We start from the raw sequence: 54,556 nt of genomic DNA on the forward strand, positions 1-54,556 counted from the left end.
GGTTGAAGCCGCGGCCAATGGCGTAGCCGCCGGCCGCCAGGTCGATCGGTGAGCACACCGCCGCCACGCCGCTGGCCACCTGGGCCGCGCTGTCGCCCATCTCCTGCGCCCAGCGCAGTAGCGCATTGCCACCCAGCGACACGCCCACGGCGATGAGGGGGCCGTGGTGCTGTGCGCGAAACCTGGCCAGTATCCAGCCAATTTCTTCATAGTCGCCTGAGTGGTAGGCGCGCGGTGCGTGGTTCAGTTCGTCGCTGCAGCCGCGAAAGTGCGGCACCGCGTAGGCAAACCCGCGCTCCCGCGCGAAGTCGGCGAAGGCCTCGGCGTAGTGGCTACGCGAGCTGCCCTCTAGGCCGTGGAACAGCACCAGCAAGGGACGATCGACTTTTACGCCCACTGCGGGTACTGGGGATAAGTCCTCCATCCAGTCCACATCCACAAAGTCGCCATCGGGCGCGGCCCAGCGTTCACGGCGGTAATCCAGACGAGGCCCGAACACCCGGCGCGAGTACAGCGCGGGCCAGATGGTTTGCAGGTTGCCGCCGGGTAACCAGCGTGGCGCTACATAATTCATAGCTGCTTGCGCATATTCCATAGGGGCTAGAGGCCTTTTTCTATCTCAATGCAGTACCTGGGGCGGGTGCTGGGTCTCGGTCACATCGCCGGGGGTGCCCGGGCTGGCATGGTGCACCACCAGGCGCCAGCCCTGCGGGGTCTTGTGGTAGACGTTGGTGGCCAGCACATGGGCCTGGGCCGGGCCGTCAGCGGTCATCACCTCCACCTTTTCCAGCACGTGGTGCACCGCGCTGGCCATGGAGTCGACGCGGCGGATGTGCTCGGCCTGCACATGGATGGCGCCACCGTGGGCAAACAGCGCGTCAAACGCTGCGCGTATGGCGCCAGCGCCGATGATGCGCGGACCACCAGGGTGGATGCACACAATGTCGTCTTCGTCGGCCCAGCAGGCCATGAGCTTTTCGATGTCGCCTGCTTGCAGGGCTTCGTAGAACGCGGCTTCCACGTCATCCGGGGTTCCGCCCATGGCGGCGTGGAGTTTGGCTTTGTGTCGGGGCATGGGGCGATTCTCCCCCAACTCAGGTGGCCAACCAGGCACGGACCACGTCTTGCACCGTGGCCTCGCTGGTACGGCGCGCCAGCTCGGGGGGCGCAATGTGCACACCGGGTGGCATCTCGCGCAGGGCCACATCCACCAGCGCAGCCAGGTCAGCGGCGCGGGGCGGCATCTCGTTGCTGGGCACCATATAGGCAAAGATGGAGAGCATGCGGTGCGCCAACCACTCCAGCACATTGGCGTGCAGTGGCGACTGGGGCGCGGCGGCGGGCCGCACCAACAGCAGGCGTTCAAAGCCCATGGTGGCGACCGCATGTTCGTCCAGATTTGCCAGCCCTGCTTTCAGGGCCTGCGGCAGCCGACCCTGGTCATGCGGCACCACCACGGCCAGGGTATGCACACCGCAGCGCAACATCCAGGCGGCCAATGCTGGCAGCTGCGCAGGTTGCGGGGTCCACAGCGCGCGCTCGCGATCGTTGTACAGGCTGGGCGCATCAAACACGATCACGCCCACCGATGCGGGCTGCAGCGGCCACGCGCTGGGATCGTCGGATACCACGGTCACCATCTGCACCCGGTCCAGCGCGGGGGTGATGTCCTCTTGCGACAACACCCGCAGTTGGCGGTAATGGTGGCTACCCGCCAGACGCCGCAGCACCTCGGTGCCCAGCGTGCCTGCGGCACCGGCCATCAGCGCTACCGGCAAGGCGGCAGGGGGCGTAGGGCCGCGCTGGGCGGCGTGCAGAACATCAAGTGGGTTCATGGTGCGGCAGGAGAGGGAGGGGCTTTAGAGAGCGCTCTATAGTACGTGTTGTTGCATTAGCAGGAGGTTCACATGCGGTTGTCTTCTTTTCGGGGCTGGGCGTGGTTGGTGGCAGGTGCGGCAGCCGCGCTACTAAGCGGCTGTGGCTACAACGACTTTCAGCGGCTGGACGAGCAGACCAAGTCCGCATGGAGCGAGGTGCTGAACCAATACCAACGCCGGGCCGACCTGGTGCCCAACATTGTGGCCACCGTCAAAGGCGAAGCGGCCTTTGAGCAGGACACGCTGACCAAGGTGGTGGAAGCACGTGCCAAGGCCACCTCCATCCAGGTGACGCCCGAGACGCTGAACAACCCCGAGGCTATGGCCAAATTCCAGGCCGCACAGGGCGAGCTGGGCGGCGCGCTGAGCCGTCTGATGGTGGTGAGCGAGCAGTACCCCAACCTGAAGGCCAACCAGGGCTTTAGCGACCTGCGCGTGCAGCTGGAAGGCACCGAGAACCGCATCACCGTGGCACGCAACCGCTACATCCAGGCGGTACAGGAGTACAACGTGCTGGCGCGCAGCTTCCCCAGCAACCTGACGGCCATGGTCTTCAGTTACCAGGCCAAGCCCGTCTTTGCGGTACAAAACGAAGCCACCATCAGCACGCCGCCGGTGGTGGACTTCAACAAGAAGTAAGCCCGCATGCAACAACGCCTGGGCGGATGGTCGGTGTTGCGACGCTGGGTGGCGGTGTTGGCCCTGCTGGTCTGCGCGCCTGCCCTGTGGGCGCAGGAGGTGCAGCCGGTGCCGGCGCTCAGCAGCCATGTGATCGACACCACGGCCACGCTGAGCGCGGCACAGCAACAGGCGCTGGACGCCAAGCTCACTTCCTTTGAAGCCAGCAGCGGCGCACAGGTCGTGGTGCTGGTGGTGCCCAGCACCGCGCCGGAGGATATTGCCAGCTACGCCAACCGCGTGGGCAATGCCTGGAAGATCGGCCGCAAGGACATTGGCGATGGCCTGATCCTGCTGGTGGCCAAAAACGACCGCAAGCTGCGCATCGAAGTGGCCAAGACGCTGGAAGGCGCCATCCCCGACCTGATGGCCAAGCGTGTGATCGACCAGGCCATTGCGCCACGCTTCAAAGAGGGCGACTTTGCCGGCGGCCTCGATGCCGGGCTGGAGCAGATCATGGGGTTGATACGCGGCGAGGCCTTGCCCGCGCCAGCGGCCACTACCAGTAGCGGCGGAGGGGGTGGCGGTCAGGCCGGATTCCAGTGGATGGACTTGGCAGTGTTTCTGTTCTTCGCGGTGGCGATTGGGGGCAGCATGGCCCGCAAGATTTTGGGCAACAAGCTCGGATCTCTGGTCATCGGCGGCGTGGCCGGTACGGTGGCCATGGTGGTGACCTCCAGCATCGTGCTCGCGGTGCTGGCAGGCTTTGTTGCCGTAGTGCTGACATTGTTGAGCAGCTTGAACGGCGCCAACCGTGGCGGTGGATCCTGGGGCGGCGGTGGCAGCAGTGGCCGTGGCAGCTGGGGCTCCGGTTCCAGTGGCGGCGGTGGTTTCAGCTCGGGCGGTGGTGGCAATTTTGGAGGCGGTGGTGCCTCTGGGGGCTGGTGATGATCGAACGACTGCAACGCCTCTTCAAACACCGCTGGATGGAAGACGCCGGCCGCGTGCTGCCAGCCGATGCGCTGCAGCGCCTGCAAGCCCGCGTCACCGCCAGCGAGCAGCAGCACTCGGGCGAAATTCGCATCTGCGTGGAGGCGGGCTTGCCCAACAGCTATCTGCTGCGGCCCGATACCACGGCCGCCCTGCTGCGCCAACGCGCTCTGGCGCAGTTCGGCCGCCTGCGGGTGTGGGACACCGAGCACAACAACGGCGTGCTGATTTACCTGTGCCTGGCCGAACGCGCCATCGAACTGGTGGCCGACCGGGGCGTGGACCGTGTGGTGCCCGCCGAACAATGGCAAGGCGTGGTGCAGCAGCTGGCCACCGCACTGCGCGCAGGCCAGTACGAGCAGGGCCTGGCCCAGTCCATCGACGCCGTGTGCGCCGTGCTGACCCAGCATTTCGCGCTGCTGCCCGGGCAGCACAACCCCAACGAACTGCCGGACGCCCCTGCCCTGTCTTAAGCCCTGAAACGACAAAACCGCCCGAAGGCGGTTTTGCGAGGGCAAGCGCAGGGCGCTTACTTCTTGTGCAGGAATCGGCGCGCAGCCGCAATCTCAGCCGCCATGATGGCGATTTCAGACTGGATCTTCGCGATGTCGATTTCGCTCTTGGCGTTCTTCAGGGCCTCTTCGGCAGCGGCCTTGGCGGCGTTGGCTTTCTCTTCATCCAGGTCCTTGCCGCGGATGGCCGTGTCAGACAACACGGTCACGCAGTTGGGCTGTACTTCGAGAATGCCACCGGCTACGAACACAAACTCTTCGCTGCCATCGGCTTTCTGAATGCGCACCGAGCCAGGCTTGATGCGCGTGATCAGGGGCGTGTGGCGGGGCTTGATGCCCAGCTCGCCAGCCTCACCGGGAAGCGCCACGAAGACGGCTTCACCGGAGAAGATGGACTCTTCTGCACTGACCACATCAACGTGGATGGTGTTCATGTCTTAGACCTTCTTGGCTTTTTCGAAGGCTTCGTCGATGGTGCCAACCATGTAGAACGCTTGCTCAGGCAGGTGATCGCACTCGCCGCCCACAATCATCTTGAAGCCACGGATGGTTTCAGACAAAGGAACGTACTTGCCGGGAGAGCCGGTAAACACTTCAGCCACGTGGAACGGCTGGCTCAGGAAACGCTGGATCTTGCGGGCACGTGCCACAGCCAGTTTGTCTTCTGGGGCCAAGTCATCCATACCCATGATGGCGATGATGTCGCGCAGTTCGCGGTAGCGCTGCAGCGTGCCCTGCACCGCGCGGGCGGTGTTGTAGTGGTCTTCACCCACCACCAGCGGATCCAGCTGACGGCTGGTGGAGTCCAGTGGATCCACCGCAGGGTAGATACCCAGCGAAGCGATGTCACGGGACAGCACCACGGTGGAGTCCAAGTGGGCAAAAGTAGTCGCGGGCGATGGATCGGTCAAGTCATCGGCAGGAACGTACACGGCCTGGATGGACGTGATGGAACCGACCTTAGTCGACGTAATACGCTCTTGCAAACGGCCCATTTCTTCGGCCAGCGTAGGCTGGTAGCCCACAGCGGAAGGCATACGGCCCAGCAGCGCGGACACTTCGGTACCGGCCAAGGTGTAGCGGTAGATGTTGTCCACGAAGAACAGCACGTCTTTGCCTTCATCACGGAAGGATTCCGCAATGGTCAGACCGGTCAGGGCCACGCGCAGACGGTTGCCTGGAGGTTCGTTCATCTGACCGTACACCATGGCCACTTTGGACTCGGGCAGGTCTTCGAGGTTCACCACACCGGAATCGGCCATCTCGTGGTAGAAGTCGTTCCCTTCACGGGTACGCTCACCCACACCAGCGAACACGGACAAGCCGCTGTGCGCCTTGGCGATGTTGTTGATGAGTTCCATCATGTTCACGGTCTTGCCCACACCGGCACCACCGAACAGACCCACCTTGCCGCCCTTGGCGAACGGGCAGACCAAGTCAATCACCTTGATGCCGGTTTCCAGCAGCTCTTGCGAAGGGCTCAGTTCGTCGTAGGATGGGGCCTTGCGGTGGATGGATGCAGTGTGTTCCTGGCTCACGGGACCACGTTCGTCGATGGGCGCACCCAGCACGTCCATGATGCGGCCCAGAGTGGCCTTGCCCACGGGCACCGTGATTTGCGCGCCAGTGTTGTACACCACCAGACCGCGACGCAGGCCGTCAGACGAACCCAGCGCAATGGTACGCACCACGCCGTCGCCGAGCTGCTGTTGCACTTCGAGGGTCAGCGGTGAGCCTTCCATCTTGAGCGCGTCGTACACACGGGGCATGCGGTCACGTGGAAACTCCACGTCCACCACAGCGCCGATACATTGAACAATTTTTCCTTGGGCTTGCATTTTTCGCTCCAATAATTTTGAATTCGCTTAGCCGCTGATGGCAGCTGCACCGGACACGATTTCAGACAGCTCTTTGGTAATCGCAGCCTGACGGGTCTTGTTGTAAACGAGCTTGAGCTCGGCAATGACGTTACCGGCATTGTCTGTGGCGGCCTTCATGGCCACCATGCGTGCAGCGTGCTCAGACGCCATGTTTTCGGCCAGCGCCTGGAACACCAGAGCCTCTACATAACGCACGAGCAACTCGTCAATGACGGTTTGCGCGTCCGGCTCGTAGATGTAATCCCAAGCGTGGTGTCTGCCTTCGGCCTTGCTGTCCGCAGCCATCTGGTCCGCAGACAGTGGCAGCAGTTGCTCCACCACCGGATCCTGTTTCATGGTGCTGACAAACTTGTTGTAGCAGACGTATACCGCGCTAACTTCACCGGCCACATACGCGTCGATCAGCACCTTGACGGGCCCAATGAGCTTGTCCAGGTGAGGACGATCGCCCAGATGGGTCACGTGGGACACGACTTGCGCGCCCACACGGTTCAAGAAGCCCAGACCCTTGCTGCCAATGGCAACCGCCTGTGCGGTCTTGCCGGCAGCCTGCGTATCACGCAGCTTGCCGGTGACCTGGCGCAGCAGGTTGGTATTGAGACCACCACACAGGCCCTTGTCCGTGGTCACCACAATCAGACCCACCGCTTTCGCGTCGTTGGTCTTCATGAAGCTGTGCACGTACTCGGGGTTGGCCTGCCCTAGATTGGTCGCAATGTCCCGGATCTTCGTGCTGTAAGGCCGGGCAGCGCGCATACGCTCCTGCGCCTTGCGCATCTTGGAGACCGAGATCATTTCCATGGCCTTGGTGATCTTCTTGGTGTTTTCCACCGATTTGATCTTGGTGCGTAGTTCCTTACCTGCTGCCATCAATGGCTCCTTGTGATCAGGTGGAAATCAAGCAAAGGTTTTCTTGAACGCGGCCACAGCAGCAGTCAATTCAGCCTCGGCATCCTTGTCCAGTGCCTTGGTGTCTTCCACCTTGGCCAACAGGGCTGCGTGCTTGTCCTTGAGGTAGGCATGAAGACCGTGCTCGAAAGCCAGGATCTTCTTGACTTCCACGTCGTCCATGAAGCCCTTGTTCACTGCGAACAGCGAAGCGCTCATGATGCTGATGGACTGGGGGCTGTATTGCTTTTGCTTGAGCAGTTCAGTCACGCGGGCACCGCGGTCCAGCTGCTTGCGGGTGGCTTCGTCCAGATCGGAAGCGAACTGCGCGAACGCAGCCAGTTCACGGTACTGGGCCAAGTCGTTACGGATACCGCCGGATTGGCCCTTGACCACTTTGGTCTGCGCAGCAGAACCCACGCGGGACACCGAGATACCGGCGTTGATCGCGGGGCGAACGCCAGCGTTGAACAACGAGGTTTCCAGGAAGATCTGGCCGTCGGTGATCGAGATCACGTTGGTAGGAACGAAAGCGGACACGTCACCAGCTTGGGTTTCGATGATAGGCAGAGCGGTCAAAGAACCGGTCTTACCCTTCACGGCGCCCTTGGTGAAAGCTTCCACGTACTCGGCGTTCACGCGGGCTGCGCGTTCCAACAGACGGCTGTGGAGATAGAACACATCGCCGGGGTAGGCTTCGCGGCCTGGTGGGCGGCGCAACAACAGGGAAACCTGGCGGTAGGCCACGGCTTGCTTGGACAGATCGTCATAAACAATCAATGCGTCTTCGCCGCGGTCACGGAAGTATTCGCCCATAGTGCAACCGGAGTACGCAGACACGTACTGCATGGCAGCAGATTCAGAGGCGGAGGCAGCCACCACAATGGTGTACTCCATGGCGCCAGCTTGTTCCAACGCGCGCACCACGTTCTTGATCGAAGAAGCCTTTTGGCCGATCGCAACGTAGACGCAGGTCATGTTCTGACCCTTCTGGTTGATGATGGCGTCGATGGCCACGGCGGTCTTGCCGGTCTGGCGGTCGCCAATGATCAATTCGCGCTGGCCGCGGCCGACGGGAACCATGGAGTCGATGGACTTCAGGCCGGTCTGCATGGGCTGATCCACGGATTTACGGGCGATCACACCAGGTGCCACCTTTTCAATCACGTCGGTCATCTTGGCGTTGATGGGGCCTTTGCCGTCGATAGGCTGACCCAGGGCATTGACCACGCGGCCTTTGAGCTCGGGGCCCACGGGCACTTCCAGAATGCGGCCGGTGCATTTGACCGTGTCGCCTTCGGAGATGTGCTCGTACTCACCCAAGATCACAGAACCCACCGAGTCGCGCTCGAGGTTCAGAGCCAGACCGTAAGTGGGTAGACCGTCGCTACCTGCGGGGAATTCCAGCATTTCGCCTTGCATCACGTCAGACAGACCGTGGATGCGGCAGATACCGTCCGTCACCGACACCACAGTGCCTTGGTTGCGGATGTCAGCGCTGGCGGACAGGCCGTCAATGCGGCTCTTGATCAATTCAGAAATTTCTGCGGGATTGAGTTGCATGACTCTTTCCTTCTTTCTTTAGTTGGGCTTCACAGCAGGCGGCTTGCGCCTCAGGCTGTCAAAGCCGCTTTCATTTGTTCCAGACGGGCCTTGACGGAGGTGTCAAGAACTTCGTCACCCACCACCACGCGAATACCGCCGATCAGATCGGCGTCGAGCGCAACGGACACATTGAGCTTGCGGCCAAAACGCTTTTCGAGCGAAGCAGCCACATCCGTCAACGCTTGCGCATCGATCGGAAAGGCGCTGTACACCACAGCATCGGAAAGTCCACTTTGCGCATTCTTCAGCGCGCGGAACTGGGCTGCAATTTCAGGCAGGGCTTCCAGGCGGCCGTTGTCGATCACGGTGCGCAGGAAGTTCTTGCCTTGCTCCGACAGTGCAGCCTTGACCACGCCGGCGATCAGGTCGTAGACCTGCGCGTTGGTGGTTTTGGGGTTGCTGGCGAACTGCTGCAATTGGCCGTTTTGGGCAATCGCAGCCAGCTCGTCCAGCCACACGGCTGCACCGCTCAAGTCCGCTTTCGCGGCCTGGAACAGGGCTTCGGCATAGGGCCTAGCGATGGTGGCAAGTTCAGCCATGGTCTTCCCTTACAGCTCAGTCTTCAGACGAGACAGCAAGTCGGCATGCACACCGGCATTGACTTCCTTGCGCAGGATTTGCTCAGCGCCTTTGACAGCGAGGGCGGCGACCTGTTCGCGCAAAGCCTCACGGGCTTTCACGGACTGCTGCTCGGCTTCTGCCTTGGCAGCCGCAATGATGCGGTTGCCTTCGTCGGTGGCACGGGTCTTGGCGTCTTCCACAATGGTCTGTGCACGGCGCTCGGCGTCAGCCAAGAGACCTGCAGTTTCATTGCGAGAGCTGGCCAATTCGGCTTCCACGCGCTTGTTGGCGGATGCTAGTTCGGCCTTGGCCTTGTCGGCGGCGGCAAGGCCGTCGGCGATTTTCTGTGCCCGCTCGTCCAGCGCTTTCGTGATCGGGGGCCACACGAATTTCATCGTGAACCACACCAGGATCGCAAAAACGATAGCCTGCAGGAACAGGGTTGCGTTGATGTTCACGGTTTGATTCCTTCTCTAACGTGAAGGGCCGTTTTTTAGCGCAGGACGAAGGGGTTGGCGAATGCGAACAGCAGAGCGATAGCAACACCGATCAGGAACGCAGCGTCAATCAGACCAGCCAAGATGAACATCTTGGTTTGCAGTTCGTTCATCAGCTCGGGTTGACGTGCAGAAGATTCGAGGAACTTGCCACCCATCAGCGCGATGCCGATGGAAGCGCCGATTGCGCCCAGACCAACGATGATGCCGCAAGCCAATGCCACGAGGCCGAGAATGTTTTCCATGAGAAGCTCCTAAAAGTTAGTGGAAAAAGAAAAACGAAAACAGAAAAAACGAAACAGTTACATCAATGTGCGTCGTGCGCTTGACCGGTGTAGATCAGCGTCAACATCATAAAGATGAAGGCTTGCAAAGTGATCACCAGAATGTGGAACAGGGTCCACACGGTTCCGGCAATGACGTGACCGATGGCCAAGCCAACACCTGTTGCTGACAACGCCCAGCCGCCACCCATCAGGGCAATCAGCATGAACACCAGCTCACCTGCAAACATGTTGCCAAACAACCGCATGCCGTGGGACACGGTCTTGGCAAGGTACTCAATCATCTGCATCAGGAAGTTCACGGGGTACAACGCCCAGTGGTCACCAAACGGTGCAGCAATCAATTCGTGCGCCCAGCCGCCCAGGCCCTTGATCTTGATGTTGTAGAACACGCAGATCAGCAGAACCGAGCAAGACAGGCCCAAGGTGGTGGACAGGTCGGCGGTAGGAACCACGCGCATGTAATCCTTGAAACCCAATGCCGGGCCAGCACTGTGCCAGACCGAGGGAATCAGGTCCACGGGCAGCATGTCCATGGCGTTCATCAGGAAAATCCAGACAAACACGGTCAGCGCCAAGGGGCCAATGACCTTGCGGCTCTTGGCGTTGTGGATCACGCCCTTGGCCTGGTTGTCCACCATTTCGGTGAGGATCTCAACCGCCGCCTGGAAACGTCCTGGCACGCCAGACGTGGCCTTGCGTGCGGCATTCCAGAGCACGAAACAACCGATCGCGCCGAGCAACAGCGAGAACACCAGCGAGTCAAAGTTGAACAAACTGAAGTCGACGATGCTGTGCTGCTCGACGTTTTCAAAATTGAAGTTTTTCTGCAAATGATGCAGATGGTGCTGGATGTACTCTCCAGCAGACGGGGCATGTGTTCCAGCGTGTTCAGCAGCCATATGTCACCAAATATCAATTCGAAACATTGAGATTCCGGCGCTTGGGATACAGCCACGCGGCCACCCAATACACCTTCATCGTCAACACGAAGCCAGCCACCAGGGCCAGCCAACTGAGCGATGAAACCACTTTGGGCGCCGCAAACAGCATTGCGATCGTCAAAATGACCTTCACCGACTCCCAAACCACAAATCCCAACATGACAGCACCTGGCTGCATGACGGCACGTTGGCGCTGCATGCCCCTAACCAGCAAGGCTGCGGGGAACACGACCGACAAGGCTCCGTAACCTGCGGACCAACCTACCGAGGGACCCCATCCCCAGCCGGCCACTGCACAAATCAGCAAACCGACTACCGCTTGGCACACAATGACCCACCAGGGGGACATTGTGGGATGGGTGCTGCGCCACTGGGCGGCCTCTTCGGCCGTCAGGGGCTTGAACTCTGCGTCAAAGACCCCATTTGGGTTCTCTGCGTCAGTGGGCTGGGATACCAAAGGCGTGATTGTCGACATCGAGAATTACGCCCAGGTTACAGCCACTGTTCAATGCACAGCCTACGATTATACGTAGAAACCCGTCCCTGCCTAGAACTTCCCGCTTTCCGTTCCTTGCCCCCTGGCGACACAGGGACAACCCCCAGCGATAATTACCTCATGAGCACCCCCACCCCGCCCCCCGGCGCCGAAGGCAATCCCCGCGCCGAATCGCTGATCGAATACCCGTCGCAATTCCCCATCAAGGTCATGGGCCACAAGGTGGATGGACTGGTGCACGCCATCTCGGTCATTGCCAAGCAATTTGACCCCGCGTTTGACGCCTCCACCATCGAGCTGCGCGAAAGCAAGGGCGGCAACTACCTGGGCGTGACCATCACCATCACCGCCACCAGCCGCGAACAGCTTGACGAGTTGTACCGCACGCTCAGCACCCACCCCATGGTCAAAGTGGTGCTCTGACCCGTGACCATCGATATCTCGCAGCTCGGGCGGCAGGACTACCTGCCCACCTACGCGGCGATGCAGGCGTTCACCAACGAAAGAGCCGTCGGGCCCGCGTCCACAGTGCGCGACCAGCTATGGATTTGTGAGCACCCACCGGTCTTCACCCAGGGCTTGGCGGGCAAACCGGAACACATCTTTAACCCAGCGGACATTCCCGTGGTGCAGACCAACCGCGGCGGCCAGGTGACCTACCATGGACCCGGCCAGGTGGTGGGCTACCCGCTCATCGACCTCAAGCGCGCGGGCTACTTCGTCAAGGAATACGTCTATCGCATCGAAGAAGCGGTCATCAAGACACTGGCGCACTTTGGCGTAACCGGCCACCGCGTGGCGGGCGCCCCCGGCATCTACGTGCGGCTGGACGACCCCACGGGCCATGCGCCACTAGCGCAGCGGCCCCAAAACGGTGCCGCCAGCAACGCCGCCCCCGACTTCACCGGGCTGGGCAAGATTGCCGCGCTGGGCATCAAGGTCAGCCGCAACTGCACCTACCACGGCGTGGCACTCAATGTGGCGATGGACCTGGAACCCTTCTCGCGTATCAACCCCTGCGGCTACGCCCGGCTGCAAACTGTGGATCTTTCTACAATCGGGGTCTCTGTCGGCTGGACTGATGCCGCCGACGTGTTGGGCCACAAGCTCGCAACCTACCTCGCGCCCTGACCGCGCCCCGCCCTATGAGCCATAGCGAAGACACCACCATCCAGACCCCCACCAACGCCACCGTGCGTGAGGTGCAGTCGCTGGACGCCTACAAGGCCACCGACAAGCAAAAGGCCGCGGCCAAGCTGTCACGCATTCCGGTCAAGGTGGTGCAGGGCGAAGTGCTCAAGAAGCCCGACTGGATCCGCGTCAAGGCAGGCAGTCCCAGCACGCGCTTCTACGAAATCAAGGACGTGCTGCGCGCCAACAAGCTGGTGACGGTGTGCGAAGAAGCCAGCTGCCCCAACATCGGCGAATGCTTTGGCAAAGGCACGGCCACCTTCATGATCATGGGCGACAAGTGCACGCGCCGTTGCCCCTTCTGCGACGTAGGCCACGGCCGACCCGACCCGCTGGACGTGAACGAGCCCGACAACCTGGCCAAGACCATTGCCCAGCTCAAGCTCAACTATGTGGTGATCACCAGTGTGGACCGCGACGACCTGCGCGACGGCGGAGCCGGCCACTTTGTGGAATGCATTCGCAAGACACGCGAACTGTCCCCCAAGACCCAGATCGAGGTGCTGGTGCCCGACTTCCGTGGCCGCGACGACCGCGCACTCGAAATCCTGAAGGCCGCGCCGCCCGACGTGATGAACCACAACCTGGAAACCATCCCCCGCCTCTACAAGGAAGCGCGCCCGGGTTCGGACTACCAGTTCAGCCTGAACCTGCTCAAGAAGTTCAAGGCCCTGTTCCCCGATGTGCCGACCAAGAGCGGCCTGATGGTCGGACTGGGCGAGACGGACGAAGAGATTCTGGAAACGATGCGCGACATGCGTGCCCACAACATCGAGATGCTGACCATCGGCCAGTACCTCGCCCCCAGCACCAGCCACCTGCCGGTGCGCCGCTATGTGCACCCCGACACCTTCAAGATGTTCGAAGCCGAGGCCTACAAAATGGGCTTCAAGCATGCGGCGGTGGGCGCCATGGTCCGTAGCTCGTACCACGCCGATGTGCAGGCCGGGCATGCGCTGACGGCTGCCGCACCTGCCGTGTAGGCCAAGTCCTACGGACAAACCCCATCTAGGCCTATGGATGGCGGCCCGGTTTGGGCGGAGGATGAGCTTCTTATCCCGAAAGGAGCGCAACATGCCTACATCCAGCCAAACCCTCATCGACCTGGAAACCAAGTTCTGGCAGTCCATGGTGGACCAGGACACCGACACCGCCGTGGCACTGCTGAACGAGCCCGCCCTTATGGTCAGCGCCCAGGGCGCCTTCAAATTTGACCATGCAGGCTATCGCAGGATGGCCAACAAGGCCTCCATGACCGTCGCCTCATTCCAACTGAGCGATGTGGAGGTGGTCTTTCCCGATGACACCACCGCCATCGTGACCTACGGGGTGAAGCAGGAAATCGTCGCCCCAGGCCTGGGCGAGCCGCTGACCCAGGAAATGCATGATTCGTCGACCTGGATCCAGAAAGGCAAGCGTTGGCAGTGCGTCATGCACACGGAAACACCGGCCGAGGCCACCCACACCCGCCACTAGCCGCGCAGGGACCTAGCGCGGCTTCACAAAACCACCCTCCGCCCATGCCACGGCACTGCTGCGGCTGAGCTTGAACGAGGGCGGCACACGCACCTGGGCCAACAGGTCATCACCCTCGTCCCTGGCGCTCAACGTGGCCGAGGGATTGTCTTCATCGGGCGTGATGTCCAGGCACACCGTCACGCGGGCCGTGCCCACCGTCACCGCAATACTCTGATGCAGCGCGGCATGCAGCTGCTGTTCGCTGCGGCGCACAAATTCACGGGCGGTTTTCACCAGCGTCAAAAAGGCGCTCTGGTCCAGCGGCTTGGGGTTCTTTTTGTCGCGCCCCATGGTCCACGGCCCCACCAGTGCGGGCTCGGAAGCTCCATCCGGCGTCATCGCCACCGCCCAGCCGTCGTCGTCTTCGTTTTTCACCACGCGGGCCGTCCAGCCGTCGCTGCTCCAGAGCCGTGGTTCCTGTACTTTCATGTCGGATTCGTTCAAGTTCATGGCAGAGAGTATGCAGGCATAGGCGCAGCCCCTCCTCCAAAAAATACCACGATGGTGCACTGCCGCAATGCGCCATTTTGGACGCACGCACGACAAAAGTGCGATGTCGGATTTGGACAAAACTTCGTCCTCCGGGCGCAAGGTCGCCTACCGCGGAAGAAAAACAATAGCGCCAAGACAGTTTCCCTGGACCACCACAAACTTCATGCGCGGCCAACACTACTCCCTCTGGAGCCTGCTCAAGCACGGTTTCAAAAACCACACCACCTGGGAACCCGCTTGGGAACGGGTGGCCCTGAAGCCGTCGTATGACGTGGTCATCGTAGGCGGCGGCGGGCACGGCCTGGCCACGGCCTACTACCTCGCCAAAAACCACCCCGGCATTGGCAAGATCGCCGTGCTGGAAAAAGGCTATCTGGGCGGCGGCAACACGGCCCGCAACACCACCATCGTGCGCTCCAACTACCTGTGGGACGAATCTGCCGCCATCTACGAGCATTCGCTGAAGCTGTGGGAGGGACTGACCGAAGACCTGAACTTCAACGTCATGTTCAGCCAGCGCGGCGTGTTCAACCTGGGCCACACCCTGCAGGACATGCGCGACATCGAGCGCCGCGTGAACGCCAACGCCCTGCAGGGCATTGACGCCCATGTGCTCAATGCCAAAGAAGTGCAGGAGAAAATTCCTCAGCTCGATTGCAGCGCCAGCCGCCGCTACCCCGTGCTGGGTGCCAGCTGGCAGCCCCGCGCCGGCGTGGCCCACCACGATGCCGTGGCCCGCGGCTTTGCCCGCGCCGCCAGCCGCCTGGGGGTAGACCTGATCGAAGGCTGCGAAGTCAGCGGCATGGACATCGAGGCCGGCCAAATCCGCGGTCTGCAAACCAACCTGGGTTATGTGAAAGCCGGCCGTGTGGGTTGCGTGGCCGCCGGCCACTCCTCGGTGCTGGCCAAGATGGCCGGGCTGCGCATGCCGCTGGAAAGTCATCCGCTGCAAGCCTTTGTGTCCGAGTCCATGCAGCGCGTGATTGACACCGTCATCATGTCCAACGCCGTACACGGCTACCTGAGCCAGTCCGACAAGGGTGAGTTGGTCATCGGTGCTGGCATCGACAGCTACCTGGGCTACGGCCAGCGCGGCAGCCCGCACGTCATCGAGCACACGGCGGCGGCCATCATTGAAATGTTCCCGCAGTTCTCCCGCGTGCGCATGAACCGGCAGTGGGGCGGCATTGTGGACGTCACGCCCGACGCCTGCCCGATTATTTCCACCACCGCGGTGCAAGGCCTGTTCTTCAACTGCGGCTGGGGCACCGGCGGCTTCAAGGCCACACCCGGCTCCGGCCATGTGTTCGCCGACATGCTGGCCCAGGGCGAGGCCAATGCGCTCTCCAAGGCCTTCTCCGTCGACCGCTTCCACACCGGTCACCTCATTGACGAACACGGCGCTGCCGGTGTTGCCCACTAATCCTCAGGACCACCATGTTTCTAATGCATTGCCCCCACTGCGGCGAATTGCGGGACGAAGAAGAGTTCAGCTACGCCGGTGAAGCCTATATCCCGCGCCCCGCCCAACCCGAAGCGGTGGACGACGCCACCTGGGGTGACTACGTGTTCTTCCGCAAAAACCCCAAAGGCTGGTTCTGGGAACAGTGGCAGCACACCGCCGCCTGCCGCAAAGTGCTGGCCGTCAAGCGCAACACCGCCACCTACGAAATTGCCGGCACCTGGACCCTGGCCGAGGCCAAGCCCATGTACCTGGCCGACCTGGACCGCGAGGTGAAGGCATGAGCGGCACCCGCGTCTCCCTGGCTGGCACGCGCATCGACACCGCGCAGACCATTCGCTTCAGCTTCAACGGCCGCGACTACACCGGCCACCCCGGCGATACGCTGGCCTCCGCCCTGCTCGCCAACGGCGTGCGCCGCATGGCCCGCAGCTTCAAGTACGGCAGGCCCCGCGGCATCATCGGCGCCGGTGCCGAAGAGCCCAACGCCCTGGTACAACTGGGCACCGGCGCACTCACCGTGCCCAACATCAAGGCCACCCAGGCCGAGCTGTACGACGGGCTGGTCGCCAACCCCACGTCAGGCTGGCCCTCGCTGGACTTCGACTTGAAATCCGTGCTGGGCCAGGGCTCGCGCTTCATGCCTGCCGGCTTTTACAGCAAGACCTTCAAGTGGCCCCGCAAGCTTTGGCCACTGTATGAAACCGTGATCCGCAAGTTCGCCGGTTTTGGCAGCGCCCCCACCGAGGCCGATCCCGAGCGTTACGACCACCTGCACCACCACGTCGATGTGTTGGTCGTCGGCGGCGGTGCCTGCGGCCTGCTCGCCGCGTTGCAAACCGGTCAGGCCGGACTCAAGACCCTGTTGCTGGATGAGCAAAACGAATTGGGTGGCTGGCTGCTGTCCGACACCACAGCACAGATCGACGGGCGCAACAGCGAGGCATATATCCGCGCGGTGCACACGGCGTTGCAAGACATGCCACACGTCACGGTGCTGACCCGCACCACCGCTTTCGGCATGTACGAGCAAAACCTGGTGCAAGCCGTGGAACTGGTGCAAGACCACCTGGCCCCCACGCAGCGCAATGCCGACATGCCCCGCCACCGGCTGCACAAGATCCGCGCCCACCACGTGGTGTTGGCCACGGGCGCCATCGAACGCCCGCTGGTGTTCGGCAACAACGACCTGCCCGGTGTGATGACCGTCTCCGCCGGCCACACCTTCTTGCAACGCTACGGCGTGCTGGTGGGCAAAAACATCGTGCTGTGCGGCACCAGTGATCTAGTCCATGACGCAGCCGAATTGCTGGCCAGTGCGGGCGCCAACGTCACGGTGGCCGATGTACGCCACGGCGCCAAGGCCCGCAGCAACCGCTACACCGTGATGGCCGGCTACGGCATTGCCGAGGCCCATGGGCGCGGCGAGGTTAGCAGCGTGCGCTTGCTGCCTCTGCATGCCGAGCGCGACGAAGCCGCCGGTCCAGGCACCACACTGGCCTGCGACGCTGTGCTCAGCTCGGGCGGTCTTTCACCCACAGTGCATTTGTTCTGCCACGATGGTGGACGCCCGGTGTGGGACGAATCTGTGGCCGCCTTCGTGGTGCCGCGCACGGGCCGCAAAGGCGTGGCCTGCGTGGGTGCAGTCACCGGCACGTTTGAGTTGGCGGATGCCCTGGCCCAAACCACCCGCGCCATGCAAGACGTGGTGTCTGTATTGGGCAAACCCACCACATTGACCCTCCCCTCCTGCCCCAGCCCCCTGCGCTTGGCGGCCCGCCCCATGTTTCGCCTGCCTGATGGCAAAGCAGAAGGCGCGGGGGCCAAGGCCTTTGTGGACTACCAAAACGACGTCAGCTCGGCCGACATTGAACTGGCCGTGCGTGAGAACTACCACTCCATTGAGCACGTCAAGCGTTACACCGCACTGGGCTTTGGCACCGACCAGGGCAAGCTCTCCAACGTCAACGGCTTTGTCATCACGGCCCGCGCGCTCAAGCGCCCCGTGTCCGAGGTCGGCACCACCACCTACCGCCCCGCCTACACCCCTGTGAGCCTGGGCGCCTTGGCCGGCACCATGCGCGAAGAGTGTTTTGACCCCAGCCGCTACACCGCCATCCATGCATCGCACGTGGCGCGCCAGGCGGCCCTGGAGCCCGTAGGCCAATGGCTGCGCCCCTGGTACTTCCCGAAACCCGGAGAAGACATGCACGCGGCCGTCAACCGCGAATGCCTTGCCGCCCGCAACGGCGTAGCGGTGATGGACGCCTCCACCCTGGGCAAGATCCAGATCGACGGCCCGGATGCGCGCGAATTTCTGAACCGCATCTACTCCAATGCCTGGAGCCAACTGGCCGTGGGCAAGTGCCGCTACGGCCTGATGCTGGACGAAAACGGCATGGTGATGGACGACGGCGTGACCGCCTGCATCGAGCCCGACCAGTTCTACATGACCACCACCACCGGCGGTGCCGCCCGTGTGCTGAACTGGCTGGAACGCTGGCACCAGACCGAATGGCCAGAGCTCAAGGTATGGATGACCTCAGTCACCGACCACTGGTCCACTGTGGCTCTGGTTGGCCCCAAGGCCCGCGCCGTGCTGGCCAAGCTGTGCCCAGACATCGACCTGTCACCCGAGAACTTCAAGTTCATGGACTGGCGCGCTGGCACCGTCTGCGGCCTGCCGGCCCGCGTGTTCCGCATCAGCTTCTCGGGTGAGTTGTCGTATGAGCTGAACGTCGAATCCGGCTACGGCCACGCCCTGTGGGAGGCCGTAATGGCCGCCGGTGCCGAGTTCGACATCACCCCCTACGGCACCGAAACCATGCACGTGCTACGGGCCGAGAAGGGTTTCATCATCGTTGGCCAGGACACCGATGGCTCCATGAGCCCGCTGGACCTGGACATGGCCTGGGCCGTGAGCATGAAGAAGCCCTTCAGCTTCCTGGGCAAGCGTTCACTGGCGCGCAGCGACACCGCCCGCACCGGGCGCAAGCAACTGGTCGGCCTGCTGCCGCAAGACCCCCATGCTGTGCTCATCGAGGGCGCACAAATCATGGAAAGCGCCATGGCCCACCCCCATGGCCATAACCGGATGCTGGGCCACGTGACCTCCAGCTACTACAGCGCCTTCCTCGGCCGCACCATCGCCATGGCGGTAGTGGCCGGTGGGTTGGAACGCAAAGACCAGACCCTGCACGTGCATGCCCACGGCAAGGTCACGCCGGTCAAAGTGTCGGGCAGTGTGTTTGTCGATGTGAAAGGTGATCGCCAAAATGTCTAAGCCCACCCCGCAATCCCCCCTGCACGCCTTCGGGCTTGATGCGCAGGCCGTGCCGCCTTCGGCCCTGAACCGCGTGGTCTTCAGTGAACTGCCGCACCTGGGCTACATCGTGCTGCGCGGCAAAACCGATGACAGCGCCTTCATGCAGGGCGTGGCCTCCGTACTCGGCCACAGCCTCCCGGTACAGCCGCGCCAGGTGCTGCAGGCTACCGAGGGTGCAGTGCTATGGCTCTCGCCCGACGAATGGCTGTTGGTCTGCCCCCGCAGCCGACGCGACGCATTGCTGGCCGCACTGACAGTGGCGCTGAAAGGCCTGTTCGCCCAGGTGGTGGACAACAGCGGTGGCTTCACCACCCTGCGCCTGGCCGGCCCCGAGCACTTGGCCCTGCTGCGCCAGCTCGGCCCCTACGACTTCGAGGGCCAAGCCATTGGCACGCTGGCCAGCACCGTGATGTCCAAGACCTCAGTCACCGTGGTGCGCACCGATGCCACCGGCGTGCTGCTGGTGTTCCGCCGCAGCTTTGCGGACTACCTGTGGCGCCTGATCGAGCGCACGGCCAAGCCCTACCACCCCTGTATCGCCGCACCGGCCGCGGTGGCCGACCCGGTGTTCACCCCCCTGCTCAACGCATAAGAACGAGACACATCCATGAACCACTTTTTCTCCACCGGAGTCGCTGAGGCAGACCCCGCCGTCTACGCCGCCATGGACCACGAACTGCAACGCCAGCGCGACCAGATCGAACTCATCGCCTCCGAGAACATCGTCTCCCAGGCCGTATTGGAAGCCCAAGGCTCGGTGCTCACCAACAAATACGCCGAGGGCTACCCCGGCAAGCGCTACTACGGTGGCTGTGAGCATGTCGACGTGGTGGAGGCGCTGGCCATTGAGCGCCTGTGCAAGCTCTTCGGCTCTGAGTTTGCCAATGTGCAACCCCACTCGGGCGCACAGGCCAACACCGCGGTGATGCTGGCGCTGGTGCAGCCCGGCGACACCGTGCTGGGCATGGCCCTGTCCGCTGGCGGCCACCTGACCCACGGCGCCAAACCGGCCCTCTCCGGCAAATGGTTCAAGGCCGTGCAGTACGGCGTGCGCCGCGAAGACTCGCTGATCGACTACGACGAAGTCGAAGCCCTGGCCGTCGAACACAAACCCAAGCTCATCATCGCTGGCTTCTCGGCCTACCCGCGCACCATTGATTGGGCCCGCTTCCGCACGATTGCGGACAAGGTGGGCGCACTGCTCATGGTGGACATGGCCCACGTGGCCGGCCTGGTCGCCACCGGCGTCTACCCCAGCCCGGTGCCGCATGCCCACGTCACCACCTCCACCACCCACAAGACCCTGCGCGGCCCGCGCGGTGGCGTGATCCTGACCAACGACGCCGAGATCGCCAAGAAGATCAATTCCGCGGTGTTTCCTGGTGCGCAGGGCGGCCCGCTGATGCACGTCATCGCCGCCAAAGCAGTAGCGTTTGGCGAAGCATTGCAACCTAGCTTCAAGACCTATACACAACAAGTCGTGGCCAACGCCAAGGCCCTGGGCGCGGTGCTCAAGGCCGGCGGCCTGGACCTGGTCACCGGCGGTACCGACAACCACCTGCTGCTGGTCGACCTGCGCCCCCTGGGCCTGAAGGGCAACACCACCGAAGTGGCGCTGGAGCGCGCTGGCATCACTTGCAACAAAAACGGCATTCCGTTCGATGACGAGAAGCCGACCATCACCTCCGGTATCCGCGTCGGCACAGCAGCAGGCACCACGCGCGGTTTCGGCGTGGCCGAGTTTGAAGAAGTGGGTCGCTTGATGCTGGAAGTGTTCAACAGCCTGAAGACCAAGCCGGAAGGCGATGCCGCCCTGGAGGCCTCGGTCTATGCCCGCGTCAAGGCACTGACGGCCCGTTTTCCTCTGTACGCATAAAGGACCCGCACCATGAGCACCCTGCACCAAGACTCCATCGTCATCGACGGCCTCATCATCGCCAAGCTGGACCGCAGCGTGTTTGAGGACATGAAAAAGGGTGGCTTGGCCGCCGCCAACTGCACCGTGTCCGTGTGGGAGGATTTTCCCAAGACAGTCGACAACATCGCCCAGCTCAAACAGCTGATCCGCGACAACAGCGACCTCGTCACACTGGCGCGCAATACGGCAGATATCGTCAAAGCCAAAGCCGAAGGCAAGACCGGCATCGTCCTGGGCTTTCAGAACGCCCATGCCTTTGAGGACAACCTTGGCTACATTGAGGCCTTCCATGACATGGGCGTGCGCGTGGTCCAGCTTTGCTACAACACGCAGAACCTCGTGGGCACTGGCTGCTATGAGCGCGATGGCGGGCTGTCCGGCTACGGCCGCGAGGTCATCGCCGAGATGAACCGCGTGGGCATCATGGTCGACCTGTCGCACGTGGGCAGCAAGACCTCGGAAGAAGCGATCCTGGCCTCCACCAAGCCCGTGGCGTACACCCACTGCCTGCCCCTGGGCCTGAAGGACCACCCGCGCAACAAGAGCGACGCAGAACTGAAGTTCATCGCCGACCACGGCGGCTTCATCGGCGTGACCATGTTCTCACCCTTCCTCAAGCGCGGCAATGAGTCGACCGTGCACGACTACGTCGAGGCCATCGACTACGTCATCAACATTGTGGGCGAAGACTGCGTGGGCCTGGGCTCTGACTTCACCCAAGGCCACGGCCATGAGTTCTTCGACATGCTGACGCATGACAAGGGCCGCTGGCGCCGCCTGACCAACTTCGGCCAGGTGATCAACCCAGAAGGCATTCGCACCATAGGTGACTTCCCCAACCTCACGGCCACGATGCAGCAATCCGGCTGGTCCGATACCCGCATCACGAAGGTGTTGGGTGCCAACTGGATGAAGTTCTTCGACCAGGTCTGGGGCACCTAAGCCCACAACCCACCGCTTCCCCCGTGCTCTCGTTCCCTTCCACAACCAGGAGTTAGTTGCTATGACCGTTTCGTTCTCCCCGCGCAAGCGTCGTGAATTCCTCACCCAAACTCTGGGCCTGTCTGCCTTGGCCATGTCCGGCGGCGCCGCGCTTGCCCAGGCAAAGCCCACCCTGAAGATCGGCTTTGTCGATGGCTGGTCCGACAGCGTCGCCACCACCAACCTGGCTGCCGCCATCATGCGCAGCAAACTGGGCATGAACGTGGAGCTGGTCCCACTCGCCGCTGGCATCATGTGGCAAGGCGTGGCCCGTGGCGACATTGACATGACGCTCTCCGCCTGGTTGCCCGTGACGCACGAAGCCTACCTGACCAACTTCAAGGACAAGGTGCAGATCATCGGTGCCAACTACCCCGGCGCCAAGATCGGCCTCATCGTGCCCGACTACGTCAAGGCCACGAGCCTCGCAGACCTGAACACCTACCGCGCAGACTTTGACAACCGCATCGTCGGCATCGACGCCGGTGCTGGCGTGATGAAGAAGACCGAAGAAGCCATCAAGGCCTATGGTTTGGAAATGCGCCTGCAGCCCAGCTCCGGCCCCGCCATGGCGGCAGAGCTGGACCGTGCCTACCGCGCCAATAAGTCCATCGCTGTGACCGGCTGGATCCCGCACTGGATGTTCGCCAAGTACAAGCTGCGCTTCCTGGCCGACCCCAAGACCATCTACGGCGCCGAAGAGCATGTGGACAGCGTCATCAACCCCGGCCTGAACACCAAGGCGCCTGCGGTGGTGGCCTTCCTGAAAAAGTTCTCCTGGAAGCCCGAGGAAATCGGCGCCGTGATGCTGGCCGTCGAAGGCGGTGCCAAGCCTGCAGACGCTGCTGAAAAGTGGATGAACGACAACGCAGCCCGCGTTTCCGGCTGGCTGTAAGACTGACGCGATCGAGGTAAGACCATGCACCCCCAACTCCCCATTGACGTTCACGCAGACACCGGCGTCTGGACCACCGACGGCTTGCCGATGATTTATGTGCCGCGGCACTTTTTCGTCAACAACCATGTGGAAACCGAAGCCGTGGTGGGTCGGGAGGTGTATGCCCCAGCGCTCTACAAGGCTGGCTACCGCTCGGCCTACTTCTGGTGCCAGAAGGAAGCCGCCACCCATGGCATCGAAGGCATGGCGGTGTACGAGCACTACCTAAAACGCCTGTCCCAGCGCGGCTGGGGCCTGTTCTCTTTCACCTCGGCCGACGCAACCACAGGCCACGCCACGGTCAAGCTGGAACACTCGGTGTTTGTGCTGGCTCAGGGCATTGCCGGTGTGCCAGTGAACCACAGCAAGGTCTGCTACCTGTTTGCGGGCTGGTTCTCCGGTGCCATGGACTGGGTGCTGGAAACCGGCGGCTCCGCCATCCGTACCACCAGCGAAGAAACCCAATGCGCCGCTGAATCTCATGCACATGGCCACGCGCACTGCGTGTTCACCGTTCGCCCCCTGTAACCCCACCTAGCCAGGCACCCCGCCATGCGTTACCCGCACTTGTTTGAGCCCATCCGTCTGAACCAGGTTCTGGTGCGCAACCGCATCGTCAGCACCGCGCATGCCGAGGTGTATGCCGAAGGCGGCCATGCGTCGGAGCGCTACATCCGCTACTACGAAGAAAAAGCCAAGGGCGGCGTCGGCCTGGCCATCTGCGGTGGCTCCAGCCCGGTGTCGCGCGACAGTCCCTGGTCGTGGTGGAGTTCCATCAACCTGGCCAACAGCTCGGTGGTGGACTCCCTGGCCAAGCTGGCCGAGACGATGCACAAGCATGGCGCCAAGATCATGATCCAGGCCACCCACATGGGCCGGCGTAACGCCTGGCACGGCTTTGACTGGCCGCACCTGGTCAGCCCCTCGGGCATCCGCGAGCCCGTGCACCGTGGCAATGCCAAGACTATCGAGATCGAAGAGATCCGCCGCATCGTGGCCGACTATGGCCGCGCCGCCAAACGCGTGAAAGACGCCGGCCTGGACGGCATTGAAATCTCGGCTGCGCACCAGCAGCTGATCGACCAGTTCTGGAGCCCCCGCGTCAACCACCGCACCGACGAATACGGCGGCAGCCTGGAAAACCGCATGCGCTTCGGCATGGAGGTGCTGCAGTCCATCCGCGAGCAGGTGGGGGCAGACTTCTGCGTGGGCATGCGCATGTGTGGCGATGAATTCCATGAAGACGGCATCAGCCACGACATGGCCAAGGACATCGCCCAGGGCATGAGCGAGTCCGGCCTGATCGACTTCCTGAGCGTGGTGGGCTCTGGTGCCGACACGCACAACACCCTGGCCAACTGCATGCCGCCCATGGCGCTACCGCCCGAGCCCTTTGTGCACCTGGCCGCCGGCATCAAGTCGGTGTCCAAAGTGCCAGTGATGCATGCCCAAAGCATCCGCGACGCCTCGCAGGCCGAGCGCATCCTGGCCACCGGCATGGTGGACATGGTGGGCATGACCCGCGCGCAAATTGCCGACCCGCACATGGTCATCAAGATCCGTGACGGCAAAGAAGACCAAATCAAGCAATGCGTGGGGGCGAACTACTGCATCGACCGCCAGTACAACGGCCTGGACGTGCTGTGCGTGCAAAACGCCGCCACCAGCCGGGAGCAAACCATGCCCCACGTGATCGCCAAGACCACCGGCACGCGCCGCAAAGTAGTGGTGGTGGGTGCCGGCCCGGCCGGGCTGGAAGCGGCCCGCGTGGCGCGCGAGCGCGGCCACGACGTGGTGCTGTTTGAGAAAAACACGCTGGTGGGCGGGCAGGTCAACCTGGCCGCCAAGCCGCCCAAACGCGAACAGATGGCCGGCATCATCCGCTGGTTTGACATGGAAACCCTGCGTCTGGGCGTAGACCGCCGCCTGGGCGTGGCGGCCACGGCCGAGATGATCCAGGCCGAGGCCCCCGATATCGTGGTGTTGGCCACCGGCGGCGTGCCCCACACGGGGCAGACGCCGGCCTGGGGCGCGGCCGAGGGCCTGTGCGTGAGTGGCTGGGACATCCTGAGCGGCGCCGTGCAACCTGGCGAGAACGTACTGGTGTACGACAGCATCAGCACCCACGCTGGCACCGGCGTGGCCGACTTCATTGCCGCACGCGGTAAGCAGGTGGAGATCGTCACGCCCGACGTGAAAGTGGCCGATGACACCGGCGGCACCACCTTCCCCATCTTCTACCGCCAGCTCTATGCCAACGGCGTCATTCAGACGCCCAACCACTGGCTGGAAAAGGTCTACCGCGAAGGCGACAAGCTGATTGCAGTACTGAAGAACGAATACACCGAAGCGCTGGAAGAGCGCGCCGTGGATCAGGTGGTGGTGGAAAACGGCATCTTGCCGAATGACGGCCTGTACTGGCAGCTCAAACCCCTGTCTCTGAACAAGGGGCAGACCGACCTGGACGCGCTGTTCGACGCCCTGCCCCAACCGGCACTGAGCCAGCCTACCGGCAACGGCCGGTTCCTGCTCTACCGCGTAGGCGACTGCATTTCCATGCACAACATCCACGCCGCCATTTACGACGCGCTGCGTCTGTGCAAGGACTTCTGAGATGCTGCCCCAGCTCGTCAGCACGGTTTTCTGGCTTGCAGTCCTGGCGCTGGCCTGGGGCCTGGCCCGCCGCGCATTTATATGGAAAAAAGGCCGCCAGTCCGCGGTAGATATGCGCGGGCTGCTACAAATTCCGAAGCGTTACTTTGTCGACCTGCATGACGTCGTGGCGCGTGAACCCTTCGTTGCCCGGGCTCACGTGGGTGTGGCCGGCGGTGCCATCCTGGCGCTGGCGCTCATTGCCGTGAACTACGGCCTGGGCCTGTACCTGCGGGCGCTGGATGCGGCATTGCTGTTTGCCGGCGTGCTGATGGTCGCAGGCTCCTGCGCCATGGCCTGGCGCCGCCGTGCGGCACCGGCCCGCCTCTCGCGTGGCCCCTGGAGCCGCCTGCCCTTCAGCCTGCTGCTGTTTGCTCTGGCCGTCAGCCTCACATCAGCAGTGGCTCTCACCGGCACCGCGCTCGCCCCGTGGCTGGCGGGCCTCGTCAGCCTGGCCTTTGCCGCAGGCGCTGCCGAGCTCGCGCTGGGCATCGGCCTGGGCGGCCCCATGAAGCACGCGGTGGCAGGCCTGCTGCATCTGGGCTTGCACCCAAGGCCAGAACGCTTTGGCACACTGGCTGAAAAGCGCTTTGCCACCGCCCTGCGCCCGCTCACCCTGACGGCCGATGACATGGGCGTGGGCAAGCCCGCCGACTTTGCCTGGAACAAGCTGCTGTCATTTGATGCCTGCGTGCAGTGCGGCAAGTGCGAGGCCGCCTGCCCTGCCTTCGCGGCGGGCCAGCCCCTCAACCCCAAAAAGCTGATCCAGGACCTGGTGGTGGGCATGAGTGGCAGCACCGACGCAGCCTATGCCGGCAGCCCCTACCCCGGTCAACCCGTCGGTCAACACAGCGGCGCACCCCAGCTGCCCATCGTGGGCGGCCTGATCAGCAGCGACACCCTGTGGTCCTGCACCACCTGCCGCGCCTGCGTGCAGGAGTGCCCGATGCTGATCGAGCATGTGGACAGCATCGTCGACATGCGCCGCCACATGACCCTGGTAGGCGGCGTGGTGCCCAACAAGGGCAACGAAGCGCTGGACAACCTGCGCGATACCGACACCGTGGGCGGCTTCCCCCTGAGCGCCCGCCACCACTGGGCGGCGGATCTCAACGTGCCGGTGCTGGCGGCCGGCGACTCAACCGACTGGCTGGTGCTGGTGGGTGAAGGCGGTTTTGACATGCGCTACCAACGCACCCTGCGCGCCTTCATCAAGACACTGCAAAAGGCCAATCTGAAGATTGCCCTGCTGGGCGCCGCAGAAACCGACGGGGGCGACCTGGCCCGCCGCCTGGGCGATGAGGCCGGCTTCCAACGCCTGGCCCGACAGCTCATGGCTACCTTGCAGGCGCGCAGCTTCAAAGGCATCGTGACTGCAGACCCGCACCTCTTCCACCTGCTCAAAAATGAGTACCCCGCGCTGGGCGGTCACTTCACGGTGTTGCACCACACCCAACTGTTGGCCGATCTAATGGCCAAGGGCAGCCTGAAAGCCACCCGCAGCGCTGGCGTGGACAGCCTGACCTACCACGACCCCTGCTACCTGGGCCGCTACGGCCAGGAGGTGGACGCCCCCCGCGCCGTGCTCAAGGGCATTGGCATCAAGGTCGTGGAAATGGAACGCCACGGTGTGCGCGGTCGCTGCTGCGGCGGCGGCGGTGGTGCGCCATTCACCGACATTCCGGGCAGCACCCGCATCCCCGACATCCGCATGGCAGACGCCAAAGCCACCGGTGCCGCCGTGGTGGCGGTGGCCTGCCCGCAATGCACGGCCATGCTCGAAGGCGTGGTGGGCCCACGCCCCGAGGTGCGCGACATTGCCGAACTCGTGGCCCACGCTGTGGAGGCTGTATGAACACGCCCGCTGCGGTACGCCGCGTCGACCCACGCCGCCCCGCCATCCTCACGCCCCAGGGGCTGCGCCGCATTGTGTTGGGCAGTACCGAGGGCGAGCGCGGTGCCGCGCGCTTGCAAGCGGCGCACGACGCGCCCAAAGCCGTGCGCAGCCAGGGCCCATTCAAACACGCCCATGTGGTGGTCACCCACACCGAACGCGGCGCCCTGGGCGATGGCGCGCGTCAAGCACTGGCTGCCGCCGCCATCCTGGCCGATGCCGCCACCGAAGTGGTGCTGTTGGCCCTGGGCCCCTGCAAAGACGATACCGCTGCGTTGGGTGCCGACCGCGTGCTGTGCGCGACGGACTTTGACGCCAGCCACTACCAGCCAGAGGCCGCGGTCACCTGGCTGCGGACGCTGCAGACGCAGATGAGCGTGCAGCACTGGTTCTTTGCCGACCACTCCGCCGATGGAGAACTGGGCCGGCGCTTCGCCGCTGCCAGTGGTTTGCCGGCTAGCTGTGGTGTGGCAGAGATCAACGCACGCGAGACGCGCACGCCGGCAAGCCCTACCCATGACCGCGTGCAACCCCACACAGCGGTCCTGCTGCTGGGCAAGGGAACCGCCTCAACCCATCTACCGTTTGTAGGCTTGGGCCTGGCTGCGCAGGCCCCGGCATGGGTGAACGCGCCCCACGCCCAAGTCGAAGACCTAGGCGTGCAAGTCGGCGACCCCCAGTCCCTGGCGCTGGAAGAAGCGGACTTCATCGCCGCGGCCGGCAATGGCGTGCAGAACGTGCCCCTGTTCCACGAACTGGCCCGTAGCCTGGGGGCCGCGGTAGGCGCATCGCGCGTGGCGGTAGACGATGGCCGCTTCACCCGCGCACAGCAGGTGGGGGCCACCGGCAAAACAGTGAGCGCATCGACCTACCTCGCGCTGGGCATTTCGGGCGCGGTACAACACTTGCAAGGCATCAAGGATTGCCGCCATGTGATTGCCGTGAACACCGACGCCTCCGCCCCCATGACCAAACGCGCCGACCTCACCCTGGTCGAAGACAGCGCCGCGCTGATGCAGGCCCTGCTGCAATTGGTACGTCAAGGCAAGGAGCAAGCATGAGCCGCGTGACCGTGTTGGTAGCCGCGAGACAGCACCCCGTGAGTGGCCAGCCCACCCGCAGCCCGGCCGACGCCACAGCTGTTGCCGTGGCACTGGCCATCCCAGGCAGCGATGTGCAGCTGCTGAGCGCCGGCGCTCTGGGTGACGCTGTGGCCCGCGACTACCTGGCCCAAGGTGCACGCTCCATCGAAGTGATAGCCACCGACGCTGACGTGTGTGCGGCGCTGCTGTCCCCGCTGAAGGAAGTGCCGTGGGTGTTGACCGGGACCCGCAGCGCAGAAGAGGCGGGGGGCAACCTGCTGCCGTTCCAACTGGGTGCTGCCCTGAACCGCCCGGTGCTCACCCAGGTGGTGGCGATTGAAGACCATGGCGCGCACTGGATCGTGACCCAGGCCCTGCCCAAGGGCGCGCGCCGCCGCCTGAAGGTCACGGCCCCTGCGGTGCTGGCCATCAGCGAGGCGGCGCCGGCTACGGTACGCTACGCCCTGGCAGACAAAACAGCGGGGCGCATTTTCCGCACCGGTACAGTCGCCGCCAACCAGGCATCCGCCCATGTCGGCACACTAGTCCCCCGCAGTAAACGCCGCGCCGTGTTGCAAGCCAAGGTGGCCCAAAGCGGGCATGCCCGCATGCTGGGCGCGATCGACTCGCCGTCTGGCGGCGGCACCGTGGTTAGCACCGGCACCCCCGAACTCAAGGCGCAGGTTCTGCTGGACTACCTGCGCCGCCATGCACTCGTCAATTTCTAGGAAAGGTACAAGAGGTACACCATGCACGCCACCATTTCCGCCCAAACCCTGTTAACCCGTGAGTTGCTGGCGCGCCGCCGCCCCGGCTACAGCCTGGAAGCGCCGTTCTACCTGAGCGAGTCCATCCTCGCGGCCGACATGGAACACATCTTTGGCAAGCACTGGATCTTTGTGGCCGTGGAGCCCCAGATTCCCGAAGCTGGCGACTACATCACGGTGGACTTTGGCAATAACTCCATTCTCATCGTGCGCGATGACGACATGCAGGTCAAAGCCTTCCACAACGTCTGCCGCCACCGTGGCTCGCGGCTGTGCGCCAGCCAGCGGGGCTCGGTGGGCAACATCGTCTGCCCCTACCACCAGTGGACCTATGACCTCAGCGGCAAGCTGCTCCACGCCAAACACATGGGCGATGACTTCGACCCCTCCACCTCCGGCCTGAAGGCCGTGCATGTGCGCAGCCTGGGCGGACTGATCTTCATTTGCCTGGCCGAGAACCCGCCGGAAGACTTCGAACACATGGCGCAGGAGATGACGCCTTACATCGCGCCGCACCGTCTGGCCGATTGCAAGGTGGCAGCGCAGGTTGACATCATCGAAGACTGCAACTGGAAGCTCACCATGGAGAACAACCGGGAGTGCTACCACTGCGTGAGCAACCACCCGGAACTGACCATCTCCCTCTACGAATACGGTTTTGGCTACAAGCCCGATGCGCAAAATGCCGCCGGCCTGCAGCGCTTCAAGGATGTCACTGCCGCCAACCATGCGCGCTGGGAAAGCATGGGCCTGCCCTCGGCAGAAATCGACACCCTGGATGACCGCGTCACCGGCTTTCGCACCCAGCGCCTGCCGATTGACCGCGCGGGCCAGTCGCAGACCATGAACACCGAAGTGGCCTCCAAAAAACTACTGGCCGACTTTGTGGACCCCGCACTGGGTGGCCTGTCGTTCTGGACCCAGCCCAACTCCTGGCACCACTTCATGAGCGACCACATCGTGAGCTTCTCGGTGCTGCCCATCTCGGCTGGCAAGACCCTGGTGCGCACCACCTGGTGTGTGCACAAGGATGCGGTGGAAGGCGTGGATTACACCGTAGACAACCTCACCGCCGTGTGGAATGCTACGAACGCGCAGGACCGCCGGCTAGTGGAAGAGTCGCAGATCGGTGTCGCCAACGGCGCGTACGAGCCCGGCCCTTACTCCCCCTTCACCGAAGGACTGGTCGAGAAGTTCTGCAACTGGTACGTGGGCCGCATGCGCGAGCTGACCCGCTGATTCCTCTTTCTGCCTCGCCCCTTCACTGACCGATTGCCCACCACCACCGCATGAGCTTTCCCGCCCACCTTCCTGACTTTGCCAGCGTGGCATCTCCGTCTTGGTCTTCGGACCGGGACGAAACCCTGCGCTGCATCCACATCCGCCAGGAAACGCACGACGTCAAAACCTTTGTGCTGGCGGCCGATGCGCCGCGCACCTTCCGCTACCGCCCAGGTCAGTTCATCACCCTGGAGCTGGAGATTGCAGGGCAGAAAATCAACCGCTGCTACACCCTGTCCTCGACACCCACGCGGCCCGACGTGGTCAGCATCACGGTCAAACGGGTGCCCGGCGGCGCGGTGTCCAACTGGCTGCACGACCACCTGCGCGTGGGCATGGCACTGGGCGTAATGGGCCCCTCGGGCGACTTCAGCTGCTTCCCCCCCACCGCCAAGCAATACCTGCTGATGTCAGGCGGCAGCGGTGTCACCCCGCTGATGTCGATGGCACGTGCGCTGCACGATCTGGGCAGCGATGCGGACGTGGTGTTTGTGCACTGCGCCCGCACACCAGCCGACGTGCTGTTTGCCGAAGAGCTGGTCCTGATGGCGCGCAACATGCCGAAGTTCCGCGTGGCCATTGTGTGTGAGCAGCACACCGCCGGCAGCAGCTACGCAGGCCACCTGGGCCGCATGGATGCCGCACGCCTGGCGCATATTGCGCCCGACTTCATGCAGCGTGATGTCTACACCTGCGGGCCAGCACCATTCATGGGCGCCGTGCGCACCTTGCTGGAACAGGCCGGGTTTGACATGGCACGCTACCGCCAGGAAAGTTTTTCGTTTGAAGAAACCGTGGCCCCTGCGGCGGTTGCCACGGAACCCGACCACGCCGCACCTGGTGGCGCGGTGCTGCACACCATCACTCTGAAGAAGACCGCGCAAAGCTTTAGCTGCGCGGAAGACCAGACCATTTTGCAAGCCGCATTTGCGGCCGGTGTGCGCCTGCCATCGTCATGCAGCAGCGGCGCCTGCGGCACCTGCAAGTCGCAGAGCCTGTCGGGCAAGGTACAGATGCAGCACGCGGGCGGTATCCGCCAGCGGGAAATCGACCAAGGCTGGATGCTGCCCTGCTGCTCCAAACCCTTGAGCGACGTGGCACTGGACCGCTAACCCCTACGGAGTGCATGTCCAGACCGCCGATGAAACGCCCCATGCACTCTCTTTTTTCCACCACAACTTTTGCGCCTGGCATGGCGCGAAAGCCTTGCTGCGCGCGGCTTGGCGCGCAAAAAACAGTGCCACGACCAGTACCTAACTGGCTCGCCCCTTGCTTACACCATAACTACTTTTTGTCATCACGCGATGAACTTTGGAGACCTCCATGTCGGATCTGAAAATCAGTGTCAAAAACCTTTACAAAATCTTCGGCAACAACACGGCACCTGCGCAGAACATGTTGAACGAAGGCTTCAGCAAGGATGAGGTGTTTGCAAAAACGGGGCATGTCGTCGGCGTCAACCGCGTCAGCTTCGATGTCAACCAGGGCGAAATTTATGTGCTGATGGGTTTGTCGGGGTCCGGCAAGTCCACACTGATACGGCTCATCAACCGCCTGGTGGAACCCACCGACGGCATGATCATCATCGACGGGCAAAACATTGCCCGCCTGCCCCAGCCGGAGTTGGTCAAGTGGCGGCGCAAACGTGTGGCCATGGTGTTCCAGTCCTTCGCGCTGATGCCGCACCGCAGCGTGCTGGACAACGCCGCCTTTGGCCTGGAGATGGCAGGCACCGAGCGCAAGGAACGCGAGAAGCGCGCCATGGAGGTGCTGGCCCAGGTGGGTCTGCACACCTATGCAGCCAAGTACCCGCACCAGCTCTCGGGCGGCATGCAGCAGCGTGTGGGCCTGGCCCGCGCGCTGGCCGTGGACCCGGACATTCTGTTGATGGACGAGGCCTTCTCGGCTCTGGACCCGCTCAAGCGCGTAGAAATGCAGACCCTGATGCTGGAGCTGCAGCGCGAGCAGAAACGCACCATCCTGTTTGTCTCGCACGACCTGGAAGAAGCCCTGCGCATCGGCAACCGCATCGCCATCATGGAAGGCGGCCAGCTGGTGCAGGAGGGCACGGCGCACCAAATCATCACACAACCCGCCAACGCCTATGTGCGCAGGTTCTTTGAGGGCGTGGACACCTCACGCTACCTCACCGCCGCCGACCTGCTCGACAGCAGCCTCAACGGCCATTCGTACCACGGTGGACCACGCCTGTCCTGGTCCACCCCCTTGCCAGACGCCATGAAGATCGTCATGGGCCTGGACGAACCCGTCGGCGTGTTTGACGCCGCGGACCACCTACTGGGCTGCATCTCTGCGCGCAGCCTGCTTGTCAAAATGTCCCAGGAAGCCCGCCATGTCTGATCTCTTGACCACAGTAACCGAAGCCTCTCACGACATGCTGCCGCTGGGGCAGTGGGTGAACGCCGGTGTGAAGGTGCTGCTCGATAACGGTGCATCGGTATTCGATTCCGTGGGCGTCGTGGTGGAGGGCTTTGCCCAGTCCATCGAGCAGGGTTTGCTGGCGATTCCCTTCTGGCTGGTCATCGCCGTGGCCACCTATGTGGGCATCAAGCGGCTGGGTTGGGGGTTTGGCCTGTTTGTTGCTTTGGCTTTGATGCTGATTGTGGTGACGGGCTTCTGGCCCCAGACCATGGTGACCTTGGCGCTGACCCTGTCCGCCACCCTGATCAGCTTGCTGTTTGGGATTCCGCTGGGCATCTGGTGTGCCCGCAACAACCATGTCAACGCCAGCGTTCGCCCTGTTTTGGACTTCATGCAAACCATGCCCGCCTTTGTGTACCTGATCCCTGCAGCCATGCTGTTCGGGCTCGGGCGCGTGCCGGGCACGATTGCCACCGTGATCTTCGCCATGCCCCCGGTGGTGCGCCTGACCAGCCTGGGCATCCGCCAGGTAAGTTCCGAACAGGTCGAAGCGGGCAACGCCTTCGGCTGCACCTCGGCCCAGCTGCTCTTCAAGGTGCAACTACCCATTGCCATGCCGACCATCATGGCCGGTGTGAACCAGACCATCATGATGGCGCTGTCCATGGTGATCATTGCCTCCATGGTGGGGGCCGGTGGACTGGGCAACGACGTGCTGGCCAGCATCCAGCGCCTGGATATCGGCTTAGGGTTTGAGAGTGGTCTTGCTGTCGTTTTGCTGGCTATTATTCTGGACCGCATTACGGAGAGCTTTGGCGTGGCACGCCAGAGCCATGACAGCTAAGAACAAAAGCGGATCAGGAGCATCACGTGCAACGGACACCTCAGGACATGAACTCGACGGCAGCCCAGGGCGCGAATGAATCGCGTGCCGACGGCACGCCCACGCACGTCGGCTTCATCCTGATGCCGGACTACTCGATGATCGCGTTCGCCAATGCCATCGAAACCCTGCGCATGGCCAACTACATCAGCCGCAGCACCCTGTACCGCTGGTCGGTGGTCAGTACCGACCAGGCCGGCGCGGTGGCCAGCAACGGGTTGTGCATGGCGTCGGGCTGTGGCGCCGAGGCGCTGTCGGGCTGCGACATGGTGTTTGTGTGCGGGGGCGTGAACATTCGCGCCAACACCGACGACAAAGTTCGCCAGCTGCTGCACCAATGCGCCGCCAGCGGCGCGGCCATGGGCTCCTTGTGCACCGGTTCGTTCGCGCTGGCCAGTGCCGGTTTGCTGGACGGCTACAAATGCGCCATCCACTGGGAGAACCTGGCCGCCATCAGCGAAGAGTTTCCCCGCGTGCAGTTCTCCACCGAAGTGTTTGTGCTGGACCGCGACCGCTACACCTGTTCGGGGGGCACGGCGCCCCTGCACCTGATGCTGCATCTGGTGCGCGCGCACCACGGCGCCAAGCTGGTGATGGACATTTCGGAACAGTTCATTGTGGAGCGCCTGCGCGCCAGCAATGACCGCCAGCGCATTCCGCAGCCCGAATGCATAGGCCCGGGCTACCAGCACCTGACCGAGGCCGCTGAGATCATGGCGGCCAACATTGAAGAACCTCTGCCACTGGCCGAGCTGGCCGCCGTTATCCACGTGTCCCTGCGCCAGTTGGAGCGGCTGTTCCACCGCTACTTCAGCATGAACCCCGCGCAGTACTACATGAACCTGCGCTTGCGCCGTGCGCAAGAGTTGCTGACCCACAGCAGCATGCCCATCATGCAGGTCACCGTGGCCTGCGGCTTCCAGTCCGCATCGCATTTCTGCAAAGCCTACCGCAGCCTGTTTGGGCATTCCCCCAGCGAAGAGCGCCGCAACCAGGCAGTCGCGCCGGAGGCCCGCAACACCACCGCCCGCCGTCGGGCCAGCACCCGCCGCTTCGAAGCCAGCGCCCACGCCTGAGACCGGTGCCCGCCCGCTGGGCTTCTGGCGTTGCCGCGCCTGTTCATTTGCTATTTATTTCATAGCTGCTCGCACAATATCTGTGCGGGCTAGCGGCATTTTTTATTAAATTTTCTCTTTCAAGGCCCATGCCGCGCTGGAGCCATTTCACGTCGTTCTGAGCAAAGTTGGACACGGCCAACCTGCCAAAGTCGCAGGGCGTTTAGCTCGAAACTCCCCCACCTCACACGATTGGAACTGGTCATGAAGCTCACCCTCTCGATGCTGGCTTGCACAGCCGCTGTACTTTCCCTCTCCGCTCCGCTGGCCCAGGCAGAAGAAGCCAGCTGCAAGGCGGTGCGTTTTGCCGATGTGGGCTGGAGCGACATCGCAGCCACCACGGGCATGGCCTCGGTGGTGCTGGAAGGCCTGGGCTACAAGCCCACGGTGACCATCGCGTCGGTGCCCATCACCTTTGCGGGTATCAAGTCCAAGCAGATCGACGCCTTCCTGGGCTACTGGAACCCCAGCATGACTCCCATGATCGAGCCCTTTGTGAAGGCCGGCCAGATCAAGGTGCTGGACCAGCCCAACCTGGTGGGCGCCAAGTACACCCTGGCCGTACCTGCCTACCTGTACGACAAGGGCCTGAAGACCTTTGCCGACATCTCCAAATTCCAGAAAGAGCTGGACGGCAAGATCTACGGCATTGAACCCGGCAATGACGGCAACGCCCTGATCATCGATATGATCAAGAAGAACGACTTCAACCTCAAGGGCTTCAAGATCGTGGAGTCGTCCGAGGCCGGCATGCTGGCCGAAGTGATGCGCTCAACCCGAAGCAGCAAGCCCATCGTCTTCCTGGGCTGGGAACCCCACCCCATGAACGTGCAGGTGAAGATGAAATACTTGGAGGGCGGAGACGCCGTGTTCGGCCCCAACCTGGGCGAAGCCAAGGTGTTCACCGCCATCCCACCAGCCTACGAGACCCGCTGCCCCAACGTAGCGACCCTGCTGAAAAACCTGCAGTTCAACACCGACATGGAAAACAGCGTGATGCTCTCCATCATGGGCAAGGCCAAGCCCAATGCCGCTGCCAAGGACTACCTGAAGAAGAACCCCGCCGTGCTGGAAGGCTGGCTCAAGGGCGTGAAGACTTTCGACGGCAAGGATGGATTGCCCGCCGTCGTGGCATCCCTGAAGTGAGCCTGACTGCATGAGCCTGGACACCGCCACCCATTACTGCCTGAACCTGGCCTGCGGGAGCGCCCGCGGCCAGGTGGCTGCCATCTCGAACCTGCTGAACGAGCATGGGGCTTACATCGAGCAGTTCTCCGTGTTTGACGACCACACCACGGAACGGTTTTTTGTGCGCGGTGTCTTCAGCCTGCGTAGCCCGGTGCAGGTGCTCGAACACGCACTCACCGGGCTGGCCACGACCTTCCCGAATGCGCAGTGGAAAGTGCACGACCTGGCCGTACCCACCAAGGTGCTGATCATGGTCTCCAAGTTCGACCACTGCCTGCGCGAGCTGATTGCGCAATGGCGGCGTGGCGAACTGAATATGGATATCGTGGCCGTGGTGTCCAACCATGCCGACCTGGCCAGCATCGCCCATGCCGAGGGTCTGCCTTTTCACCACCTGCCCATCAGCGCCGACACCAAGCCGCAGCAAGAGGCGCAGCTGGAAAACATCATCACCGCGAGTGGTGCCGAATTCGTCGTGCTGGCGCGCTACATGCAGGTGCTGAGCGAAGACCTGTGCCACCGCCTGCATGGCCGTGTCATCAACATCCACCATTCCTTCCTGCCGGGTTTCAAGGGCGGCAAGCCCTACCTGCAGGCGTTCGAGCGCGGCGTCAAACTCATCGGTGCAACGGCCCACTTTGCCACCACCGACCTGGACGAGGGTCCTATCATCGAACAATCCGTCGAGCGCGTAGACCATGCAGACACACCCCAGAACCTGGCCCAGGCGGGCCGGCTGGTGGAGAGCCTGGTGCTCTCGCGTGCCATGCGCTTTGTGCTGGACCGGCGGGTGTTCATCAACGGTAAAAAAACGGTGGTGCTGCGCTGAGCTGCAGCCAAAAGGACGCTTGTGACGGATGTTGTTATTCCCAGTTTTATCGACGGCCATGCCGTGCACGGCAGTGGCGCGCGCTTTGAGACCTTCAACCCGGCCACGGGCCAAGTCATCGCTGGCGTGCACGACTGCACGCAGGCCGATGTCGATGCTGCCGTGGCCGCAGCCCAGCGTGGCTTTGCAGTCTGGTCGGCCCTGACCGGCACCGAGCGGGGCCGCATCCTGCAGCGTGCGGTGCAGATCCTGCGCGAGCGCAACGACGAACTCGCCGCCCTGGAGGTACAAGATACCGGCAAACCCTGGCAAGAGGCCCAGGTGGTGGACGTGGCCAGCGGCGCGGACTGCATCGAATACTTTGCCGGCGCTGCCGCCACCCTGGCCGGCGCCCAGTACCCGCTCAAAAATGCCTTTGCCTACACCCGCCGCGAACCGCTGGGCGTGTGCGTGGGCATCGGTGCCTGGAACTACCCCATCCAGATCGCATGCTGGAAATCCGGCCCCGCGCTGGCCGCGGGCAACGCCATGATTTTCAAGCCCTCGGAGTTGACCCCGATGACAGCGCTCAAGCTGGCCGAGGTGTACCTGGAGGCCGGCGTGCCGCCGGGCGTATTCCAGGTGCTACAGGGCCGCGGCACTACCGGCGCCCTGCTGGCCGCGCACCCCGATGTGGCCAAGGTGTCCGTCACCGGCTCGGTACCCACCGGCAAACGCGTCATGGCCAGCGCCGCCGACACGCTCAAGCGCGTGACCATGGAGCTGGGTGGCAAGTCACCGCTCGTGGTGTTTGAGGACGCTGACTTCGAACAGGCCGTCACCGCCGCCATGATGGCCAACTTCTACACCCAGGGCGAGATCTGCACCAATGGCACGCGCGTCTTCGTGCAGCGCAGCATCCTGCCGCGCTTCATCGCCCGCCTGAAAGAGCGCACCGCGCTCTTGCGCGTGGGCGACCCCATGCACCCCGACACCGAGGTGGGCGCACTGATTTCTGCCGCCCACCGTGACAAGGTGATGGGCTACATCCAGATCGGCCAGGACGACGGTGCCACGCTGGTGTGCGGTGGCCACACGGTGGCCGTGCCCGGCATGGAGGGCGGCTACTTTGTTGCCCCCACCATCTTCGCCGATTGCACCGACCCGATGCGCATCGTGCAGGAAGAGATCTTCGGGCCGGTGATGTCCATTCTGGCGTTTGACGACGAGGCCGAAGTGCTGCGCCGTGCCAATGACACCCGATTCGGCCTGGCCGCTGGCGTGTTCACGCGTGACAGCGCGCGCGGCCACCGCATGGCGGCCGGCCTGAAAGCCGGCATCTGCTGGATCAACAACTACAACATCACGCCGATCGAAATGCCGTTCGGCGGCGCCCGTGAATCCGGCATTGGCCATGAGAACAGCATGGTCGCGCTGGAGCACTACACCCAGCTCAAAACGGTTTACGTCGAACTCGGCCAGGTGGCCTGCGGCTACCGTTAATCCTCGCCACGCTTTGCCATGCGCACAGAAATTTTTGACTACATCATCGTGGGTGCCGGCTCTGCCGGCTGTGTGCTAGCCAACCGTCTGACCGAAGACCCGGACGTGTCAGTGTTGCTGCTCGAAGCCGGCCCCGGCGACAAGAGCATCTTCATCCACATGCCCTCGGCGTTTGCCTACCCGCTGGCCAACGACAAGTACAACTGGTACTACCACTCCGAGCCCGAACCCTTCATGAACCAGCGCGCCATGTACTGCCCGCGCGGGCGGGTGCTGGGCGGCTCCTCGTCCATCAACGGCATGGTGTACATCCGCGGCCACGCCATGGACTACGAGGGCTGGGCGTCCTACGCCGGGCTGGAGAATTGGTCGTATGCCGACTGCCTGCCCTACTTCCGCAAGGCCGAGACACGGGCCAAGGGCGGGGACGATTACCGTGGTGACAGCGGCCCGCTGCATGTGTCCACCGGCGCCTGCAAAAACCCGCTGTACAACGCCTTCATCGACGCGGGCCAGCAGGCCGGCTATGCGCGCACCGAAGACATGAACGGTTACCGCCAGGAAGGCCTGGGGCCCATGGACATGACGGTGCACAAAGGCCGCCGTTGGAGCACCGCCATGGCCTACCTGCGCCCCGCGCTGAAGCGCCCCAATCTGCAGGTGCGCACCCGTGCGCTGGTCGCCCGCGTCACCTTTGCGCCCGACACCAGCCCGCCCCAAGCCACGGGCGTGGAGGTGGTCAACGGCCACCGCACCGATGCCATTCGGGCCAACCGTGAAGTGATTCTGTGCGGTGGCGCCATCAACTCGCCACAGCTGCTCCAGCTCTCCGGCATTGGCAACCCCGATGCCTTGCGCGGGCTGGGCATCCGCGTGGTGGCGCCGCTGCGCGGCGTGGGCGAAAACCTGCAGGACCACCTGGAAACCTATGTGCAGTACGCCTGCAAAGAACCCATCACGCTGTACAGCGCGATGAACCCGATCGCCAAGGTGAAGATCGGCCTGGAGTGGATGCTCAAAGGCACAGGCCTGGGGGCGACCAACCACTTTGAGTCCGGCGGCTTTATCCGCAGCGAGGCCGGTGTCCAGCACCCAGACCTGCAGTACCACTTCCTGCCCATGGCCATCAGCTACGACGGTAGCGCACCGGCCAGCTTCCACGGCTTCCAGGCGCACGTGGGGCCCATGCGCCCGACCAGCCGTGGCTTCGTCAAGATCAAAAGCGTCAGCCCCAAAGAAGCGCCGCGCATTCTGTTCAACTACATGGGGACCGAGCAAGACCGCAAAGAGATGCGGGCCGGCATCCGCCTGACCCGCGAAATCTTCAGCCAAAAGGCGTTTGACCGCTTCCGGGGTGAGGCCGTGTCGCCCAAGGACGATGTGCAAACCGACGCGGAGATTGACGCCCACATCCGTGAGCACGCAGAAAGCGCGCTGCACCCTTCCTGCACCTGCCGCATGGGGACCGACGACATGGCGGTCACGGACGGCAGCGGCCGCGTGCATGGGGTCACGGGCCTGCGCGTGGTGGACGCGTCCATCATGCCGGATGTAGTGAGCGGCAACCTGAATGCACCCACCATCATGCTGGCCGAAAAAATGGCCGACACCATCCGCAACAAAGCGGCACTGCCACGCTCGCAGGCACCGTTTTTCATACACCCTGCGTACGAAACGCAACAGCGCTGAAGCGCGATGCGGCACAAGTAACAAAAAACCGTCACTTTCTAGTTCAGTTGCGACACGCGCAATTGCGCTGCGGGGTGGTTCAGAGGGAAGATGCTAAGGCCGTCATGCATCCGTCACAGGACTGTCATTTGGAACCTGAACACTGGCGACGCTTTCTTTTTTATAGGGAACTTTATGTCAACACGTTTTTCTGTTCGTCCCGCGCTCAGCGCCTTGACCACCGCCGCTCTGGCCGTATGCGCAGCACCTGCCGCCCACGCCCAGTCTGCCGAATTGATTGCTGCGGCCAAGACCGAAGGCCAACTGACGGTGATTGCCCTGGCACGCAACTGGTGCGGCTACGGCCCCATCATTGACGCGTTCAAGGCCAAGTACGGTATCAAGGTCAATGAACTGAACCCTGATGCGGGTTCGGGCGACGAAGTCGAAGCCATCAAGGCCAACAAGGACAACAAAGGTCCCCAAGCCCCTGACACGATTGACGTGGGCCTGTCCTTCGGCCCTGCTGCCAAGGCAGCCGGCCTGATCCAGCCCTACAAGGTCGCCACCTGGGCCACCATTCCAGATTCCGCCAAGGACCCTGAAGGCTACTGGTACGGCGACTACTACGGCGTGCTGACTTTCCAGGTAAACACCGACCTGGTCTCCAAAGCGCCGGCCGACTGGGCCGACCTGCTCAAACCCGAATACAAAAATGCGGTGGCCCTGGCAGGCGACCCACGCAGCGCCAACCAGGCCATCCAAGGCATTTACGCCGCAGGCCTGGGCCTGGCCGGTGGTGATGCCTCCAAAGCCGCCGCAACCGGCCTGAAGTTTTTCTCTGACCTGAACAAGGCTGGCAATTTTGTGCCGGTGATCGGCAAGGCCGCCTCCTTCACCCAAGGCACGACCCCCATCATCATCCGTTGGGACTACAACGCACTGGCAGACCGCGACACCCTCAAGGGCAACCCCAAAGTCGACGTGATCGTTCCAAAAACTGGCGTGGTTGCCGGCGTCTATGTGCAGGCTATCAGCGCCTACGCACCCCACCCCAACGCAGCCAAGCTGTGGATGGAGTACCTGTACTCAGATGAAGGCCAGCAAGGCTTGCTGAACGGCTACTGCCACCCGATCCGTTTCAACGACCTGGTTGGCAAGAACAAGTTCACCAAAGCGTCTCTGGACAAGCTGCCACCTGCCGCTGCCTACGCCAAAGCGGCATTCCCCACGCTGGAGCAGCAGAACGCCGCCAAGGAAACCATTACCAAGCAATGGGACCAAGTGGTGGGAGCCACCGTCAAGTAAGCCTTTGGCTTGAACATTGCTAATCGGGCAAGACCGCACACCGCGGTCCTGCCCGATTTTGTTTGGTAACGCTTCTGCCTGAACTGCCCATGCCTGTCGCCCCACCTGCCACCCAAGCGCCACCTGCGGTCTCTGCCCAACCGGCCTCCTTCAACCTGCTGGGTGTGCTGCCCTTCATGTTGTTTGCGCTGCTATTTCTCATCCTGCCAACCGGCTACCTGATGGTCGGTGCCTTCCAGGACGCCGAAGGCCACTTCACGCTCGCCAACCTTCGCGGCCTGATGGAGCCCAATGTGCTGGAGGCGTACTGGATCAGTTTCAAGATCAGCGCCGCCTCCGCGCTAGGCGGTGGCCTGCTGGGCTTTGTCCTCGCATGGGCTGCCGTCATGGGCAAGCTGCCCGCGTGGATACGCCCGACCTTGATGACCTTTTCCGGTGTGGCTTCCAACTTTGCGGGAGTGCCGTTGGCGTTCGCCTTTCTCTCCACGCTGGGGCGCATGGGCCTGGTCACGGTGTTGCTGCGCACCTATCTGGACGTCAACCTGTATGCCAGCGGCTTCAGCATCCTGAGCTTTGCGGGCCTGGCCATCACCTACCTGTACTTCCAGATTCCGCTCATGGTGCTCATCGTGACCCCCGCACTGGAAGGCCTGAAGAAGGAATGGCGCGAGGCCTGCGACTGCCTGGGGGGTACCGCATTCCACTACTGGCGCTATGTGGCCCTGCCGGTGCTCTGGCCGAGCATGGTGGGCGCCATGCTGCTGCTGTTCGCCAATGCCTTCGGTGCGGTCGCCACGGCCTATGCGCTCACCGGCAGCTCGCTCAATATCGTGCCCATCCTCTTGTATGCGCAGATCCGCGGTGACGTGCTGCACAACCCCAACCTGGGCTACGCCATGGCGCTGGGCATGATCGTGATCACCGGCCTGGCCAATGCCGGCTACATGGTCTTGCGCAGCAAGACCGAAAGGAGCCGCGTATGAACCGCCAGTCCCACCAGTCCCGCCTCGGTGCCTGGATCGCCATGGCCATTGGGGCCAGCTACTTCCTGATCCCGCTGATCGCCACCTTCGAGTTCAGCCTGCGCATGCGGCGCGGCGAATACAGCTTCGATGCCTACCGCGTCGTGTTTGCCGACCCGCAGTTCCAGACCACGTTTGGCTACTCCATCGTGATGGCCGTGCTCACCATTGTGGTGGGCGTGTTACTGGTGGTACCCACAGCCTACTGGGTGCATTTGCGCATGCCCAAGCTGCGTCCGCTAGTGGAATTCATCACGCTCTTGCCCTTGGTCATCCCGGCCATCGTGATCGTGTACGGCTACCTGCGCATGTACAACAGCAGCTCCATCATTCCGCTGACCGGCAGTGAGCGGGCGACCGACTTCCTGCTGATGTGCAGCTATGTCACGCTCGCGCTGCCGTATATGTACCGCTCGGTAGACACGGGGCTGCGCACCATTGACATCCGCACGCTCACCGAAGCGGCCGAGGTGCTGGGCGCCAACACGGCCACCATCCTGTTCAAGGTGATTTTTCCCAACATCACCTCGGCCATTCTGTCCGGCGCCTTCCTGACCTTTGCGGTGGTCATTGGTGAGTTCACCATGGCCAGCCTGCTGGACCGCCCGGCCTTTGGCCCCTACCTGCAGCTCATCGGCGCCAACCGCGCCTACGAGCCGTCGGCACTGGCGGTGATTGCCTTCTTGCTGACCTGGGCCTCGATGGGGCTGATCCAGGTCTTCGGTCGCAACTCTGCGACGCGCACCCAAAAATAATTTTTACGAGAACTCCGACATGGCTTTTCTGGAAATCTCCCAGCTGCAAAAACACTTCGGCAACCAAACGGCCGTCAAAGACTTTTCCATCTCCATCGAGAAGGGCGAGTTCATCACCTTCCTGGGCCCCTCGGGCTGCGGCAAGACCACCATCCTGCGCATGCTGGCGGGCTTCGAGTCGCCATCCAAGGGCAGCATCGTGTTCGACGGGCAGGACGTGACCCAGCTGCGCACCAGCCAGCGCAATGTGGGCATGGTGTTCCAGTCGTATGCGCTGTTCCCCAACATGACGGTGGCGCAGAACATCGGCTTTGGCCTGAAGGTGGCCAAGATGCCGCAGGACCAGATCGACGCCCGCGTGAAAGAAATGCTGGCGCTCATCAAGCTGGAGAAGCTGGCCGACCGCTACCCCTGGCAGATGTCGGGCGGGCAGCAGCAGCGCGTGGCCCTGGCCCGCGCGATTGCCAACAAACCCAAAGTGCTGCTGCTTGATGAACCTCTGTCGGCACTGGACGCCAAGATCCGCATCTCCCTGCGCGAAGAAATCCGCACGCTGCAGCGGGCTCTGAACATCACCACCGTGTTCGTCACGCATGACCAGGAAGAGGCACTATCCATCTCCGACCGCATCGTGGTGCTCAACGAAGGAGGCGTGGAACAGACCGGCACGCCGTCGGAGATTTACAACTTTCCGCGCACCCGCTTTGTGGCCTCGTTCATCGGCACGCTGAACCAGGTGAACGCCACCGTCGCCGATGTGCAAGCCGGCACCCTGCGCGTGGGCGAGCAGATGCTAACCAGCAGCCACCCCTTGACCGGCCTGCAAGCGGGCCAATCCTGCATGTTGGCCTTGCGCCCCGAGGCCGTGAGCCTGGCCGCGCCGGAAGCCGGCAAGAACAACCTGCAGGTGGTGGTGGATGATGTGAGCTTCCTGGGCTCCATCGTGCGCATCCGCACGCGCACGGGCGACCAGGTGGTGTCGCTGGACGTCTTCAATGACCCCAACCGCCAGCTACCGCAACGCGGCACGCCGGTGAACCTGAGCTTCGCGCACGAGAACCTGCTGGTGCTGCAGTAAGCACCGGGCGGCACCCCATGAACTGGCTGTACCTGGCGATTGCCATCGCCTGTGAGGTGTTCGCCACCTCGGCACTCAAAGCGACGGAGGGCTTCACGCGCTGGCAGCCATCCGCGTTGGTGGTGGTGGGCTACAGCCTGGCCTTTTTCTTTCTGTCTCTCACGCTGCGCAGCATTCCGGTGGGCGTGGCCTATGCCATCTGGGCCGGGGCAGGCGTGGTGCTGGTGTCGATTGCCGGCTGGTTGCTGTACCAGCAGGCGCTTGATGCGGCCGCCATCCTCGGCATCGGCCTGATCGTGGCCGGCGTGCTGGTCATCAACCTGTTTTCCAAGGTGGTGGTGCACTGAAACCCTGCGCCCGCAAGGCGCCCCCAAATAAGGCCACAATGCTGCACTTCGTTGTTCCACCTTTTTGTGAAGTGCACCATGTACCACGCAGCCTCTGACCGTTACGACGGACGTGTTCCCTACCGCACCTGCGGCAAAAGTGGCCTCAAACTGCCCGCGGTGTCGCTGGGCCTGTGGCACAACTTTGGTGATGCCACGCCGTTTCAGACCCAGCGCGACATGCTGCGCACGGCCTTTGACCTGGGCATCACCCACTTCGACCTGGCCAACAACTACGGCCCGCCCTACGGCAGCGCCGAGACCAACTTTGGCGAACACCTGCGCCGCGACTTCAAACCCTACCGCGACGAGCTGCTGATCTCCAGCAAGGCTGGCTACGACATGTGGCCCGGCCCCTACGGCCAGGGTGGTGGCTCGCGCAAGTACGTACTGTCCAGCCTGGACCAGAGCTTGAAGCGCATGGGCCTGGAGTACGTGGACATTTTCTACAGCCACCGCTTTGACCCCGACACCCCGCTGGAAGAAACCATGGGCGCGCTGGCCACCGCGGTGCAGCAGGGCAAGGCGCTGTACGCCGGCATCAGCAGCTACTCGGGCACCAAGACGCGCGAAGCGGCTGCCATCCTCAAAAGCATGGGCGTGCCCATGCTGATCCACCAGCCGTCGTACAGCCTGATGAACCGCTGGATCGAGGAAGACCTGCTGGACGCGCTGGACGACACCGGCATGGGCTGCATCGCCTTCAGCGCGCTGGCCCAGGGCCTGCTGACCAACAAGTACCTCAACGGCGTGCCCACCGACGCCCGCATCAACCGCCCCGGCGGCGGATCGTTCAGCAAGGACCATCTGAGCGAACAAAATCTCAAGCACGTGCGGGCCCTGAACGAGATTGCGCAGGCGCGCGGCCAGAGCCTGGCACAAATGGCCACGGCCTGGGTGTTGCGCGACAAGCGTGTCACCTCGGCCCTGATTGGCGCCAGCAAGCCCGAGCAGATCATCGACCTGGTGGGTGCCATGAGCAACCTGACGTTTAGCACGGAAGAGTTGGCAACCATCGACGGCCACGCCGTGGACGGCGGCATCAACCTGTGGAAGCGCCCCTCCACCGACCAGCGTCTGGCCTGACATAGTTCCGATGAATGCCACCCATGGCTCCCTATCGCTGCGCCAGTACGGCCCATCGCCTGGCAGCCATGCGCACGACCATTTCCAGGTGTTGTTAGGCCTGGAGGGTACGCTGGAGCTGGAAGTACAAGGCCACGGCCAGCGCATCGCGGCTGGCGGCGGCTGCGTGATTGCGCCCGGCGAGCGGCATGACTTTGAGGCCCACGGCAACGCGCGCTGCCTGGTGCTGGACACGGCGGAAGCCGACTGGGCGGCCGCGGTGGGCACACCGGTGCAACCCGCCACAGCGTTGGCCCTGGCGCACTACCTGAAGCTGGCCTTGGCCCAACCAAGCAGCCTGGCCCAACACTATGGCCCGCTGTTGCTGCTGGACTGCTGGCGTACCCCCACAACCCTGCCCACCCGCAGCCAGCGCCGCATTGACTGGAATGGCCTGACCGGGTGGTGCCAGCAACAGTTGCACACCCCACTGACGGTGGCCGACCTGGCGCAACAGGTGTTTTTAAGCCCTACCCAATTTGCCGTGCGCTGCCAGCAGGAAACCGGCATGCGCCCCATGCAGTGGCTGCGCGACCTGCGCCTGCAGCGCGCCCGCCAGCTGCGCGCCCAGGGCCTGGCCATGGCAGACATTGCGCGCCGCTGCGGCTACCAGTCCGCCTCGGCCCTGACCGCTGCGCTGCGCCAGCACACGCGCCACTGAGACCGTGGTTTGGCGACAGCGCGCCGTGGTTGCGCACTAGTGCCCGCGGCTAAGCTTGCTGCCATGCAAGCCTCCCTCTTCGCCCTCGCCGCCATTGCCCTGTGGGGTTCGCTCGCCCCGCTGGGCGTTTCTCTGGGCCATGTGCCGCCGTTTCTGCTCACGGGCTGCGGCCTGCTGATCGGCAGCGTCATCGGGCTGGTGCTCTCGCGCGGCCGGGTGCAGCGGTGGAAAGTACCCGCACCCACGCTGGCGATGGGTGTGTACGGCTTGTTCGGCTTTCACTTTCTGCTGTTCATCGCGCTGCGCCATGCGCCCCCTGTGCAGGCCAACCTGGTGAACTACCTCTGGCCGTTGGGCATTGTGCTGATGGCGCCGCTATTTCTGCCCGGCATGCGACTACAGGGCCTGCACATTGCGGCTGCGCTCTTGGGTTTTGCCGGTGCGGCGCTAGCGATTCTGGGTGGGCGTGATCTGCAGGGCGGTTTTGCATGGGGCTATGTGCCGGCGCTGGCTTCGGCCTTCGTGTGGGCCAGCTACTCGCTGCTGACGCGGCGTGTGCCGGCCTTCCCCAGTGCGGCCATTGGCCTGTTCGGCCTGGCGTCGGGCCTGCTCTCGCTGCTGTGCCATGCGCTGCTGGAAAACCCGGTGGACTTGAGTGCGCACGACTGGGCGCTGCTGGCCACCATGGGCCTGGGCCCGCTGGGTGGCGCGTTTTACCTGTGGGATGCGGCGCTCAAGCGTGGCGATGCGCGGCAGATTGGCGTGCTGTCCTTCCTCACCCCGCTGCTGTCCACGCTGGCGCTGCTGTGGTTGCGCGGGGAATGGCCCAGCGCCTCGGTGGCACTGGCGGCCGTGATGATTGTGGGGGCTGCCGTGCTGGGCTCACGGACTGACACATAGGCGGCTTATAAAGAAAATCGACCTCTAGCCCCCGTCAAATCTGTGCGAGCAGCTCCGCTTTTTATAGCGGCATGGGGCGACTGCTGAGTTCTTCGCCGGGCTCTTCGGCGTCGCACACACCCTGCGCCCAAGCCTCCAGCTTGCCGGCGTCGGCGCGCAAGATCTCTTGCTTGACCGCCAGGATCTGTGCTGGGTGCATGGAGAAGCTGCGCAGGCCCAAGCCCAGCAGCAGGCGTGTCATGGTCACGTCGCCGGCCATCTCGCCGCACACGCTCACGTCCTTGCCCTGGACGCGACACTCCGCAATCGTGTCGGCCACCAGGCGCAGCACCGCGGGGTGCATGGGGTCGTAGAGGTGGGCCACTGACTCGTCGGCCCGATCGATCGCCAGCGTGTACTGGATCAGGTCGTTGGTGCCTATGGACAGGAAGTCGAAGTACTTGAGGAACAACCTCAGGCTGAGCGCGGCGGCCGGAATCTCGATCATCGCGCCAAGCTGAATAGGCCCGTAAGCCACACCGCGGCGGTCGAGCTGCGCACGCGCCTTCTCGATGTGAGCGATGGTCTGCCGGATCTCGCTGGCATGGGCCAGCATGGGAATCAGCAATCGCACCTTGCCATGCGCTGCGGCGCGCAAGATGGCGCGCAACTGGGTCAGGAACATGCCCGGGTCGGCCAAGCTCCAGCGGATGGCACGCAGCCCCAGCGCAGGGTTCAGGTGGGCGTCATCACGCACGGAGGCATCCAGCGGCTTGTCGGCACCCACGTCCACCGTGCGGATGGTCACCGGCAGGCCCTGCATGCCTTCCACAGCCTTTTTGTAGGCCTGGTACTGCTCTTCCTCGTCGGGCAGGCGACCCTGGCGCCCCATGAACAAAAATTCGCTGCGGAACAACCCCACGCCCAGTGCCCCAGCCTTGAGCGCCACCTGGGCGTCCTCCGGCATTTCGATATTGGCCAGCAACTGTACGCGCTGGTCGTCCATGGTGACGGCCGGTGTGTGCAACAGGCGCTGAAGGCGGCCGCGCTCCAACTCGCCCTGGCGCTGCTTGAAGCCGTATTCGGCCAGGATGATGGGCGAGGGATCGACAATGACCACGCCCACATCGCCGTCGATGATGACCCAGTCGTCCTGGCGCACCAGTTGGCTGCAGGTGCGTGCGCCCACCACAGCGGGGATGTCCATGCTGCGCGCCACGATGGCGGTGTGCGAAGTCTTACCACCCACATCGGTGATGAAGCCCGCAAACACACTCTGCTTGAACTGCAGCATGTCGGCCGGCGACAGGTCGTGCGCGATGAGCACCAGCGGCACGTCCACCGTATCGTCCAGCAGCAGGTCTTGTTGCGAGGGCTTGCGCGGACTGCGCTGCACCGGCTGCAGCACGGGCGACTGGGCCCCCTTCATGGCGCGTAGCACGCGTTCGCAGATCTGCTCCATGTCAGTCTTGCGTTCGCGCAGGTAGGCGTCTTCCATTTCGTCGAAATGGCGCGCGATGATTTCCAGCTGTGTGGTCAGCGCCCACTCGGCGTTGTACAGCCGGTCGGTGATCCAATGCTTCACCCCCGCCACCAGCTCTTCGTCCTGCAGCAGCATCAGGTGCACGTCCAGCAGGGCGGACAACTCGTGCGGCGCCTCCTTGGGGCCCATGCGGGTGATGCTGTCCTGCAGGCGGGCAATCTCTTCCACCACCGCGTCGCGTCCGACACGCACCCGGTCTATCTCCGATTCCACCTCATGGGGTTTAACGAAGTAATGCGCCACATCCACGCGGCTCGACGCCACCAGCACGGCACGCCCAATGGCGATGCCGCGCGAGACCGTGAGTCCGTGAATGGAAAAGGTCATTCGCCTTCGCCGAATTTGTCGTTGATCAACGCGAGGAGCGCATCCATGGCCTCCTGCTCGCGCTCGCCGCTGGTTTCCAGCAGCACTTCAGAGCCAATGCCAGCGGCCAGCATCATCACGCCCATGATGCTCTTGGCGTTCACGCGGCGTTCGCCACGGGCCATCCACACCTCGCAGGGGAAACTGCCGGCCAGCTTGGTGAGCTTGGCCGACGCTCGGGCGTGCAATCCCAGTTTATTGACTATGGTCGTGTTGGTGCTGATCATGGGGTTTGCGATGTTGGTTTTGGGGGGCGGTGACCGCCACTTGCATGATGCTCTGGATGCCACCCGCCAGCGCCCGCGTGATGAGCACGTCCAGCACCTCGTGGCGGTAGTTGACGGTGCGCAGCAGCATGGGCAGGTTGGCGCCAGCCACCAGTTTGGTGCTGATGCCGTCCACCACTTTTTGCGCCACATTGCAGGGCGTGGCACCGAACACATCGGTCAGCACCAGGGCCTGGGGGGTGCCCAGCTGGGCCAGCAGCGCCTGCGCCGCCATGCGGGTGATGTCGGTGCTCTCATTGGGGGCCACGTCCAGCGCCAGCACACCGGCCGCCGCCTCGGGGTACACGTGCAGGGCCGCTGTGCGCAGCGCACTGGCCAGCGGTGCATGGGCGACGATGAGAATGCCTGTGTTCATGAGGGAGCGCGGAGCGGGTGAGGAGTGATTATGGCGCCTTTGCCAGCAGGAAATGCACATAGGCCGCGACACAGGTAAGGCCGTAGGCACCAAATGCCGCCTGGTACGCGGCCACCTCGGCCAGGCCAAAGGCCAGAAAGACCCCGATGGCCTTGCGCGACGACCGCAACGTCATGGTTGCGGTGTCTCGGCGAAAAACGGTTCGGTCATGTCGGGCCCCAGGCGTTCGGCATACACCGCCCAGTGAACAATCTGACGCCCCCTGAGGCGCCACAGCAGTTGGGCTTGCACCGCACGGCCGTCGGGCCGCAGGCCCTGGGCCTGCAGCAGGGTGGCGCCCGCCATCGGCTGGTCCTGCACCTGGCTCGCGCGCAGGGCGGCCAGTGCCTGGGCGCGCCACGCAGCCAACACCTCGGGTGCGGCTACGCCTTCGGGCAATTCCACGCGGCTCACCGCAAACAGCGCACTGCCAGCCTCGCAGCCCACCATGTCCATCACCAAGGTGTGCGGCACCAGTGTCACGCTGCGCCGCGCCTTGTCGGGTTTGCAGGGCAGCATCACCGGGACCGACGCCACGCTGGCCTGGCGCCAGTTCAGTGCCGGACTGCAGGCCGACAGCACAGCAAGCCCCAGCACCGGCAGCAGTGCCTGTGCGGTCGCTACGAGCCTCACTTCAGCGCGCCAAAGACCTTGGTCAGAATGGAGCTGCCGTAGGCCACGGGGTTTTGGCGAATCTTCTTCTCTTCTTCGGAAATCATGAAGAATAGGCCGTCCAGCGCCTTGCCGGTCACGTACTGCTGGATGTTGGCGTCTTCCTTCTTCATCAGCCCCAGCTCCGATGCCCTGCCGGCCAGCTGGTTGTACTTGTCGGCCAAGCCGACTTTCGCAGTGGCCTTGGTTACGATGGGCAGGAACTTGACGCCCAGCGGTGAGCGGGTTTTTTCGGCAAAAAACTGGGTCACGGCGGTGTCGCCGCCCGTCAGAATGCCCTTGGCATCGTTCACCGACATGGTCTGCACCGCCTTGACCAACAGATCCTTGGCCATGGGCACGGCAGCCTCGGCGCCACGGTTCATGGAGGTCACCAGCTCATCCACCCGGGCTCCCTGGCCAAAGGTGCGCAGCAGTTTTCCGGCATCTTCGAGGTAACCGGGCAAAGGAATGCGAACTTTTTCGTTGCCCAGGAATCCATCCGTGGTGCCGAGAATACCCACGGCGGCCAGCGCGCCTTTTTCCAGTGCGGTTTTCAGGCCCTTGGAGGCGTCTGCGTTGGTCAGGTCCTCCAGACTCAAGGCGTAGGCGGGTTGCAAACTGGCCGCTGCCCACAGGGCAGCACTGGTCAGCGTGAAGGAATTAAAATGTCGACGGTCCATGCGGGGTACCTACTGAGATGAAAAAACAAATCGTGATCGCCAGCATCGTAGCGGCTTGTGCCGTGCTTGCTGGCGCTTATTTGCTGGGCAGCGGCAATGCTGCACCAGCTTCAACTTTCGTACTGCTGGACGGTTCGCAAAAGCAAACCACCGATCTCAAGGGCCGCGTGACCCTGGTGAATTTCTGGGCCACCAGCTGCGTTACCTGCGTGGCGGAGATGCCCAAGGTCATCGCCACCTACGAAAAATACAAGGGCCAGGGCTACGGCACCATGGCCGTGGCCATGTCCTATGACCCGCCCAGCTACGTGGTGAACTATGTGCAGACCCGCAAGCTGCCGTTTGACGTGGCCATCGACAACACGGGCGCCGTGGCCAAGGCCTGGGGCGAAGTAGGCATCACCCCCACCAGCTACCTGGTGAACAAGCGCGGCGAGATCGTCAAGCGCTACGTGGGCGAACCCAATTTCACCGAGCTGCACCAGCTCATCGAAAAACTGCTGCAGGAAACCTGAGCGGTTTCCCGCAATGGCGCAGCGTTCCGCACCTAGCTGCGGAACGCGTCGTGGCAGGTCTTGCAATTGCCGCCTGCGGCGCCTACTGCGGCCTTGATGTTGTCCAGATTGCCGGTTTTGGCAGCGGCGCTGAGTTTGGCCATGTCAGCCTGTAGCTTCTCCGCGTTCTCATTGAATTTGGCTTTGTCGGTCCAGATTTCAGCCTTGGCCTTGGTGTCGCCCTTGTCGGAGCCTTCTACAAACGCGCTCCAGGGCAGCTTGCTCATGAACGCCGCCACTTCGGCGCTCTCTGCGGCGACCTTGGCATCAAACGGCGCTTTGCCAGCTGCCATCGCGGCCACACGGCCAAAGTTCTGTTGCATCACAAACAAGGCACTGCGGCGGTACTTGATGGCGTCTTCGGCTTTGGCGAACTGCGCGGAAGCAGGCACGGCCAGAACCAGGGCAGCCACTGCCAGAACCGGGGAAACAAGCTTTTTCATGGGTCGTCCTCTCGATGGGTGGATAGAAATTTCCAGCGGGTAGAGTAACGCCAATTCGCAAAAGTTCTTACGCGGCGGGTAACCGAGGGTAAGTACCAAGCAGACCACCGGTTGCGCCCGGTGCAGTGCTACATTGTCGCTTGGCGGCGTGTCGGTACCGCCTTTGTATCAGGGGACTAACTATGCAGACAACCAGAGTGTGGGACCTGCCCACGCGGCTCTTCCATTGGGCGTTGGCCGTGTGCTTTGTGGCATTGGTATTCACGGGACAGACTGGCGCGTTCGAGTGGCACTTTCGTCTGGGTTACAGCGTACTGACCCTGCTGCTGTTCCGCCTGGTGTGGGGCTGTGTGGGCGGACACTGGTCGCGCTTCTCCAGCTTCGTCTACCGCCCGTCCACTATCCTGCGCTATCTGCGCGGCGAGGGTAACCCACTGCATAGCGTGGGCCACAACCCACTAGGCTTTTTGTCGGTACTGGCCCTGTTGGGGTTCAGCCTGCTGCAGGTCTTCACTGGCCTGTTCAGTGACGACGAGATCTCCTCTTCCGGCCCCTTGACCAAATTCGTGAGCGGCAAGTGGGTGAGCTTGGCCAGCGAATACCACGCCGACATTGGCAAGATCATCCTGATTGTTCTGGTGCTGCTGCACATCGCGGCCATCCTCTTTTACAAATTCAAAAAGGGGCACAACCTGGTGGCATCCATGCTGCACGGCGACAAGCAGCTGGCAGAGCCCGTGCCTCCCTCGCGCGACGACGCAGCATCACGAACCTTGGCACTGATTGTTTTTCTGTTGTGTGCGGGTCTGGTCACCGCCCTGGTGCGGTGGGCAGAATGAGCCCAGAATCTGCCCTGCAGGCACCCGAAAAGGCGCGGCTGCTGCAACCCCAATCCCCCGCTGACCTGGATGGTGTACGCGTGCTGTTCAAAGAGTACGCCGACAGCCTGGGTGTGGATCTGTGCTTTCAGAATTTTGAGGCAGAGCTGCGGCAACTGCCTGGAGAGTACGCCCCACCACGCGGCAGCTTGCTGGTGGCAGTCGTCGGCGATGCGTTTGCGGGCTGCTGCGCGCTGCGTCCGCTGGACAGTGCCGATTACTCCAATGCCTCGGAGATGAAGCGCCTGTATGTGCGACCCGAATTTCGGGGCTTGGGCCTGGGCCGGATGCTGGCGGAGGGCATTCTGGATGCGGCGCGGCAGTCGGGCTACAGCTGCGTACTGTTGGACACCCTGGACGACATGGAATCTGCCCGCGCCCTGTATGCCGAACTCGGGTTTGAAGATGTGCCACCGTTCTACTACAACCCGATTCCCGGTGCGCATTACCTGAAGGCAGAGCTGTAGGCGTAAAAAAGCCCTGCTGCACAACCATGCGGCAGGGCTTTGCGCAAACGCGGCGTGCTTAGGCCTTGGCTTGGGCGAGCAAGGTTGCTGCGTCGCTCACTTCAAACTTACCCGGGGCTTCCACGTTCAGCGAAACCACCTTGCCGTCTTTCACCAGCATGGAGTAGCGGTTGCTGCGCAAGCCCATACCGCGGCCCGTGAGGTCCAGGGTCAGGCCAGTAGCCTGGGCAAATGCAGCGCTGCCGTCGGCCAGCATGCGGACCTTGCCAGCAGTCTTCTGGTCACGGGCCCATGCGCCCATCACAAAAGCGTCATTCACACTGACGCACCAGATCTCATCCACGCCGGCCGCCTTGAAGGCTTCCACGTTCTGCACATAGCCTGGCACGTGTTGCGCCGAGCAGGTGGGGGTGAAAGCGCCTGGCAGAGCAAACAGCGCAATGGTCTTGCCGGCAGTGGCTTTGACCACGTCAACAGCGTTTGGGCCTAGGCTACAGCCTTCGCCCTCGACTTCGGAATATTCCATCAGTGTGGTGGCGGGAAGGGTTTGACCGACTTGAATCATGTGTGCTCCTGAGAATGAAAGTACGTTTTGAAAGTACCAATGAAAACGGCCCACATTGTGGGCCGTTTTGAAGTCACTTGCAGTGAACGAAGCCGATAGGCTTAGACTGCAGCAGCCTTTTCCACCAAGCGGGTCGCAACCCAGTTCTTGGTCTTGGAAATGGGCTTGCTTTCCGTGATTTCGATGACATCACCCAACTTGTACTCGCCCTTTTCGTCATGGGCGTGGTACTTGCTGGTTTTTGCCACGATCTTGCCGTAAAGCTCATGCTTCACGCGACGCTCGATCAGTACAGTCACTGTCTTCGAACGC

The 54,556-nt window shown here is 63.0% G+C and carries 61 protein-coding genes (2 of these 61 only partly in view); 39 read left to right on the plus strand and 22 right to left on the minus strand.

All coding sequences use genetic code 11. The features are described from left to right. The 3 genes in view from J2X15_RS10435 to J2X15_RS10445 are tightly spaced (at most 45 nt apart) and all read right to left on the minus strand, a layout consistent with a single transcriptional unit that may run on beyond the window. Positions 1–574, minus strand: the 5' portion of a protein-coding gene (locus tag J2X15_RS10435; RefSeq protein WP_310342357.1) for a YheT family hydrolase. It extends 419 nt beyond the left edge of the window; 574 of the gene's 993 nt are visible here — the first part of the coding sequence; it begins with the start codon at positions 572–574; its stop codon lies off the left edge, out of view. A gap of 45 nt (positions 575–619) precedes the next feature. Then, a complete protein-coding gene (locus tag J2X15_RS10440; RefSeq protein WP_310342360.1) occupies positions 620–1,075 on the minus strand; it encodes a YybH family protein in 456 nt (151 codons plus the stop codon). Positions 1,076–1,094: 19 nt separating this feature from the next. Beyond that, positions 1,095–1,835 (minus strand): Rossmann-fold NAD(P)-binding domain-containing protein, encoded by a 741-nt coding sequence (locus J2X15_RS10445; protein ID WP_310342362.1) that lies wholly within the window; start codon positions 1,833–1,835, stop codon positions 1,095–1,097. Positions 1,836–1,907: 72 nt separating this feature from the next. Here J2X15_RS10445 and J2X15_RS10450 point away from each other — a divergent pair, with 72 nt between their 5' ends. From J2X15_RS10450 to J2X15_RS10460, 3 genes are read left to right on the plus strand one after another with little or no spacing between them, the layout of a single operon-like run. Next, entirely contained in the window at positions 1,908–2,516 is a 609-nt protein-coding gene (locus J2X15_RS10450; protein ID WP_310342365.1) for a LemA family protein, read from the plus strand. Positions 2,517–2,522: 6 nt separating this feature from the next. Continuing rightward, positions 2,523–3,443: a TPM domain-containing protein gene (locus J2X15_RS10455; protein WP_310342367.1), complete on the plus strand. Its 921-nt coding sequence runs from the start codon at positions 2,523–2,525 to the stop codon at positions 3,441–3,443. Beyond that, entirely contained in the window at positions 3,443–3,958 is a 516-nt protein-coding gene (locus J2X15_RS10460; RefSeq protein ID WP_310342371.1) for a TPM domain-containing protein, read from the plus strand. The genes J2X15_RS10455 and J2X15_RS10460 overlap by 1 nt, the downstream gene beginning before the upstream one ends. Positions 3,959–4,014: 56 nt before the next feature. On the opposite strand, the gene J2X15_RS10465 is transcribed toward J2X15_RS10460, so the two are convergent. From J2X15_RS10465 to J2X15_RS10505, 9 genes are all read right to left on the minus strand, one after another. Beyond that, positions 4,015–4,431: a F0F1 ATP synthase subunit epsilon gene (locus tag J2X15_RS10465; protein WP_310342374.1), complete on the minus strand. Its 417-nt coding sequence runs from the start codon at positions 4,429–4,431 to the stop codon at positions 4,015–4,017. A 3-nt stretch (positions 4,432–4,434) separates the two neighbouring features. After that, complete coding sequence (gene atpD / locus J2X15_RS10470) at positions 4,435–5,835, minus strand: F0F1 ATP synthase subunit beta (protein ID WP_310342376.1); 1,401 nt, start codon at positions 5,833–5,835, stop codon at positions 4,435–4,437. 27 nt (positions 5,836–5,862) lie between these two features. Further along, positions 5,863–6,747 (minus strand): F0F1 ATP synthase subunit gamma, encoded by an 885-nt coding sequence (gene atpG / locus J2X15_RS10475; RefSeq protein ID WP_310342378.1) that lies wholly within the window; start codon positions 6,745–6,747, stop codon positions 5,863–5,865. Between the two features lie 27 nt (positions 6,748–6,774). Beyond that, the gene (atpA, locus tag J2X15_RS10480; protein ID WP_310342381.1) at positions 6,775–8,328 is read right to left on the minus strand and encodes a F0F1 ATP synthase subunit alpha; all 1,554 of its coding nucleotides are present in this window, start codon (positions 8,326–8,328) and stop codon (positions 6,775–6,777) included. A gap of 50 nt (positions 8,329–8,378) precedes the next feature. Next, positions 8,379–8,909 carry a F0F1 ATP synthase subunit delta gene (locus J2X15_RS10485; RefSeq protein WP_310342383.1) on the minus strand — a complete coding sequence of 177 codons (531 nt, stop codon included), beginning with the start codon at positions 8,907–8,909 and terminating at the stop codon, positions 8,379–8,381. A 9-nt stretch (positions 8,910–8,918) separates the two neighbouring features. Continuing rightward, positions 8,919–9,389, minus strand: coding sequence for a F0F1 ATP synthase subunit B (locus J2X15_RS10490; RefSeq protein ID WP_310342384.1), 471 nt, complete (start codon positions 9,387–9,389; stop codon positions 8,919–8,921). A gap of 35 nt (positions 9,390–9,424) precedes the next feature. Beyond that, positions 9,425–9,673 (minus strand): F0F1 ATP synthase subunit C, encoded by a 249-nt coding sequence (gene atpE / locus J2X15_RS10495; RefSeq protein WP_058933479.1) that lies wholly within the window; start codon positions 9,671–9,673, stop codon positions 9,425–9,427. A 62-nt stretch (positions 9,674–9,735) separates the two neighbouring features. Next, positions 9,736–10,614, minus strand: a complete 879-nt coding sequence (gene atpB / locus J2X15_RS10500) for a F0F1 ATP synthase subunit A (RefSeq protein ID WP_310342396.1) — start codon at positions 10,612–10,614, stop codon at positions 9,736–9,738. Between the two features lie 13 nt (positions 10,615–10,627). Further along, positions 10,628–11,131, minus strand: a complete 504-nt coding sequence (locus J2X15_RS10505) for an ATP synthase subunit I (protein ID WP_310342399.1) — start codon at positions 11,129–11,131, stop codon at positions 10,628–10,630. Between the two features lie 141 nt (positions 11,132–11,272). Between J2X15_RS10505 and J2X15_RS10510 the strand changes: the two genes are divergently transcribed. The 4 genes from J2X15_RS10510 (at position 11,273) to J2X15_RS10525 (ending at position 13,819) form a co-directional block, all read left to right on the plus strand. After that, a complete protein-coding gene (locus tag J2X15_RS10510) occupies positions 11,273–11,575 on the plus strand; it encodes a YbeD family protein (RefSeq protein WP_310342402.1) in 303 nt (100 codons plus the stop codon). A gap of 3 nt (positions 11,576–11,578) precedes the next feature. Further along, the gene (gene lipB, locus J2X15_RS10515; protein WP_409034271.1) at positions 11,579–12,283 is read left to right on the plus strand and encodes a lipoyl(octanoyl) transferase LipB; all 705 of its coding nucleotides are present in this window, start codon (positions 11,579–11,581) and stop codon (positions 12,281–12,283) included. Between the two features lie 14 nt (positions 12,284–12,297). Beyond that, on the plus strand, positions 12,298–13,326 hold the full coding sequence (gene lipA / locus J2X15_RS10520) for a lipoyl synthase (protein WP_310342404.1): 1,029 nt from the start codon (positions 12,298–12,300) through the stop codon (positions 13,324–13,326). A gap of 91 nt (positions 13,327–13,417) precedes the next feature. Continuing rightward, positions 13,418–13,819: a nuclear transport factor 2 family protein gene (locus J2X15_RS10525; RefSeq protein ID WP_310342407.1), complete on the plus strand. Its 402-nt coding sequence runs from the start codon at positions 13,418–13,420 to the stop codon at positions 13,817–13,819. 12 nt (positions 13,820–13,831) lie between these two features. Here J2X15_RS10525 and J2X15_RS10530 read toward each other — a convergent pair whose 3' ends face one another. Beyond that, positions 13,832–14,311, minus strand: coding sequence for a hypothetical protein (locus tag J2X15_RS10530; RefSeq protein WP_310342410.1), 480 nt, complete (start codon positions 14,309–14,311; stop codon positions 13,832–13,834). A 205-nt stretch (positions 14,312–14,516) separates the two neighbouring features. Between J2X15_RS10530 and J2X15_RS10535 the strand changes: the two genes are divergently transcribed. From J2X15_RS10535 to J2X15_RS10675, 29 genes are all read left to right on the plus strand, one after another. Further along, positions 14,517–15,776, plus strand: coding sequence for a sarcosine oxidase subunit beta family protein (locus J2X15_RS10535; RefSeq protein ID WP_310342413.1), 1,260 nt, complete (start codon positions 14,517–14,519; stop codon positions 15,774–15,776). Positions 15,777–15,799: 23 nt separating this feature from the next. Further along, positions 15,800–16,099, plus strand: coding sequence for a sarcosine oxidase subunit delta (locus tag J2X15_RS10540; protein ID WP_310342415.1), 300 nt, complete (start codon positions 15,800–15,802; stop codon positions 16,097–16,099). Continuing rightward, entirely contained in the window at positions 16,096–19,098 is a 3,003-nt protein-coding gene (locus J2X15_RS10545) for a sarcosine oxidase subunit alpha family protein (RefSeq protein ID WP_310342418.1), read from the plus strand. Before J2X15_RS10540 ends, J2X15_RS10545 begins: the two co-directional genes overlap by 4 nt. Then, complete coding sequence (locus J2X15_RS10550) at positions 19,091–19,732, plus strand: sarcosine oxidase subunit gamma (RefSeq protein ID WP_310342419.1); 642 nt, start codon at positions 19,091–19,093, stop codon at positions 19,730–19,732. The genes J2X15_RS10545 and J2X15_RS10550 overlap by 8 nt, the downstream gene beginning before the upstream one ends. 15 nt (positions 19,733–19,747) lie before the next feature. After that, positions 19,748–21,016, plus strand: coding sequence for a serine hydroxymethyltransferase (locus J2X15_RS10555; protein ID WP_310342423.1), 1,269 nt, complete (start codon positions 19,748–19,750; stop codon positions 21,014–21,016). Positions 21,017–21,028: 12 nt separating this feature from the next. Continuing rightward, entirely contained in the window at positions 21,029–22,000 is a 972-nt protein-coding gene (locus tag J2X15_RS10560; RefSeq protein ID WP_310342426.1) for a dipeptidase, read from the plus strand. A 61-nt stretch (positions 22,001–22,061) separates the two neighbouring features. Then, positions 22,062–22,934, plus strand: a complete 873-nt coding sequence (locus J2X15_RS10565; protein WP_409034272.1) for a glycine betaine ABC transporter substrate-binding protein — start codon at positions 22,062–22,064, stop codon at positions 22,932–22,934. A 24-nt stretch (positions 22,935–22,958) separates the two neighbouring features. After that, on the plus strand, positions 22,959–23,504 hold the full coding sequence (locus tag J2X15_RS10570) for a DUF5943 domain-containing protein (protein ID WP_310342429.1): 546 nt from the start codon (positions 22,959–22,961) through the stop codon (positions 23,502–23,504). A 24-nt stretch (positions 23,505–23,528) separates the two neighbouring features. Beyond that, positions 23,529–25,589 carry an NADH:flavin oxidoreductase gene (locus tag J2X15_RS10575; protein ID WP_310342432.1) on the plus strand — a complete coding sequence of 687 codons (2,061 nt, stop codon included), beginning with the start codon at positions 23,529–23,531 and terminating at the stop codon, positions 25,587–25,589. A gap of 1 nt (position 25,590) precedes the next feature. Next, entirely contained in the window at positions 25,591–27,483 is a 1,893-nt protein-coding gene (locus J2X15_RS10580; RefSeq protein ID WP_310342435.1) for a (Fe-S)-binding protein, read from the plus strand. After that, the gene (locus tag J2X15_RS10585; protein WP_310342438.1) at positions 27,480–28,583 is read left to right on the plus strand and encodes an electron transfer flavoprotein subunit alpha/FixB family protein; all 1,104 of its coding nucleotides are present in this window, start codon (positions 27,480–27,482) and stop codon (positions 28,581–28,583) included. The genes J2X15_RS10580 and J2X15_RS10585 overlap by 4 nt, the downstream gene beginning before the upstream one ends. Beyond that, positions 28,580–29,332 (plus strand): hypothetical protein, encoded by a 753-nt coding sequence (locus J2X15_RS10590; protein WP_310342440.1) that lies wholly within the window; start codon positions 28,580–28,582, stop codon positions 29,330–29,332. The genes J2X15_RS10585 and J2X15_RS10590 overlap by 4 nt, the downstream gene beginning before the upstream one ends. Before the next feature lie 21 nt (positions 29,333–29,353). Further along, the gene (locus tag J2X15_RS10595) at positions 29,354–30,610 is read left to right on the plus strand and encodes an aromatic ring-hydroxylating oxygenase subunit alpha (RefSeq protein WP_310342443.1); all 1,257 of its coding nucleotides are present in this window, start codon (positions 29,354–29,356) and stop codon (positions 30,608–30,610) included. A gap of 50 nt (positions 30,611–30,660) precedes the next feature. Then, positions 30,661–31,764: an FAD-binding oxidoreductase gene (locus J2X15_RS10600; RefSeq protein WP_310342445.1), complete on the plus strand. Its 1,104-nt coding sequence runs from the start codon at positions 30,661–30,663 to the stop codon at positions 31,762–31,764. A 211-nt stretch (positions 31,765–31,975) separates the two neighbouring features. Further along, positions 31,976–33,013, plus strand: a complete 1,038-nt coding sequence (locus J2X15_RS10605) for a quaternary amine ABC transporter ATP-binding protein (protein ID WP_310342448.1) — start codon at positions 31,976–31,978, stop codon at positions 33,011–33,013. Then, positions 33,006–33,878, plus strand: a complete 873-nt coding sequence (locus J2X15_RS10610; protein WP_310342451.1) for an ABC transporter permease — start codon at positions 33,006–33,008, stop codon at positions 33,876–33,878. The genes J2X15_RS10605 and J2X15_RS10610 overlap by 8 nt, the downstream gene beginning before the upstream one ends. A 26-nt stretch (positions 33,879–33,904) precedes the next feature. Next, a complete protein-coding gene (locus J2X15_RS10615) occupies positions 33,905–34,993 on the plus strand; it encodes a GlxA family transcriptional regulator (protein WP_310342454.1) in 1,089 nt (362 codons plus the stop codon). 243 nt (positions 34,994–35,236) lie between these two features. Continuing rightward, complete coding sequence (locus tag J2X15_RS10620) at positions 35,237–36,178, plus strand: choline ABC transporter substrate-binding protein (RefSeq protein ID WP_409034273.1); 942 nt, start codon at positions 35,237–35,239, stop codon at positions 36,176–36,178. A gap of 10 nt (positions 36,179–36,188) precedes the next feature. Further along, positions 36,189–37,049, plus strand: a complete 861-nt coding sequence (gene purU, locus J2X15_RS10625) for a formyltetrahydrofolate deformylase (protein WP_310342458.1) — start codon at positions 36,189–36,191, stop codon at positions 37,047–37,049. Between the two features lie 21 nt (positions 37,050–37,070). Beyond that, positions 37,071–38,531 carry a betaine-aldehyde dehydrogenase gene (betB, locus tag J2X15_RS10630; RefSeq protein ID WP_409034274.1) on the plus strand — a complete coding sequence of 487 codons (1,461 nt, stop codon included), beginning with the start codon at positions 37,071–37,073 and terminating at the stop codon, positions 38,529–38,531. Between the two features lie 18 nt (positions 38,532–38,549). After that, on the plus strand, positions 38,550–40,220 hold the full coding sequence (gene betA / locus J2X15_RS10635) for a choline dehydrogenase (protein ID WP_310342460.1): 1,671 nt from the start codon (positions 38,550–38,552) through the stop codon (positions 40,218–40,220). Positions 40,221–40,394: 174 nt separating this feature from the next. Next, positions 40,395–41,507 carry an ABC transporter substrate-binding protein gene (locus J2X15_RS10640; protein WP_310342463.1) on the plus strand — a complete coding sequence of 371 codons (1,113 nt, stop codon included), beginning with the start codon at positions 40,395–40,397 and terminating at the stop codon, positions 41,505–41,507. 89 nt (positions 41,508–41,596) lie between these two features. Beyond that, a complete protein-coding gene (locus tag J2X15_RS10645) occupies positions 41,597–42,490 on the plus strand; it encodes an ABC transporter permease (protein ID WP_310342466.1) in 894 nt (297 codons plus the stop codon). Continuing rightward, positions 42,487–43,284 carry an ABC transporter permease gene (locus J2X15_RS10650; protein WP_310342469.1) on the plus strand — a complete coding sequence of 266 codons (798 nt, stop codon included), beginning with the start codon at positions 42,487–42,489 and terminating at the stop codon, positions 43,282–43,284. Before J2X15_RS10645 ends, J2X15_RS10650 begins: the two co-directional genes overlap by 4 nt. A 19-nt stretch (positions 43,285–43,303) precedes the next feature. Then, complete coding sequence (locus J2X15_RS10655) at positions 43,304–44,362, plus strand: ABC transporter ATP-binding protein (protein WP_310342472.1); 1,059 nt, start codon at positions 43,304–43,306, stop codon at positions 44,360–44,362. Between the two features lie 17 nt (positions 44,363–44,379). Further along, the gene (locus J2X15_RS10660) at positions 44,380–44,709 is read left to right on the plus strand and encodes a DMT family transporter (protein WP_310342473.1); all 330 of its coding nucleotides are present in this window, start codon (positions 44,380–44,382) and stop codon (positions 44,707–44,709) included. 78 nt (positions 44,710–44,787) lie between these two features. After that, the gene (mgrA, locus tag J2X15_RS10665) at positions 44,788–45,834 is read left to right on the plus strand and encodes an L-glyceraldehyde 3-phosphate reductase (protein ID WP_310342475.1); all 1,047 of its coding nucleotides are present in this window, start codon (positions 44,788–44,790) and stop codon (positions 45,832–45,834) included. 10 nt (positions 45,835–45,844) lie between these two features. Then, positions 45,845–46,534, plus strand: coding sequence for a helix-turn-helix domain-containing protein (locus J2X15_RS10670; RefSeq protein ID WP_310342477.1), 690 nt, complete (start codon positions 45,845–45,847; stop codon positions 46,532–46,534). Positions 46,535–46,597: 63 nt separating this feature from the next. Then, the gene (locus J2X15_RS10675; protein WP_310342479.1) at positions 46,598–47,434 is read left to right on the plus strand and encodes a DMT family transporter; all 837 of its coding nucleotides are present in this window, start codon (positions 46,598–46,600) and stop codon (positions 47,432–47,434) included. A gap of 61 nt (positions 47,435–47,495) precedes the next feature. Here the strand turns inward: J2X15_RS10675 and ptsP are convergent, their stop codons facing one another. Genes ptsP through J2X15_RS10705 form a run of 6 tightly spaced genes read right to left on the minus strand, consistent with a single transcriptional unit; the run spans position 47,496 to position 51,337 of the window. After that, a complete protein-coding gene (gene ptsP / locus J2X15_RS10680; RefSeq protein WP_310342481.1) occupies positions 47,496–49,283 on the minus strand; it encodes a phosphoenolpyruvate--protein phosphotransferase in 1,788 nt (595 codons plus the stop codon). Continuing rightward, on the minus strand, positions 49,280–49,549 hold the full coding sequence (locus J2X15_RS10685; protein ID WP_310342484.1) for an HPr family phosphocarrier protein: 270 nt from the start codon (positions 49,547–49,549) through the stop codon (positions 49,280–49,282). The genes ptsP and J2X15_RS10685 overlap by 4 nt, the downstream gene beginning before the upstream one ends. After that, positions 49,518–49,964, minus strand: a complete 447-nt coding sequence (locus J2X15_RS10690; RefSeq protein WP_310342487.1) for a PTS sugar transporter subunit IIA — start codon at positions 49,962–49,964, stop codon at positions 49,518–49,520. Before J2X15_RS10690 ends, J2X15_RS10685 begins: the two co-directional genes overlap by 32 nt. 28 nt (positions 49,965–49,992) lie before the next feature. Further along, positions 49,993–50,139, minus strand: coding sequence for a hypothetical protein (locus J2X15_RS10695; RefSeq protein WP_310342489.1), 147 nt, complete (start codon positions 50,137–50,139; stop codon positions 49,993–49,995). Further along, on the minus strand, positions 50,136–50,636 hold the full coding sequence (locus tag J2X15_RS10700; protein ID WP_310342491.1) for a hypothetical protein: 501 nt from the start codon (positions 50,634–50,636) through the stop codon (positions 50,136–50,138). The genes J2X15_RS10695 and J2X15_RS10700 overlap by 4 nt, the downstream gene beginning before the upstream one ends. Beyond that, complete coding sequence (locus tag J2X15_RS10705; protein ID WP_310342493.1) at positions 50,633–51,337, minus strand: DUF4197 domain-containing protein; 705 nt, start codon at positions 51,335–51,337, stop codon at positions 50,633–50,635. The genes J2X15_RS10700 and J2X15_RS10705 overlap by 4 nt, the downstream gene beginning before the upstream one ends. A gap of 17 nt (positions 51,338–51,354) precedes the next feature. On the opposite strand from J2X15_RS10705, the gene J2X15_RS10710 reads away from it, so the two are divergent. Continuing rightward, positions 51,355–51,852, plus strand: coding sequence for a TlpA disulfide reductase family protein (locus J2X15_RS10710; RefSeq protein ID WP_310342495.1), 498 nt, complete (start codon positions 51,355–51,357; stop codon positions 51,850–51,852). A gap of 32 nt (positions 51,853–51,884) precedes the next feature. Here the strand turns inward: J2X15_RS10710 and J2X15_RS10715 are convergent, their stop codons facing one another. Continuing rightward, positions 51,885–52,334: a c-type cytochrome gene (locus tag J2X15_RS10715; protein WP_310342497.1), complete on the minus strand. Its 450-nt coding sequence runs from the start codon at positions 52,332–52,334 to the stop codon at positions 51,885–51,887. A gap of 182 nt (positions 52,335–52,516) precedes the next feature. Between J2X15_RS10715 and J2X15_RS10720 the strand changes: the two genes are divergently transcribed. After that, positions 52,517–53,173: a cytochrome b/b6 domain-containing protein gene (locus J2X15_RS10720; RefSeq protein ID WP_310342500.1), complete on the plus strand. Its 657-nt coding sequence runs from the start codon at positions 52,517–52,519 to the stop codon at positions 53,171–53,173. Continuing rightward, a complete protein-coding gene (locus tag J2X15_RS10725) occupies positions 53,170–53,679 on the plus strand; it encodes a GNAT family N-acetyltransferase (RefSeq protein WP_310342502.1) in 510 nt (169 codons plus the stop codon). Before J2X15_RS10720 ends, J2X15_RS10725 begins: the two co-directional genes overlap by 4 nt. Positions 53,680–53,737: 58 nt before the next feature. On the opposite strand, the gene J2X15_RS10730 is transcribed toward J2X15_RS10725, so the two are convergent. Both J2X15_RS10730 and rpsQ read right to left on the minus strand, forming a co-directional pair. After that, positions 53,738–54,244, minus strand: coding sequence for a peroxiredoxin (locus J2X15_RS10730; RefSeq protein WP_310342503.1), 507 nt, complete (start codon positions 54,242–54,244; stop codon positions 53,738–53,740). Positions 54,245–54,345: 101 nt separating this feature from the next. Then, a protein-coding gene (gene rpsQ, locus J2X15_RS10735; protein WP_105261715.1) for a 30S ribosomal protein S17 crosses the window boundary here: on the minus strand, positions 54,346–54,556 show its 3' portion. The gene runs 59 nt beyond the window's last position; the window shows 211 of its 270 coding nt (coding positions 60–270); its start codon lies off the right edge, out of view; its stop codon occupies positions 54,346–54,348.

The sequence above is a fragment of the Rhodoferax saidenbachensis genome (genome assembly GCF_031457975.1).
GTDB lineage: Bacteria > Pseudomonadota > Gammaproteobacteria > Burkholderiales > Burkholderiaceae_C > Allorhodoferax > Allorhodoferax saidenbachensis_A.

Bases quoted from the DNA above. Each gene is read 5' to 3' on its own strand.
- J2X15_RS10440 (WP_310342360.1), bottom strand. From the start codon at position 1,075: ATGCCCCGACACAAAGCCAAACTCCACGCCGCCATGGGCGGAACCCCG.
- J2X15_RS10445 (WP_310342362.1), bottom strand. From the start codon at position 1,835: ATGAACCCACTTGATGTTCTGCACGCCGCCCAGCGCGGCCCTACGCCC.
- J2X15_RS10450 (WP_310342365.1), top strand. From the start codon at position 1,908: ATGCGGTTGTCTTCTTTTCGGGGCTGGGCGTGGTTGGTGGCAGGTGCG.
- J2X15_RS10455 (WP_310342367.1), top strand. From the start codon at position 2,523: ATGCAACAACGCCTGGGCGGATGGTCGGTGTTGCGACGCTGGGTGGCG.
- J2X15_RS10460 (WP_310342371.1), top strand. From the start codon at position 3,443: ATGATCGAACGACTGCAACGCCTCTTCAAACACCGCTGGATGGAAGAC.
- J2X15_RS10465 (WP_310342374.1), bottom strand. From the start codon at position 4,431: ATGAACACCATCCACGTTGATGTGGTCAGTGCAGAAGAGTCCATCTTC.
- atpD (WP_310342376.1), bottom strand. From the start codon at position 5,835: ATGCAAGCCCAAGGAAAAATTGTTCAATGTATCGGCGCTGTGGTGGAC.
- atpG (WP_310342378.1), bottom strand. From the start codon at position 6,747: ATGGCAGCAGGTAAGGAACTACGCACCAAGATCAAATCGGTGGAAAAC.
- atpA (WP_310342381.1), bottom strand. From the start codon at position 8,328: ATGCAACTCAATCCCGCAGAAATTTCTGAATTGATCAAGAGCCGCATT.
- J2X15_RS10485 (WP_310342383.1), bottom strand. From the start codon at position 8,909: ATGGCTGAACTTGCCACCATCGCTAGGCCCTATGCCGAAGCCCTGTTC.
- atpE (WP_058933479.1), bottom strand. From the start codon at position 9,673: ATGGAAAACATTCTCGGCCTCGTGGCATTGGCTTGCGGCATCATCGTT.
- atpB (WP_310342396.1), bottom strand. From the start codon at position 10,614: ATGGCTGCTGAACACGCTGGAACACATGCCCCGTCTGCTGGAGAGTAC.
- J2X15_RS10505 (WP_310342399.1), bottom strand. From the start codon at position 11,131: ATGTCGACAATCACGCCTTTGGTATCCCAGCCCACTGACGCAGAGAAC.
- J2X15_RS10510 (WP_310342402.1), top strand. From the start codon at position 11,273: ATGAGCACCCCCACCCCGCCCCCCGGCGCCGAAGGCAATCCCCGCGCC.
- lipA (WP_310342404.1), top strand. From the start codon at position 12,298: ATGAGCCATAGCGAAGACACCACCATCCAGACCCCCACCAACGCCACC.
- J2X15_RS10525 (WP_310342407.1), top strand. From the start codon at position 13,418: ATGCCTACATCCAGCCAAACCCTCATCGACCTGGAAACCAAGTTCTGG.
- J2X15_RS10530 (WP_310342410.1), bottom strand. From the start codon at position 14,311: ATGAACTTGAACGAATCCGACATGAAAGTACAGGAACCACGGCTCTGG.
- J2X15_RS10535 (WP_310342413.1), top strand. From the start codon at position 14,517: ATGCGCGGCCAACACTACTCCCTCTGGAGCCTGCTCAAGCACGGTTTC.
- J2X15_RS10540 (WP_310342415.1), top strand. From the start codon at position 15,800: ATGCATTGCCCCCACTGCGGCGAATTGCGGGACGAAGAAGAGTTCAGC.
- J2X15_RS10545 (WP_310342418.1), top strand. From the start codon at position 16,096: ATGAGCGGCACCCGCGTCTCCCTGGCTGGCACGCGCATCGACACCGCG.
- J2X15_RS10550 (WP_310342419.1), top strand. From the start codon at position 19,091: ATGTCTAAGCCCACCCCGCAATCCCCCCTGCACGCCTTCGGGCTTGAT.
- J2X15_RS10555 (WP_310342423.1), top strand. From the start codon at position 19,748: ATGAACCACTTTTTCTCCACCGGAGTCGCTGAGGCAGACCCCGCCGTC.
- J2X15_RS10560 (WP_310342426.1), top strand. From the start codon at position 21,029: ATGAGCACCCTGCACCAAGACTCCATCGTCATCGACGGCCTCATCATC.
- J2X15_RS10565 (WP_409034272.1), top strand. From the start codon at position 22,062: ATGACCGTTTCGTTCTCCCCGCGCAAGCGTCGTGAATTCCTCACCCAA.
- J2X15_RS10570 (WP_310342429.1), top strand. From the start codon at position 22,959: ATGCACCCCCAACTCCCCATTGACGTTCACGCAGACACCGGCGTCTGG.
- J2X15_RS10575 (WP_310342432.1), top strand. From the start codon at position 23,529: ATGCGTTACCCGCACTTGTTTGAGCCCATCCGTCTGAACCAGGTTCTG.
- J2X15_RS10580 (WP_310342435.1), top strand. From the start codon at position 25,591: ATGCTGCCCCAGCTCGTCAGCACGGTTTTCTGGCTTGCAGTCCTGGCG.
- J2X15_RS10585 (WP_310342438.1), top strand. From the start codon at position 27,480: ATGAACACGCCCGCTGCGGTACGCCGCGTCGACCCACGCCGCCCCGCC.
- J2X15_RS10590 (WP_310342440.1), top strand. From the start codon at position 28,580: ATGAGCCGCGTGACCGTGTTGGTAGCCGCGAGACAGCACCCCGTGAGT.
- J2X15_RS10595 (WP_310342443.1), top strand. From the start codon at position 29,354: ATGCACGCCACCATTTCCGCCCAAACCCTGTTAACCCGTGAGTTGCTG.
- J2X15_RS10600 (WP_310342445.1), top strand. From the start codon at position 30,661: ATGAGCTTTCCCGCCCACCTTCCTGACTTTGCCAGCGTGGCATCTCCG.
- J2X15_RS10605 (WP_310342448.1), top strand. From the start codon at position 31,976: ATGTCGGATCTGAAAATCAGTGTCAAAAACCTTTACAAAATCTTCGGC.
- J2X15_RS10610 (WP_310342451.1), top strand. From the start codon at position 33,006: ATGTCTGATCTCTTGACCACAGTAACCGAAGCCTCTCACGACATGCTG.
- J2X15_RS10620 (WP_409034273.1), top strand. From the start codon at position 35,237: ATGAAGCTCACCCTCTCGATGCTGGCTTGCACAGCCGCTGTACTTTCC.
- purU (WP_310342458.1), top strand. From the start codon at position 36,189: ATGAGCCTGGACACCGCCACCCATTACTGCCTGAACCTGGCCTGCGGG.
- betA (WP_310342460.1), top strand. From the start codon at position 38,550: ATGCGCACAGAAATTTTTGACTACATCATCGTGGGTGCCGGCTCTGCC.
- J2X15_RS10640 (WP_310342463.1), top strand. From the start codon at position 40,395: ATGTCAACACGTTTTTCTGTTCGTCCCGCGCTCAGCGCCTTGACCACC.
- J2X15_RS10645 (WP_310342466.1), top strand. From the start codon at position 41,597: ATGCCTGTCGCCCCACCTGCCACCCAAGCGCCACCTGCGGTCTCTGCC.
- J2X15_RS10650 (WP_310342469.1), top strand. From the start codon at position 42,487: ATGAACCGCCAGTCCCACCAGTCCCGCCTCGGTGCCTGGATCGCCATG.
- J2X15_RS10655 (WP_310342472.1), top strand. From the start codon at position 43,304: ATGGCTTTTCTGGAAATCTCCCAGCTGCAAAAACACTTCGGCAACCAA.
- J2X15_RS10660 (WP_310342473.1), top strand. From the start codon at position 44,380: ATGAACTGGCTGTACCTGGCGATTGCCATCGCCTGTGAGGTGTTCGCC.
- mgrA (WP_310342475.1), top strand. From the start codon at position 44,788: ATGTACCACGCAGCCTCTGACCGTTACGACGGACGTGTTCCCTACCGC.
- J2X15_RS10670 (WP_310342477.1), top strand. From the start codon at position 45,845: ATGAATGCCACCCATGGCTCCCTATCGCTGCGCCAGTACGGCCCATCG.
- J2X15_RS10675 (WP_310342479.1), top strand. From the start codon at position 46,598: ATGCAAGCCTCCCTCTTCGCCCTCGCCGCCATTGCCCTGTGGGGTTCG.
- ptsP (WP_310342481.1), bottom strand. From the start codon at position 49,283: ATGACCTTTTCCATTCACGGACTCACGGTCTCGCGCGGCATCGCCATT.
- J2X15_RS10685 (WP_310342484.1), bottom strand. From the start codon at position 49,549: ATGATCAGCACCAACACGACCATAGTCAATAAACTGGGATTGCACGCC.
- J2X15_RS10690 (WP_310342487.1), bottom strand. From the start codon at position 49,964: ATGAACACAGGCATTCTCATCGTCGCCCATGCACCGCTGGCCAGTGCG.
- J2X15_RS10695 (WP_310342489.1), bottom strand. From the start codon at position 50,139: ATGACGTTGCGGTCGTCGCGCAAGGCCATCGGGGTCTTTCTGGCCTTT.
- J2X15_RS10705 (WP_310342493.1), bottom strand. From the start codon at position 51,337: ATGGACCGTCGACATTTTAATTCCTTCACGCTGACCAGTGCTGCCCTG.
- J2X15_RS10710 (WP_310342495.1), top strand. From the start codon at position 51,355: ATGAAAAAACAAATCGTGATCGCCAGCATCGTAGCGGCTTGTGCCGTG.
- J2X15_RS10715 (WP_310342497.1), bottom strand. From the start codon at position 52,334: ATGAAAAAGCTTGTTTCCCCGGTTCTGGCAGTGGCTGCCCTGGTTCTG.
- J2X15_RS10720 (WP_310342500.1), top strand. From the start codon at position 52,517: ATGCAGACAACCAGAGTGTGGGACCTGCCCACGCGGCTCTTCCATTGG.
- J2X15_RS10725 (WP_310342502.1), top strand. From the start codon at position 53,170: ATGAGCCCAGAATCTGCCCTGCAGGCACCCGAAAAGGCGCGGCTGCTG.
- J2X15_RS10730 (WP_310342503.1), bottom strand. From the start codon at position 54,244: ATGATTCAAGTCGGTCAAACCCTTCCCGCCACCACACTGATGGAATAT.